Origin of the sequence: Rhodovulum strictum (assembly GCF_009649175.1) — a bacterium.
Taxonomy (GTDB): Bacteria; Pseudomonadota; Alphaproteobacteria; order Rhodobacterales; family Rhodobacteraceae; genus Rhodovulum; species Rhodovulum strictum.
In genome coordinates this window covers 56,679-113,081 of record NZ_WJPO01000005.1, presented here as the reverse complement: position 1 = coordinate 113,081, position 56,403 = coordinate 56,679, and the positions used below count along the sequence as shown (strand labels likewise).

Below are 56,403 nucleotides of genomic sequence, written 5' to 3'. Positions count from 1 at the left end.
GTCGTATGTATACCTTGGAATACATGGGGGCGCATGCGTTCCGCGCCCCGTGATCCGAGGGGGGACATGGATGGGCAAGGCAGGTTTGCGCGCGGTTCTGCTGGCAATGCTTCTGGGGCTTGCGGGGACGCTTGGCGCCCTGGCGCAGGGGCAGGCCCCGCAGCTTTCGCAAAGTACTACGGATCACTCCAAGCTCAAGGAATTGCAGCGGGAATTCACCTCTGGCCCCGAGGTGACGGCGGCCTGCCTGTCCTGCCACACCGAGGCCGCGACCCAGGTCAAGCATTCGATCCACTGGAAATGGGAGTTCGAGAATCCCTCGACCGGCCAGATCCTCGGCAAGAGCCATGTCGTGAACTCGTTCTGCGGCACGGTGGCCTCGAACGAACCGCGCTGTACCTCGTGCCATACCGGCTATGGCTGGACCGACATGAGCGAACCTCCGCCCAGCGAGGCGTCGGCGGTCGATTGTCTGGTCTGCCATGACACTTCGGGGCAATACACCAAGCTCGATTCCGCCGCCGGTCATCCGCCGCTCGAAGCCCGGGGCAAGACCATCACCGGCGCCGATGCCTGGGCGGTGGACCTGAAGGAAGCCGCGCAAAGCGTGGGCGCGCCCGGGCGCGAGAATTGCGGCTCGTGCCATTTCTACGGCGGCGGCGGGGACAACGTGAAACATGGCGATCTCAGTTCCGCCCTGTTCCATCCCGCGCTCGATGTCGATGTCCACATGTCGCCCGAGGGCGGGAACTTCACCTGTTCGACCTGCCACCATTCCGACAAGCACATCTTTGCCGGCTCGCGCTATGACGTTCACGCGATGGATACCGAGGGCACCGGCAAGCCCGGCATGATCCGCACCGATGTCGCGACCTGCGAAAGCTGCCATGGCACCGCGCCGCACAAGACGCTGTCGGTCACGGGAATGAAGCTGAACGACCATGTCGACCGCATCGCCTGCCAGACCTGCCACATCCCCAGCTTCGCCCGCGGCGGCATCGCCACCAAGACCCGCTGGGACTGGTCCGTGGCGGGCCGGATGGGGCCGGACGGCAAGCCGATGCACGAGGAGGAGTATGTTCAGGGCGATGGCAGCGCGCTGCACACCTATCTGACCACCAAGGGCGCCTTTGACTGGGGCGAGAATGTCGTGCCGCATTACGCCTGGTTCAACGGTCAGGTCGATTACACCCTGGCCGACCGCGAGATCGACCCGACAGAGGTGGTCGAGATCAACCGCGTCGAGGGCAGCCCGCAGGATGGCCGTTCGCGGATCTGGCCGTTCAAGCGGATGGAGGGGCGGCAGGCCTATGATGCCGGGCTCAACCGGCTGGTCTATTCCAATGTCTGGGGGCCGACCACCGACAGTGCCTACTGGACCAATTTCGACTGGGCCAAGGCGATCGAGGCGGGGATGGCGGCCGCGGGCGCCGAATATTCCGGGCAATTCGGCTTCGTCGATACGCATATGTACTGGCCGATCACCCATATGGTGGCCCCGGCCCGCGATGCGCTGGATTGCCGCGACTGCCATGCGCCGCAGGGGCGGCTGGCCGGGATCGCGGGGGTCTACATGCCGGGCTCGAACCCGAAAAGTCCCGGCGCGCTGATCGGCATGGCCGTCTTCCTCGCGATGGCCTCGGGCGTGATGCTTCATACGGTGCTGCGGCTGATCACCCGCGGCGGAAAGGGAGGACGCCATGACTGACGCACTCGCCAAACCCCCCGCGCCCTTTGAACGCGGCCTGACGCCATGCCCCGACTGCGCCGAACGCGAGGTGCTGATCTATCCCCGCTTCGAGCGGCTCTGGCACTGGTCGCAGGCGGGGTCCATCGTGATCCTGATGTTCACGGGGCTGGCGATGAACGGCTGGCACAGCCTGATCGGCTTCGAACTGGCCGTGCGGCTGCACATGATCGTTGCGCTGGCGCTGCTGCTTCTATGGGTCTTTGCGACCTTCTGGCTGGTCACCACGGGCAACTGGAAGGTGTTCCTGCCGCGCGTCTTCGGGCTGATCGCGGTGGCGCGCTACTATGCCTATGGCGTGTTCAAGGGCGAACACCACCCCTATCAGAAAAGCCTGGCCCAGCGGCTGAACCCGTTGCAGACGCTGGCCTATTCCGCGCTGAAGACGGTGGTCTTCCCGCTGGTCTGGGGCACGGGGCTGATCTATCTGACCTACAATTTCTGGGAAACGCTGCCCAATGCCTCGTTCTGGCTGGAGGTGGTGGCGAATATCCACCTGGCGGTGGCCTGGATCGTGTCGGGCTTCGTGATCCTGCACATCTATCTGCTGACCATCGGCCATTCCTTCCGCGACGGCGTGCGCCCGATGATCACCGGCACCGAAAAGGTCGCCCTGACCCCCGAACAGGAAGCCTATCTCGAACGGCACGAGACCTGGCGCCTGATCGACTGAACGGCCGTCAGGGAGGGAAAAAGCCGAACACCGCGTTCGCGCAGTTCGGCAGGATAGGCGGGGGTGAATCTCTGCTTCGTCATAGGGCTCATCCTTTGAGTGTTTTACTCTCCGGTAAACCCGGGGCGGTTCACAGCGCCCTGCGATCACGACATCGTCCGCGCTGAAGTGGCAACGGCCAGAGGCGAGTGCCCGGAGCCGACATTGGACATTCGCGCCCAAGCGCATCGAATGACCGCTCTCTGCCCTGCGGAAAGAATGCTGCGCCTTCCACCAAGGTCTGAGAAGGGCTCCTTGCAACCTCCGTCCCTCCCCGGACCGCTCAGATCTCGATTGGCACCAGCACTTCGGGTTCCACCACCTTGACGTCGGGCAGGCCCTGGCGCAGGGCGTCGGCGTTCTGTTCCAGAACCGGGAAGGTGCGGTAATGGCAGGGGATCACCATGCGGAAGTCAAAGAAGGTGCGGGCGGCATAGGCGGCGCGTTTCATGTCCATGGTGAAATGCCCCCCCGCGCAGAGGATGCCGATATCGGGGGCGTGCAGGTCGTTGAACACCTCCATGTCGGCCATGACATCGGTATCGCCCGAAACATAGATCGTATGACCCTCGCCCGAGATCATGAAACCGGATTCGGTGCCGGTATAGACCGGCCCGTGCGGCCCCGAAACCGACGAGGAATGCGTGGCGTTGACCATGGTGACGCGCACCTCGCCCAGCGTCACGGTGCCGCCCTTGTTGAAGCCGATGGTGGCGATGCCCTCCTTTTCCTCCCACCAGCTCATCAGGTCGTAGATGCCGACGCAGGGGATCGACAATTCGCGCGCAATCGCGACGGCATCGGCCATGTGGTCGAAATGGCCATGGGTGACAAGGATATCGGTGGCGCCCGCAATCGCCTCGGCGCGGCGTTCGGCGGGAAACATGGGATTGCCGGCAAGCCAGGGATCGACCAGCAGGATCCGGTCTGCGATCTCGATGCGAAAGCCGGAATGGCCGAGCCAGGTGATTTTCATGTCTGCCTCCCTGTGAATTGGCGGCCCTGCGGCCTAGGTCGGGGGCAAGACTAGCAGAGCGGGAGGCAATTTCCATGGACTGGATGGCCCAGGTGAACGCCTATTGCGAACGCACGGATGCAGGATACTGGTCGGAACCGGTGAACGCGGTGACGAACGCGGCCTTCCTGATCGCGGCGGCGGTGATGTGGCGGCGGACGCGCGGGCTGGTGCTGGGCCGGGCCTTGTGTGTCGTGCTGGCGGTGATCGGGCTGGGCAGCTTCCTGTTCCACACCCATGCGACGCTCTGGGCGGCGATGGCGGATGTCCTGCCGATCCTGGGTTTCATCCTGCTTTACCTTTATGCGGCGCATCGGGATTTCTGGGGTCTGGGCAGATGGCCCGCGCTGGGGCTGACGGCGCTGTTTCTGCCCTATGCGGCGGGGGCGGGCTGGCTGTTCGGGCAGCTTGGCTTTCTGGGCTCATCCGCGGGCTATGCGCCGGTGGCGCTGCTGATCCTGATCCATGCGGGGCTGCTGGCGCGGCGGGCGCCCGAAACGGCACGGGGGCTGGCGATCGGCGGCGGGCTTCTGGTGCTGTCGCTGACCTTCCGCACGCTGGACGAACCGCTTTGCGCGGTGCTGCCCCTGGGGACGCATTTCCTGTGGCACATCCTGAACGCCGCGATGCTGGGCTGGATGATCGAGGTCCATCGCCGCTACCATGCCGCATGCGCAGGCGCGGACGGCGTCAGCCGGGCGGGGTGACCAGATCGCGTGCCGCCCGTGCGATGACGATTTCCTCGTCGGTCGGGATGACGAGGATGCGCACGCGGCTGAGATCGGTGCTGATGACGGTTTCGCTGCCAAGGTTGCGGCTCTCGTCCAGTTCCATGCCGATCCAGCCCATGCCCTCGCAGACCTTTTGCCGGATATGGGCCGAGTGCTCGCCGATGCCGCCGCAGAAGACCAGCGCATCAAGCCCGCCAAGCGCCGCCGCCAGCCCGCCCAGTTCGCGGCGGATGCGGAAGACGAAATAGCCGATGGCCTGCCGCGCGGTGTCGGTCCCCGCGGCTTCCAGTTCGCGCATGTCATGCGACAGCCCCGACAGCCCCAGAAGCCCGGATTGGCGATACAGCAGATCGGCAATCTCGGCCGCGCCCATGCCCTCGTGCTGCATCAGGTAAAGTACCACGCCGGGGTCAAGCTGGCCGCAGCGCGTGCCCATCGGCAGCCCGTCCAGCGCCGAGAATCCCATCGACGAGGCGATGGACCGCCCGCCGATCATCCCGCACATCGACGCCCCGTTGCCCAGATGCGCGACGATCACCCGCCCGGCATGCAGATGCGGCGCAAGCCCGGCCAGCCGCCCGGCGATGTAGTCATAGCTCAGCCCGTGAAAGCCGTAGCGCCGAACACCCTTGTCGTAATAGGCCCGCGGCAGCCCGAACGTATCGTTCACCCAGGGGTGATGGCGGTGAAAGGCGGTGTCGAAACAGGCGACCTGCACCGCCTGCGGAAAGGCCGCCAGCGCCGCGCGCACGCCCGCCAGGTTGTGCGGCTGGTGCAGCGGTGCAAGCGGTTCCAGCCGGGCCAGCGCCGCCAGAACCTCGGGCGTCAGCCGGACCGGCGCGGCGTGATCGGGGCCGCCATGCACCACGCGATGGCCGACCGCGGCGATCCGGGCATCGGGGCGGACCCGCGCGATCAGGTCCAGCGCATGCGCCAGCGCCCCGGCGTGATCGGCCGCGTCCCCGGGCGGCAGCGGCGCGTCCGCCAGCACCGCGCCCTCGGCAGTCCGCGCCCGCATCTGCGTCCCGTTGCCGATCCGGTCGATCTCGCCCAGGATGCGGGCCGCGGGCTCGGCGCCGGGGCCGCCCAGTTCGAACAGCCCGAATTTCAGCGACGACGACCCCGCGTTCAGCGTCAGCACATCCGCCATGGCCTACTCCGCCAGCCGCCCGCGCAGCCGCGCATCATGCAGCGCCGCCACCGCGCAGGAGGCCAGCCGCGCCTTGTCGTCATCGGCGCGCGAGTTCAGGATGATCGGCACAAGCGCCCCCATCACCACCCCCGCCCCCTCGGCATGCGAGATATGGGTCAACTGCTTGGCCAGCATGTTGCCCGCGTCGATATTGGGCACCACCAGCACCTCGGCCCGGCCCGCGACCGGGCCGAGGATGCCCTTGGTGCGGGCGGCCGCGATGTCCACGGCATTGTCCATCGCCAGCGGCCCGTCGACGATCCCGCCCGTGATCTGCCCGCGCTCGGCCATCTTCGACAGCAGCGCGGCATCAAGCGATGAGGGGATGTCGGGGTTCACCGTCTCGACCGCCGACAGCACCCCCACCTTGGGCTCGTCGATCCCGATCGAGCGCGCAAGGTCGATGGCGTTCTGCACGATATCCATCTTGGTGCGCAGATCGGGTGCGATGTTGATCGCGGCATCGGTGACCAGCAGCGGATGCGCCACGCCCGGCACATCCATCACGAAGACATGGGTAAAGCGACGGCCCGCGCGCAGCCCGTTTTCCTTGCGCAGCGCCGCCTTGAGCAGCACATCCGTATGCAGATGCCCCTTCATCAGCGCCGCCGCCCGGCCCTGCGCCACCAGATCGACCGCCAGACGGGCCGCAGCCGCATGATCGGGCGCCGCGACGATCTCGATGCCGTCCAGCGACGCCCCCAGCGCGTCTGCCGCCGCCGCGATCCTGGTCGGATCGCCGACCAGGATTGGCGCGATAATGGTGTGTCGCGCCCCCAGAAGCGCGCCGCCCAGCGAATTGGGCTCTTCGGGCGCGACAACGGCGGTCGGCAGCGGCGGCAGGGGCTCGGCGCGGGCGATGATCGCGTCGAAATGGCGGTGCCGCTCGATCAGCAGGCCGGGGATCTCCAGATCGTCGAAGCGCATCTTGCGCGCGGGCGCCTGCACCTCGGCCTCGCCGCTCAGGATCGTTGCGCCGTCGGATTTCCGCACCACCTCGGTCGCCATCACCAGCCCGTCGGGCGGCCGCTTTTCGGTCACGCGCACCCGCGCCACCAGTTCGTCCCCGGCATGGGCACGGGCCAGAAAGCGCAGCGATTGCGCCCGGTAAAGCGCCCCCGCCCCGGGCAGGATATTGCCGATCACCGCCGAAACCAGCGAGGCGACCCACATCGCCGGGGCCACCGCCTCGACCGTGCCATCCCCATCGCCATCAAGCCCCGCCAGATGCATCGGGTTGTGATTGCCCGATGCCGTCGCGAAGACGTAGAAATCATCCTCGGTACAGATCCGCACCACCTCGGCGCTGTCGCCGATGGCGACCTCGCCAAATACCCGGTTTTCCTGAACATTCATTCGGCGGCAGTCTCCGTGGGCTGGGTCCGGCTGCGGACCGGGGCGGCCTGGGCTTCGGGTGCTGCGGGGGCGGGCGCGAAGGCGCCGAAGGCACGCATCCAGGGATTGCCCCAGACTGCGTGAAAGCCGGTCTCGATGGCGGCCCGGCGCATCGCGGTGCCCAGATCCAGCCATTGCCCGGCCAGTTCGAACCCCATCCGCTCCATCCAGAGAAAGGGGTTGTCGGGCGGCGCGGGCTGGCGCGTTTCGCGCAGGCGCGCGGCGGCGGGTTTGACCGGTCCAAGCAGGGGGTTCTGCGAGGACAGCGCCGCCCGGCCCAGCCGCAGCGGGTGCAGCGCGCGCGAGGCGTCGGCCAGCGGCGGGGCGATGGTGGCGCGCAGGGCAGGGGCGAACGCCTCGTAGCTTTCGGCCTGCATGCGCAGCGCGCGGGCGGCGGCGGCATGGGTCGGGGCGTTAGCATCCGGGCCATCCAGCGCGCAGGGAGCGAGCGACAGCACGGCCCGCCGCGCAGACCCACGCCCCTCGATCGCCTCGACACTCATCCGGTACAGCCCCGGTGCAAGTGCCGCGATTGCATCAAGCGCGGGGCGTTCGCCCACCCGGCCCGCCAGCACCAGCCCCGGCCGCGCCTCGGCATGGTCCAGCAGCACGACGCGCTGGCCCGCGACGCGGATCGCGTCGGCGTCGCCGTGGGTACCGGAAAGCCAACCCAGCACCTCGGCCGGGCGGGCGGCGGGATCGCCCGGGCGCAGGCAGATCAGCACCGGCACCGAAATCGCGCGCAGATCGAGCGGACGGCCCGGCGCCAATGCCAAGGCGTTGCGCGCCAGCAGATCGCCCGGCGGCAGCGCTGCGGCGGCCCAGCGCGCCTCCTCTGCGGTCAGCAGGGCGGGGCCGCCACCCCGGCGCGCCGCCTCGGTGACGCGCGGCCCGGCGCGGTCGGCCTCGGCCAGGATCGTGGCCAGCGGGCGCAGCCAGCCGCCATGCGGATCGTCCAGCATGGCCGCCAGCGCAGGCGTCGCCCCGTCGAACAGCCCACCGCCCAGATCGGACAGCATCCCGGCCAGCGCCCCCCCGGTGCCCGGCCGCCCCGGCGCCAGCGCCACCGCATCCAGCAGCACCAGCCCCGGCGTCCCGGGATGGGCGGCGGCCAGAGCCAGCGGCAGCCCGCCGCCCGGCCCCTGGCCCAGCACCAGCGGCGCGGGTGCGTCGGGGTGACGGCGGGCAATTGCGGCGGCAAAGGCGGCCAGCGCGTCGATCACATCGGCCATGGTCTGACCCGGCACCGGCTGGCGGGCAAAACCGGCTGCATAGACCGGCAGCCCGGCGGCCAGCGCCGCCGCCGCCGCGCCCTGCAACCCGTCAGCCCCGCCCGCACGCGGCGCGATCAGCAGCACGGGCCGCGCAGCCGGTTCGGGCGCCTTGGCGGGCAGCAGACGTACCAGCCGCGCATTGCAGGGCCGCGCCAGCGTCTCGGCATCCATCACCGGCTCTTGCGCATGGGGCAGGGCAGGGGGCGCGCCCTCGTCCTCGGCCGCGCGCAGGGCGTCGGCACGCTCGCGCAGGATGTCGGCAGCCAGCACCCCGCGTTCGGCCGAATCGCGCAGATAGTCGCGCCAATGCCCGGCCCAGTCGGCCGCCGTCGCATGCCGCCCGCTCATCCGCGCCGCGCGCATCACGGTTGCGGTCTGCGCCCATGCCGCCTGCCAGCGCTCGCCCTGATCGCGGGCGATTTCCCCGGCATGGCCCAGCGCGACCGCGTTCACCCGCCAGGCGCTGCGGCCAAGCCCGAACGGATCGAAAGGGGCAAGCCCGCGCCCCGTCATCGCGCGTTCCCCATGCAAGCGCCGCATCCCCGCCGCGTGCCGCAAGGCTTTCCGCAATTTCCGCGCACCGCACCCTCCCTGTCCTGACGCGCGGCGAGCATATCCGCTGGCGTTCGGCATTGCACGCAGAGCGTTAAGCGATCTGCGTAACGGGACTGCGACGCGGTCAGGGCCGCGAGAAATCGAGCGCGCGCAGCGCCTGCATCTCGGGGGCGTCGAGGGCATCAAGCCCCTCGGTCACCTCATGTACCGTCTCGACCAGGCATTGCAGATGCGCGATCTCGTCGGCGGTGAACGGCCCCGTTGACCGTGTATGGCCCGAAATCGTGCGCGAGGCCCGCGCCCCGGTGGATACCGTTACGCCATTGCGCAGCCCGTGCTTGCGCGCCAGCGCCACGACGTCGGCCGGATCGTCAAGTTCAGGATCGTCCCAGAGCAGGACGCCGGTATTCTCGAGCCCCCAGCGCACGACGGGATCGGTCAGCATCAGGCCGTTCTCGGAATAGAAATCGCTCCACGCCCGATGATAGCTTTGATAAAGCAGGAGCGGGCGCGTGAAACGAATGTGGATGGCAAGTGCGAAACCCGTGTCGCAAACCTGATCCATTCTGGACAGCAGCTCGGCCACTTTCCTTACCCGGTCCATGATGTTTCGCGCCCTCGCGTAAAAGTTGAGTGGCTTTCTGTGATGCCACCTGTTAGGAAGGTCCATTACACGTTTCGGCGCGGTAATTGAACACAGGACGCATACCCCCTGATGAGCCTGATCAAGAGATTTTCCGACCGCCTGAACGAGCTTGCCCCCGGGGGCTGCTACGTTGCGTTGCGCGTCGGTTTTTCCTATCCGGCCGAGGAGTTGAACCGCCTGCCCGATGACTGGGTCGAGCATTACACCCTGCACGGGCTTGTGGTGCATGATCCCGTGATGAAATGGGTCTACTCCAATACCGGCGTCACCTCGTGGGATCTGATGGGCATCGACGATCCCCGCGGCGTTCTGCGCGAGGCGCGACGCCACGGGCTGCGCCATGGCGCGGTGACCAGCGTGCTGTGCACCGAGGAAAAGGGGCGGCGCAGTTACGGCAATTTCGTGCGGCATGACCGGCCCTTCAACGTCGTCGAGATGCGCGAGTTGCTGTCCATCGTGACCCAGTTGCACAAGGCCGGGGTGCCGCCGCGCAAGCTGACCCGCGCCGAGACCGAGGCGCTGCGGATGCAGGCCAACGGGATGCGGCTCAAGGAGATCTCGGCTGAGCTGGATATCTCGATGAGCGCGGTCAAGGCGCGGCTGTCCAATGCCAAGCGCAAGCTGGGGGCGCAAACCCCCTCGCAGGCGGCGTCGATCGCGCGGATCCGGGGCGTCCTGTAGCCCTGCGGGTTGCGATTCCTGCGGGAATTCAGTCGGCAACAAACAACCAATGGTTGTATTCGTTTTCCTTTCTGCAACAATGACTTGCCTGAAGGGTGTGTGACGCCTTCGTGATACAACTTTAAGGTTTATAGACCTCTCCGGCTCTGCCCAGACTTGCGGCGGCAAGCACAAGAGAGGCCGCCCATGCACAACCTGAGCTTCACCTTCGCCGATCTGCACCGGCACGGTCCTGCGTTCTATGATTTCCTCGCGCTGCGAAAACGGGTCTTTGTCGATCAACTGGGCTGGGACGTTCCCCATGACGGGATCGTCGAGATGGACCAGTACGACACGCCGCAGGCCCATTACTCGGTCGTGCTGCGCGAGGGTCGCGTGGTCGGCGGAGCGCGGACCATGCCCACCACCTCGACCTGGGGACCGCATACCTACATGCTGCGCGATGCCTTTCAGGGCAAGCTGCCGCATATCCCGCCCCGCATCATGCCCGAGGACATTGCCAGCCCTGGCGTCTGGGAATGTACCCGTCTGGTAATCGACGACAGTCTTCAGACCGGGGCCGAGCGGGCGGAATGTCTGCGGCTGATCGTCGATGGGCTGGTCGGCATCGCCCGGGCGCGGGGGGCGTCGCAGATGATCTGCCTGTCCTCGCTGGCCTTGATGCGGGCGCTGCGGCAGCTTGGCTATGACGTGCGGCAACTGGGCGAAAGCTATCGAAATTCCGAGGATGGCCGCAATTACGCCGTGCTCGCAATGCCCGCATGTCTGGCCGGCGAGGCGCGCGCCCCGGTCAGGGAGAATTGCGCCGCCTGATCCGGGCGCGCGGGCGTTCCGCATTGCCCGGCTGCCATCCGCAGCCGGATGGATTGGCTTATCTTTTCGGTCTATGGGCAGAAGCGGCGGCATCGGATAAACCGGCCCCGCAAAGCCACAGCGCGCCAGGGAGCCGCCGATGACCAGACCGCATGCCGAGGTTCGCCCGAACACCTGGGATTTCCTGCGTGACCCGATGATCGTGCCCACGGGCTTTCGCGAATACGATGCGCGCTGGCGTTATCCGCAGGAAATCAACCTGCCCGGAATGACTGCCCTGGGGCTTGGGCTCGGAACCCAGATGATGCGCCGCGGCATCCGGCCGGAAATTGCGGTGGGCAACGACTATCGCGACTATTCGCTGGCGATCAAGCAGGCGCTGATGCTGGGGCTGGTGCAGGCGGGGATCACGGTGCGCGATATCGGCCCGGCCTTGTCGCCCATGACCTATTTCAGCCAGTTCCACCTTGACGCGCCCGCCGTTGCGATGGTGACGGCCAGCCACAATCCGAATGGTTGGACCGGGGTCAAGATGGGGTTCGAACGGCCGCTGACCCATGGCCCCGAGGAAATGGCCGAGCTGCGCGATATCGTGCTGGGCGGGCTGGGCGAGGCCCGTCCCGGTGGCGGCTGGCAGCGCGAGGATGGCGTGCGCGAGGCGTATATCCACGACCTTGTCGCGGATTTCCGCATGTCGCGTCCGCTGAAAGTGGTCTGCGCCACCGGCAATGGCACCGCCTCGGATTTCGCGCCCGAGATTCTGGACAGGATCGGTGTCGATGTCGTGCCGCTGCATTGCGATCTGGATTACACCTTCCCCAACTACAATCCGAATCCCGAAGCCATGGAGATGCTGCACGACATGGCCCGCGCGGTCCGCGAAAGCGGCGCGGATCTGGCGCTGGGTTTTGACGGCGATGGCGACCGCTGCGGCGTGGTCGATGACGAGGGCGAGGAGATCTTCGCCGACAAGATGGGCGTGATCCTGGCGCGCGACTATGCCAGATTGTATCCCGGTGCAAAATTCGTGGTCGATGTGAAATCGACCGGGCTTTACCACAGCGACCCGGAATTGCGGGCGCTGGGGGCCAGCACCGAATACTGGAAGACCGGCCACAGCCACATGAAGCGGCGCGTTCATGCCACCGGCGCGCTGGCGGGCTTCGAGAAATCGGGCCATTATTTCCTCGCCGGTCCCGTGGGGCGGGGCTACGATTGCGGGATGCGGGTGGCGGTCGAGATCTGCAAGCTGATGGACCGCAATCCCGGCCGCTCGCTCTCGGACCTGCGCCGCGCATTGCCCCGGACCTTTTCCTCGCCCACCATGTCGCCCTTTTGCGCCGATACCGAGAAATATGCCGTGCTCGACCGGCTGGTGGCGAAACTTCAGGATCGGCGCGCGCGCGGCGAACCCCTTGGCGGGCGGGCGATTTCCGATATCGTCACCGTCAACGGCGCGCGCGTCATGCTTGAGAACGGCGGCTGGGGTCTGGTGCGCGCTTCGTCGAACACGCCCAATCTGGTTGTGGTCTGCGAAAGCCCCGAGAGCGAGGAGGAATTGCGCGCGATCTTTGCCGATCTCGACGCGGTGATCCGCACCGAACCGGCCGTTGGAGATTACGACCAGAGGCTTTGACCGGGGCAGGGGGGACGTGCCGATTGGATGCCATCGGGTTTTCGGCAATCTCTCGCCGAGCAAAGCGCCTCTGTCCCGTGCCCGATTCCCGCTGCTTCGCGGGGACTGGCCTTTTGTGCGGAGACTGTCTAAAATGACAGGTGGTTTTCCCGTTCTCATGCAGGCAGAAAAATCGTCAGTGTCGGGAAAACGGCCAAGAAACCCAGCGTAGCAGGAAACCGGAATGACAAAAGACCTGGACAAGCTCTCGCTCGCCGAGCTCAAACAGCTCCGCAAGGATGTCGATGCGGCGATCGCGTCCTACAACGACCGCGAAAAGGCGAAGGCGCGTGCCGCGCTCGAGGAAAAGGCGAAGGAGTTCGGGTTTTCGCTGGACGATATCTTCGGCAAGAAGACCCGGCGCAGCAAGACGGTCGCGAAATACCGCAACCCGAACAACGCCTCGGAAACCTGGAGCGGGCGTGGCCGCCGGCCGAACTGGCTGGAAGATGCGCTGAAGAAGGGCGCCCAGCTTGAAAGCTTCCTGATCCGCTGACACGCGGATTCCGGGCGCTGCCCGAGCGGCGGCGCCCGTCTGGCCAAGGCCGCCCTGCCGATATAGACGTGGCGCGTTTCCGCATCCGGCGAAAGGCCCCGCATGACCCGCGTCTTCATCACCGGCACGGCCGGGTTCATCGGCTATCACCTTGCCGAACTTCTGCTGGCCGAAGGGCACGAGGTTCACGGCCTCGACGGTTTCACCGATTACTACGACCTGAACCTCAAGCGCCGCCGCCATGAACGGCTGTTGCAATCCCCCTTCTATTCCGCGACCGAGGCAATGCTGGAGGACGAGGCGGCGCTGTCATCCGCCATCGACGGCTTTGCCCCCGAGATCGTCGTGCATCTGGCCGCGCAGGCGGGCGTGCGCTACAGCCTTGAAAACCCCCGCGCCTATATAGACTCGAACATCGTAGGCACCTTCAACGTGATGGAGGCCGCGCGCCGCCATGACGTGCGCCACCTGCTGATGGCCTCGACCTCGTCGGTCTATGGCGCGAATACGGAAATGCCCTTTTCCGAAACGCAAAAGGCCGACACACCGCTGACGATCTATGCCGCCACGAAAAAGGCGACCGAGGCGATGGGCCATGCCTATGCCCATCTGCACGATCTGCCCACCACGATGTTCCGCTTCTTCACCGTCTATGGCCCCTGGGGGCGCCCCGACATGGCGCCGATCAAGTTCGCGCTCAGGATCGCGCGGGGCGAACCCATCGACGTCTACAATCACGGCGAGATGTTCCGCGACTTCACCTATGTCACCGATCTGGTGCGCGGCATCCGGCTGTTGATGGATGCCGCACCCGTGCGCCCGGCGGATGGCGTGGTGCCCGAGGGCGACAGCCTCAGCCCCGTGGCGCCGTTCCGCGTGGTGAATATCGGCAATTCGACCAGCGTGAAGCTGACCGATTTCATCGACGCGCTCGAGGCCGAACTGGGCCGTCCCGCGATCCGCAACCTGATGGATATGCAGCCGGGCGACGTGCCTGCCACCTGGGCGGATGCCACGCTTTTGCACCGGCTGACCGGCTATCGCCCCGAAACCGATTTCCGCGAAGGCGTGGCGCGGTTCGTGGCCTGGTTTCGGGACTATTACCGGCTATAGGGCCGAACGGGCTTGCCCCGGGGGGCGGTGGCTGACTAGGCTGCCGGTCGGGTAGGGGTGATCCGCATGCCGCGGCATCGGGGTTACACCATTTAAACGACTATGCTGCTAGGTCGGACACAGATGATTGCCGTCTTGTCCCATATCCGGCCGCGCGACCTGATGCGCTTGTGGCCCCGCCTTGCGGGTCTGGTGCTGTTGGCGCTCTGGCCCCGGCTTGCGCTGGCGGACGCCATGGATCATCCCGGCGCGGTGGTGCTGGCGCGGCAGAACGCGCTGGCGCAGGAGGACCGTGCGCGCTCGGTGGTCGAGCTTCAGGTCTTTCGCACCCGTCAGGAGGCGCGCGCCGCCGATGGCACGCGGCTTGCCCTGACCGCGCTGAACCCCGGTGCGAATGGCTGGTTGCTGCTTGAGCTGTTTCGCCCCGGCAAGGGGCGCGAAACCTATCACATCGAGAACCCCGCCCCGCTTGCCCGCCAGATCGCGCTGACCGGCGGCCCCGACCCCGCGCTTTCGCTGGGCGGTACCGGGCTCTGCCGCCCTTGGACCGGGGAGCCGCCCGAGCTTGACAGCGCCCGCGCCACCGGCCTGCCCTTTGCGCCGATCTGCGGCGAGCGGCTATATCTGCGCAACCCGGTCGCGGGCAGCCGCACCAGCCTGGAGCGTACCGCCGAATTCCTGCGCGACAGGGTGGCCTTTGGCGAAAGCCTGGTTGGCTTCGTCAAGGGCACGCTATACAAGGATCGCTACCTCGAAAGCGGGGCGCTGGTGGCCGATGCCGATCCGGGCCGGGCAGCGGCGGCGCTGGGGCGCGCGCGGCTGGCCGATCATCCAGTGATGTATACCACGATGACCTTCGATCTGGTCGGCGCCAGCCCCACCCGGATGGAGATGGGCGCCTGGTACGCGGTGGAGGGGGCGCCCGGCATCTATGCCTCGGCGCTGCAACCGCGGATGATCGACCCTGCCATCCTGCGCGGCGATCAGCGCGCCAACCCGCTGGACCCGGTCGAGGGCAAGGCCGATGTCTATCTGGTGGGCTTCGATCTGTCGCTGTTCGATCTGGGCTACGAGACCGGCACCGAACATCCCCGCCTCGACTGGTCGCCCCGCCCGCCCGAGGGCGCGCGCAACCGCGCGCTGCCCGGCCCCGATGGTGTGGCCCGTCCCGCCCCCCTTGTGCCCACCGGCATGCTGTCCCCGGCCGAGGCGCGCCGCGTCGCCGCCACCTTCACCGGCGGTTTCAAGCGCGAGCATGGCGCCTTTCGCGCGGGGCCGCTGGCTGCCACGAACCACGGCCACCATTACGGCTTTGTCGTCCATGGCACGGTGCTCAGCCGGTTGCAGCCCGGGCTTGCCACGCTCTACGTCCTGACCGATGGCAGGGTGGGGATGCGCACATGGGATAGCGCGGACGCGCCGCCGCTGCGCGAGATCCGCTTTGCCCGCCAGAACGGCGTGGCGCTGGTCGAGCCTGACCCCGACACCGGCCAGCCCCTGCCCGGCACGATGGTGCGCCAATGGCTACCGGGCAACTGGTCGGGCTCGGACAAGGCCGAACTCAGGACGCTGCGCGCGGGCGCCTGCCTGCGGCCCGGACCGAACGGCCCCTTCCTGGTCTATGCCTGGTTCTCGACGGCCACGCCCTCGGCCATGGCGCGGGTGTTTCAGGCCTATGGCTGCGACTACGCGATGCTTCTGGACATGAACGCGATGGAACACACCTATATGGCGGCCTACACCGCTGCCCCCGGCGGCGGCATCGCGCTGCACCATCTTGTTGCGGGCATGGCCCAGATCGACGCGCGCCGCGCCGATGGCAGCCGCGTGCCGCGCTTTGTCGGATCGGCCGACAATCGCGACTTCTTCTATCTTCTGCGCAAGGAGGATGCGGAATGAGGCAGGTTGCGATCGTCCTTGCCTGCCTTCTCTGGGCAATCCCCGCCGCCGCACAGAGCCTGGCCGAGCGCAACGCGCGCCTGTTCGACGAGATCGCCGCGGCGCGCGGTGTCAGCCCGGCGCAGATTGACCGGATCCGGGCGATCTTTGCGGTCTCGTCGGTGCTGGGTCAGGGCAACCCCGCCATCACCCGCCACCCGATGACCCGCGAGGAATGCAATGCCCGTGCGGGCGGCAATGCGCTGGCGGCCCATGCCGACCGCCGCTTCGAACGGATCTGCGGCGCGAAGTTCATGGCGCCGCTCTACGACCCCGCGACCCAGCGCCCCGAGGATGCGAAAGCCTGCATCGACCAGTTCGAATACCCCAACATCCCCTGCGCCTATCCCGTGGTCTGGGTCAAGGCACGCGAAGCCGCCCTGATCTGCGCCGCCGAAGGCAAGCGGCTGTGCGATGCCCATGAATGGGAAGGTGCCTGCCAGGGCGCGCTTGCCCCACCCGATTACCGCTTCGACCTTGCGCGCGGGCTGTCGGCCTCGGCCGCGGTCAACCGGATGCGCGCGGCGCATAACGCCAGGCACGAACCCGCCGCGCGCTGGAGTTATGGCCCCGCCTTTCAGACCGGAATCTGCGCCCAGAACAGCGAGAAAAGCCCGACCTGTCCCGGCGGCGGCTGGAAGAATTGCGGCTCGAACACCTATCCGGCGGGCAGTTTTGCAGGATGTACCAGCCCGCTCAGGGTCTATGACCTGAACGGCAACGCGGCCGAGCACATGAACCTGCCGCTGGCCCCCGACCAGATGGCCAGCGCGGGCAGCACCACGCTGGGCGTCACCGAGATGAAGGGATCGTGGTTCATCTGGGACAAATACCGCGCCCATCCCGACTGGTGCCGCTGGCGCGCGCCCTACTGGCATGGCGACCGGGTGATGAGCCCCGGCAGCCACGAGAATTACCATCTGGGCTTTCGCTGCTGCAAGACGCTGGATCAGGCACCGGCCCCATGAGGCCGGAAAGCGATCTGCGCACAGAGCCGGACGGCGACCATCAATCCGGCTTGGGCCGGAGGCAACCCGAAGCGATGCAGATCGGGGCCTGACAGAAATGCGCGCCCGGTCACATGCCGCGGGCGCTGACGGGGCTTCGGGGGCTGGAGGCCATCCCGGCCAGGGTGGCACAACCACGCCGCACGAGAACTTGTGGCTGGTCGATCACAAGCGCTGCGGAATCGGCCCGGCCGAACCTGATCCGAAAAGAAAGACGCCGGACCCTGAGGCCCGGCGTCGGAATTTCAATGGCGCGCGGTTCAACCTGCCCGCGCGCCGAAATGTCATCGCCTTATTTCGTGCGCTTGCGGCGCAGTGCGGCGATGCCGCCCAGACCGCCCAGAAGCAGCAGGCTGGAGGCCGGCAGCGGCACGTCGCCGATGGGCGGCAGGCTGCCTTCGTCGAGCAGCGCATAGCGGACCTGGCCGCCGAACACCAGATATTCGCCCAGGCCGTTGCCCCAGAACGAGACCTTGGTGAACTCGCCCGAGTCGTCGAAAGCGGCCACGAAGATCTCGTAGACGCTGCTTGCCGGGTTGGTTTGCGACGGGAACAGCCCTTGGCTCCAGGTGGTCGCCGAGGCCACCTTGATCGGCGCGCCGTCATCGAACGAGATGAACAGTTCGGTCACCGGATCGTAGCAGCAGGTCGCCCAGTCGCCCACCTCGAAGCCGATCGAGTTGATCGCCGAACTGAAGGTCAGCGTGACGCCCGCGTTGTAGTAATCCATCGGATCGGTCCGCCCCGAGGCGTCCCACCAGCCGCCGTCGTTGCGGGCGGGGCTGATATCGACCGTCTGGCCCGACATCGAGCCGTAACTGCTGACCCAGAACGAGCCACCGCCGTTCCGCGTGATCGTGTAGTCACCGCGGTCGATCGACGTGCCGCCCGACAGACCGGCCCAGGTGTCGGAGACAACGGTACCACCGGCGGCCGTGACCGTCGAATCGAACGATGTCCGGCCCGCGGCAATGCCGTCGAACACGGTCACGATGGTCGCGTTGGCCGCGGATGCAAGCGCCAGAACGGCTGCGCCGGCCGCGAGGCTCGCCTTTACAGATTAAGCATGTTTTTAACCTTCCCATGGTTGCCTCGGCGGCACACAACCAGACCCCTGAAAAATACAGTGCCCCGAGTCTCTAAATGTTAACGCGATCGTGACGAAATTTGAACGCAAAAATGCCGCAAAGCCCTGTTCGGGCGATGCAAGCCGGGGAACTTAGAGTTTTCGTAGGGTCAACAATGCCAGAGCGGCAGGATCCGACAGGGTGAACTGTGGCAAGGTCTACGTCACAATGCCATAATGGCGCACAGGCGGGGGCGCCTGACGCCAGAAAGGGTGGCGTTGTGGCCTCAGCGGCCCCAGGTCCGCACCGGGCCGCAATCCATATGCACGAAGTTCGAGCTGGAATAGGTGCCGACGCCGCCCGCCTTGCAGACGCTTGCCGCGCGCGCCATCTGGCCGACCGTCCGGCTCTTGAGCCGCAGATCCGCCGCCTGGCCCTTCATGTGCAGCGAGTTCTTGGCGACCCCGCCCGAGCGGGCGCTCAGCATCGCGTTGGTCTGCGGGCTGCGGTAGCCCGACAGCAGCATGTAGGGTTCGTCCACATCAAGCAGCCTGTGTGCGGCGGCCATGATGTCGAGATTGCGCAGATCCATCGACACCGTCTGATCGTTCCGCCAGTCGCGCATGAAGTGGTTGATTTCCCTCACCGCTTCCTTGATGTACTCGCCCTCGATCCAGTAGATCGTGTCCATGCTCTCGCCGGTGCGGCCGGAATACATCCGGACCCGCCGGATGTCGCCTGCGCCCCTCAGAACTCCGAAAGCGTTGGAATATGTCGGCGCAGCGACGAGTGTGGTTGCTGCAAACGCGGCCAGAAGGCCACGGCGCGAGATGCCGTTCCGGGTCATGTTCATGATATCTCCGCCCGCCCCAATTTCGTTCCAGTGCCGCGATTTCACGGCGTTTTTTTCCTCGGACCATTGGTTCCGACCCGCCATGTCTATGACATATTCGGCATTTCCAGCCAAGACTGGATTCGCCGCAGGGGGCCGGAGCCCCGGCAAACCGGCAAGAACTTGCTCATTTTTGCGGCTTAGGATGGGGTCGGCAGGGCGCTGGATTTCTGCAACAGGGAGTTGAGTTTCGATGGAAGGGTGTGGATTTCCCTGTGGACAGGTTGCCGCGATTGGCCGAAGGTACCCCGCATCCTCGCGTGTGAAAAGTCTGACAGGGAATTGATTTGATGCGTCTTGTTGATCTGCGCCGCGTGCTGATGGCAGGGGCTGCGTCTGTCGTTCTGGGCCTGACGGGGCCGCTGCCCGCGCAGGCAAGCATGGACATGGCCGCCTTCCGCCAGGCCGTGGCCGAGGCGGCGTCGGACGATGCCGCCATCGCCGAATTCTACCGCGCACGCGACTACGCGCCGTTCTGGACATCGGCCGAGGCCGCGGACCGCCGCGCCGCGCTGCTGACCGCGTTTTCGCAGGCGTCGGCCCATGGGCTGCCCGCCGGGCGCTACGATCCGCACGCGCTGATCGCCACATTCAGCGATGCCCGCACGCTGCGCGCCATCGGCCGGGCCGAGGTCGCGGCGACGCGGATGTTCCTGTCCTATGCCCGCGACATCCACTCGGGCGTGATCGAGCCGCGCCGCGTGGTCGCCGACATCAAGCGCCAGATCGACCGGCCCGAACCGGGCGACCTGCTGGCCGGGCTGGCCGCGGCCGATAATCCCGGCGTCTTCCTGCGTGGCCTTGCCCCGCGCAGCCCCGAATATGCCAGGCTCTTGCGCGAGAAGATGCGCCTGGAACAGCGCATCGCCGAGGGCGGATGGGGCCCGCGCGTGCCAGCGGGCACGCTGCGCCCGGGCCAGACCGGCGAGGCCGTCGTTGCGCTGCGCAACCGAATGATTTCCATGGGCTATCTCGCGCGCAGCGCGGCGGCCAGCTATGACGTGGCGCTGCAAAAGGCGGTGCAGGCGTTCCAGCTTGACCACGGGCTGGAACCCGACGGCATTGCCGGTGCGGGCACGGTCGACGAGATCAACGTCGCGCCCGAGGAGCGGCTGAAATCCATCCTCGTCGCGATGGAGCGCGAGCGTTGGCTGGGCAATGACCGTGGCGACCGGCATGTGCTGGTCAACATCACCGATTTCCACGCCCGCATCATCGACGCGGGCGAGGTGGTGTTCCAGACCCGCTCGGTCGTGGGCAAGAACGTGAACGACCAGCGCACGCCCGAGTTTTCGGACGTGATGGATCACATGGTCATCAACCCGTCCTGGCATGTCCCGCGCTCGATCACCGTCAAGGAATACCTGCCCAAGATGCAGGCCAACCCCAATGCGCATGGCTATCTGCAACTGGTGGATTCGCGTGGCCGGGTTGTCAGCCGCGGCGCGGTCGATTTCTCGAACTACACCGCGCGCACCTTCCCCTTCGCGCTCAAGCAGCCGCCCTCGCAGGCCAATGCGCTGGGGCAGGTCAAGTTCATGTTCCCCAACCCCTACAACATCTACCTGCACGACACGCCGTCGAAATCGCTGTTCGCGCGTGAGGTGCGCACCTTCAGCCATGGCTGCATCCGGCTGGGCGATCCGTTCGACTTCGCCTATGCGCTGCTGGCCGCGCAGACCGACGATCCCAAGGGGTTCTTTGCCGCGCGGCTGGCTTCGGGGCGCGAGACGCGGGTCGATCTGGAACAGCCGCTGCCGATCCACATCATCTATCGCACCGCGGTCACCGATCCCAAGGGACGGATGCAGTATCGCCGCGATGTCTATGGCCGGGATGCGGCGATTTTCGATGCGTTGCAGGCCGCCGGGGTGGCGGTCCTGCCGGTTCGGGGGTAAACCCGGGCCCGGGCAAGGGCAGGGGGCCGACATGGCGTTCACACTCGACCAGATCGCGGTCGCGCTTGGCGCGCGGCTCGAAGGCGACGGATCGCTCCGGATCGCGCGCGCCGCCGAACCGGCGGAGGCCGGCGCGGACGCGCTGGCGCTGGCGATGAAGCCTGCCTATGCCGAGGGTCTGGCGCAGGGTGCTGCGCAGGCTGCGATCCTGTGGGACGGTGCCGACTGGCGCGCGCTGGGGCTGCGCGCGGCGCTGTTCGTGCCGCGCCCGCGCTATGCCATGGCGGGGCTGACCCGGCTGATGGATCCCGGCCCCGAGATTGCCCCGGGCATCCACCCTTCGGCCGTGATCGACCCCAGCGCCGAGATCGGCGAAGGCGCCGCGATCGGGCCGCTTGTGGTCATCGGTCCCCGTGCCGTGATCGGCCCGCGCGCCCGGATCGCACCGCATGGCTTCATCGCCGAGGATGCCCGCATCGGCGCCGACGCGCTGATCCAAGCAGGCGTCCGGATCGGCGCCCGGGTGCAGATCGGGGATCGGGTCATCCTGCAACCCGGCGCGGTGATCGGGGCGGACGGGTTCTCCTTTGTCACGCCCGAGAAATCCGCGGTCGAGAACGTGCGCCAGTCGCTGGGCGATGCGGGCGCGGCCGAGGCGCAGGGCTGGACGCGCATCCATTCGCTGGGCGCCGTCACCATCGGCGACGATGTCGAGATCGGGGCCAATGCCTGCATCGACCGCGGCACGATCCGCGATACGGTGGTGGGTTCGGGCAGCAAGCTCGACAACCTTGTTCATGTCGGCCACAACGTCCAGATCGGCCGCGACTGCCTGTTTTGCGGGCAGGTCGGCATCGCGGGATCGGTCCGGATTGGCGACCGGGTCGTTCTGGCCGGGCAGGTGGGTGTCAATGACAACATCTTTATCGGCGATGACGTGATCGCGGGCGGTGCCACCAAGATCTTTACCAATGCGCCCAAGGGCCGCGTCCTGCTGGGATATCCCGCCATGCGCATGGAAACCCATGTCGAAAGCTACAAGGCGCTGCGCCGCCTGCCGCGGCTTTTCGCGCAGGTGGCCGAATTGCAGAAAGCGGTTTCAAAGCGCTCCGCGAGCGACTAGATCCACGCACGACAAAGCAAGGCAAAAGGGGCCCCCATGTCGGACAGCGTGAAGGACAAGGTGATCGCGATCATCGCCGAGCAGGCCGTGCTCGAACCTTCGGACGTCAAACTGGACTCGACGCTCGAGGATCTGGGCATCGACAGTCTGGGCCTGGTGGAATCGATCTTTGCCATCGAGGAAGCGTTCGACATCCAGGTGCCGTTCAACGCCAACGATCCCTCGGAAAGCGAGTTCGACATCTCGTCGGTGGCCGCGATCGTCCGCGCAGTCGAGGGGCTGGTTGCCGACCAGAAAGCATGAGGCGCGTCGTCATCACCGGCCAGGGCACGATCAACGCGCTTGGCCATAACGTCCCCGACACGCTGGCCGCGTTCCGCGAGGGGCGCTGCGGCATCGGCGAGATCGACATCCGCGATCTCGACCGGCTGTCGATCCGCATCGGCGGACAGGTCAGGGGCTATGAGCCCGAAGACCATTTCAACCGCCAGCAGATCGCGCTCTATGACCGGTTCACCCAGTTCACGCTGATGGCCGCGCGCGAGGCGATCACGCAGTCGGGCCTGGATTTCTCGGGCCAGCTCTCGAACGAGGCGGGGGTGGTGCTGGGCACGTCGGGCGGCGGCATGACCACGCTCGACGAGAATTACCGCTCGGTCTACGAGGAGGGCAAGAACCGCGTCCATCCCTTCGTCGTGCCGAAGCTGATGAACAATGCCGCGGCCAGCCATGTCTCGATGACCTACAACCTGCGCGGGCCGTCCTTTACCGTGGCCACGGCCTGCGCATCGTCGAACCACGCGATGGGCCAGGCGTTCTACCTGATCCGGTCGGGCGTCAGCCGGGTGATCGTCACCGGCGGGTCGGAATCGATGCTGTGCTTTGGCGGCATCAAGGCCTGGGAAGGGCTGCGCGTGATGTCCAGGGACGCCTGCCGCCCGTTCAGCGCCAACCGCAACGGCATGGTTCAGGGCGAAGGCGCGGCGGTCTTCGTGTTCGAGGAATACGACCATGCCCGCGCCCGCGGCGCCGAGATCCTGGCCGAAGTGGTCGGATTCGCGATGACCGCGGATGCCTCGGACATCGTCATGCCCTCGCGCCAGGGGGCGGCCCGCGCCATCGCGGGCGCGCTGCGCGATGCAAGGCTCGCGCCCGCGGATGTGGGCTATATCAACGCCCATGGCACCGGCACGGCCGCAAATGACAAGACCGAATGTGCCGCCGTGGCGGATGTGTTCGGCGCGCATGCCGACCGGCTGATGATCTCGTCCACCAAGTCGATGCATGGCCATCTGATCGGCGGCACCGGTGCGGTGGAGCTTCTGGCCTGCATCATGGCGCTGAAGGACGGGGTGATCGCGCCGACCATCGGCTACGAGGAACCCGATCCCGAATGCATGCTCGACGTGGTGCCGAACGAGGCACGCGAGGCGAAGGTGGATGTCGTTCTGTCGAACGCCTTTGCCTTTGGCGGGCTCAACGCGGTTCTGGCGCTGCGCCGGGCCTGAGGTTCGAGGCTTGCGGCCGGGGCGCAGGCCCCGGACCGCGGCAGGTTCAGGTGCGTTACTGGTCGGCCATGGTCTTGGCCACCATGTCATAGGCCGCGGTAAAGCCCGACAGCGACATCGGGATCTCGGCGGTCTGGTCCGGTGCCATCAGCGGCACGATGATGACCTTGGCCGAACGCCCGGCCTTGAAGGCGGCAACCTCTTCCTGCGTCAGCGCAAAGCGGGCGTAACAGCCCTGCGGCACGCAGAAGGTGAAGCGATAGCGCTTGGGCGCGGCGGTGTCGATGGCCAGCCGCAGATCCTCGCTCAGCAGGGTTTCCATCGGCGTGGCGATCTCGACCGCGGCGGCGCGCGGCGCGGCGGCGGGCGGCAGCGGTGCGATCGAGACCTGGCTGACCGGGTTGTTGTTCGAGTCCCGCAGCAATTGCTGCATGTTGCACGATTCCCGCTCGTCATCCAGCTTGACGCAGACGACCCGCCAATCCTGGAAGGTCTCCTTGAGATAGGCCTGAGGGCCGTTGTCGGCCTCCTGCTCGGCCATCGGCAGGCTGTCGACCTCGGCGGTGGTGACGTTGGGCGGGGCCACGGTTCCGGCCTCGGGGGTTGCGGTGCCGCCCGCGTCCTGCGCCAGCACGGGGCCGGCCAGCGCCACAAGCGCTGCAAGTCCGAGGGGTCTGAGTAGTTCACGCATGGTTCGCCTGCCTTTGCTGCGTTGCTTGCCGCGCTCTAGCATGGCGGCGCGTCACTGTCAGCGGGCAATCGCGGGCGGCGGCGGAGCCTTGCGCGGCAAAAGAAAAAAGGGCCGCTCGGCAGCCCTTTCCTCATGTTTTCTTGCTCCCTGTCGGACGGGCCGACCTTTTGATTGGGCGCAGGCTACGGGCTTTGTTTGCGTCCGTCAACAGACAATGAATCACCCTTTCGCCGCGGCACGATCGCGCACGAAAAAAGGCCGCATCACGAGGATGCGGCCCAGTCCATCAGGGAGGAAGACCCGCCCGAACCAGCGGCCCGGTCTGCGGGATGGATTGAGACTCGCACGAAGCTGTTAAATTTGTATTGTCTGACCAGCGGGATCCGGGGAAGGAGCGAAATTCTTGTCGCAACGGCTGTTCATCGGCGGCGCCGGCCCGGACCACATGGCGGCGCAATATCTCCGGCTCGATTACGCCAACCGCCACGGGCTGATCGCGGGCGCCACCGGCACCGGCAAGACCGTGACCTTGCAGGTCATGGCCGAGGGCTTCTCGGCGGCGGGCGTCCCGGTCTTTATGGCGGACGTCAAGGGCGACCTTGCCGGGCTCGCGGCACCGGGGCGGACCGATGCCCGCGCGCATGACGCCTTCCAGACCCGCGCGGCCACCATCGGACTGGCCGATTATGCCTATACGGCCTTCCCGGTCACCTTCTGGGATCTGTTCGGCGAACAGGGCCACCCGATCCGCACCACCATCGCCGAGATGGGGCCGCTGCTGCTGTCGCGCCTGCTGGAACTCAACGAGGTGCAGGAGGGCGTGCTGACCATCGCCTTCCGCGTCGCCGATGACGAGGGGCTGCCGCTGCTCGACCTTGCCGATCTGCGCAGCCTGCTCGCCTGGGTCGGCCAGAACGCCGCCACGCTTTCGCTGAGCTGGGGCAATATCGCGCCCGCCTCGATCGGCGCGATCCAGCGTCGGCTTCTGGTGCTGGAAAGCCAGGGCGGGGCGCTGCTCTTCGGCGAACCTGCGCTCGATCTGTCCGACATGATGCGCCTCGATCCCGATGGCCGCGGCCGGATCAGCATCCTGGCCGCCGACCGCCTGATGGGCGCGCCGCAGCTTTACGCGACCTTTCTGCTCTGGCTGCTGTCGCAACTGTTCGAGGAATTGCCCGAAGTGGGCGATCCCGACAAGCCGCGGCTGGTCTTCTTCTTCGATGAGGCGCATCTGCTGTTCGACGGCGCGCCCAAGGCCCTGACCGACAAGGTCGAACGGGTGGCCCGGCTGATCAGGTCCAAGGGGGTCGGCGTCTATTTCGTCACCCAGAGCCCCGACGACCTGCCGCAGAACGTGCTCGGCCAGCTCGGCAACCGGGTCCAGCATGCGCTGCGCGCCTTCACCGCGCGCGACCGCACCGCGCTGAAACGCGCCGCCGAAACCTATCGCGACAATCCCGAATTCGACACGGCGCAGGCGATCCGCGAGGTCGGTGTGGGCGAGGCGGTCACCTCGCTGCTCGAGGACAAGGGCGTGCCCGGCATGGCGCAGCGCACCCTGATCCGCCCGCCCGCCTCACTACTCGGCCCGATCGAGCCCGCCCAGCGCGCCGCGCTGATCGCCGCCTCGCCGCTCGCGGGCAAATATGACCGCCTGATCGACCGCGATTCCGCGCATGAAATGCTGACCCGCCGCGCCGCCCAGGCCGCGCGCGCGGCCGAGGATGCCGCCCAGGCAGCCGACCGCGACCAGCGCCGCTATTCCCCGCCCGCCCGCGGCACACCTGCCCCCCGCCGCCGCCAGCCCCCCGACACCCTCGGCGCTGCGCTGGGCGATGCGCTCATCAAGGAATTGTCCGGCACCACCGGCAAACGCCTCGTCCGCGGCATCCTCGGCGGGCTGTTCAAGGGCCGCTGATCCATCCTTCTTCTGGCCCCAAATATCCCCGCCGGAGGCGCGCCCGGCTTTGCCGGGCGCCACGCCCAACCCCGGACAAGCCGGGCGCGCCTGCGCCCTGCGCCGGACGGGGGCGGGAGCGCCCCCGCCGCCCCTATAATTGCCGGATCTTCAACCGGGTGATGCGGTTGGCCTGCCGCTGCAACACCTCGAAGCGGAAGCCGTGGAAGGAAAACACCTGACCTTGCGTCGGGATCGACTGCGCCTCGTGGATCACGAGCCCCGCGATCGTGTTCGCTTCCTCGTCGGGCAGCGTCCAGTCCATCGCCCGGTTCAGGTCGCGGATCGTCATCGCCCCGTCCACCAGCACCGTACCGTCCTCGGTCTGGCGCAGGGGATGGCCGGCATCGACATCGAACTCGTCGGTGATCTCGCCGACGATCTCCTCCAGGATGTCCTCAAGGGTGATCAGCCCGCGCAGCGCGCCATATTCGTCCACCACCAGCGCGAAATGGGTGTGGCGGCGCAGGAATTCGCGCATCTGGTCGTCCAGAGTGGTGGTCTCGGGCACGAAATAGGGCTTGCGCGCCACGTCCAGCGCCCGGAATTCCTTCAGCTTTTCAGCACTCGCCTCAGGGCCGCGCAACAGCCGGTCCATCGCGCGCAGCAGGTCCTTGGCATGGATCACGCCGACGATGTTCTCGGGGTCGCCGCGGAACAGCGGCAGCCGCGTATGCGTGCTGTCCAGCGCGCGCGACAGGATTTCCTCGGTCGGCAGGTCGGCGTCTATCATCTCGATCTGTGAGCGGTGCAGCATGATCTCTTCGACGGTACGCTCGCCCAGATCCAGCGCGCCCAGGATGCGGTCGCGGTCCTCCTTCTCGACCAGCCCCTCGGAATGGCCCAGTTGCAGCGCGCCCGCGATCTCCTCGCGCACGGCCAGGATATGGCTGTCGGGGTCCGCCCTGACCCCGAACAGCGCGAGGATCCGGCGCACCAGCGCGCGCACTGCCGACACGACGGGCGAGAAGACCAGGATCACGATCCGGATCAGCGGCGAGACCCGCGCCGCCGCCGTCTCGGCATTGGTGATCGCATAGGTCTTGGGCAGCACCTCGGCAAAGATCAGCACCAGAAGCGTCATCACCAGCGTCGCCAGCGCCACCCCCGATTCGCCGAAGGCCCGCGTGAACAGCGCCGTCGCCAGCGAGGCCGCCAGGATGTTGACCAGGTTGTTGCCCAGCAGGACCGAGCCGATCAGCCGTTCGTTGTCCTCGGTGATCTTCAGCGCCTGTTCGGCGCCCTGATCGCCCCGGTCGGCCCGCGCACGCAGCTTGGCGCGCGATGCCGCTGTCAGCGCGGTTTCCGAACCCGAGAAGAAGGCCGACAGCAACAGCAACAGCACGATCGCGGCGATCGTCAGGATGAAGGCTGCGTCAAGCAGCGGTGCGGGGCTGTCCATGTCTCTCTCGGCCGGGGGCGTTGCCCTTTGTTATGGGGCGTGCCCCGGCGGGGATCAAGTCGCCTTGCCGCCGCGCGCCAGCGGGTGATGCTCCAGCACCAGCGCGCGCAGACGCTCGTCCAGCACATGGGTATAGATCTCGGTGGTCGAGACATCGGCATGACCCAGCAGCGTCTGGATCGAGCGCAGATCCGCCCCGCCCGCCAGCAGATGCGTCGCAAAGGCATGGCGCAGCGTGTGCGGTGTCACCTTGTCGGGCGAAATGCCGCCCGCCACGGCGATTTCCTTGATCAGCGAATAGAAGCGGTGCCGCGTCAGATGCCCCAGACGCCCATGCGAGGGGAACAGGAACCGGCTGGGCGACGCCCCTTCGGCGCGTGCCGCGGCTTCGGCCGCGTCGCGTTCGACCAGCCATTCGGCCAAGGCCGCGCGCGCGGGCCGCGACAGCGGCACCATCCGTTCCTTGCCGCCCTTGCCCCGGATCAGCAGCATCCGCGGATCGCCCCGCGCGCAGGACACCGGCAGCGAGACCAGTTCGCTGACCCGCATCCCCGTCGCGTAAAGCAGTTGCACCAGGCAGGCATTGCGCCCTGCGTCGCGCGGCGAGGCTTCGGCCGCGGCCAGCAGCCGGTCCACCTCGTCATGGCTCAGCGTCCTGGGCAGCCGCCGCGCCTTGCCCGGCCCCTTGATCTGCAAGGCCGGGTTGTCGCTGCGCCAGCCTTCCTCATAGGCAAAGCGGAACAATTGCCGGATCGCCGAAAGCCGCCGCGCGCGCGTGGCCAGCGCCAGCCCCTCGGCCTCGCAGGCGACCAGATAGGCGGTGATGTCGCGCTCGCTCACGCTGTCCAGGGCCAGCCCCCGCCGCTCCAGCCACCCGGCGAAATCGCGCAGATCGCGCGCATAGGCCAGTTGCGTGTTGGTCGCGGCGTCCTTTTCGGCGGCCTGCGCCTCAAGGAAGGTGGCGATCCAGCGCAGCGCCTCTGCACTCATCCCCGGCGCTCCAGCAGTATCAGTTGCAGCGCGCTTTGCCGCGCAACCGATTCCAGCCCCAGCCGCCGCATCAGCACCAGGGCGCGTGTGACCTCGCCCAGATTGCCGCGCGCGCCGTCGGTGATCAGGTCGATGGCGGTCAGGATCGCCTCGCCCAATCGTCCTTCGGCCAGAAGCCGCGCCTCGGCCGTGCCGGGCTCGGCCCCGGCAAAGCCCTCGACCAGCGCCGCGCCCAGCGCCGTGCCGGGCGCAAGCCCCGCAACTTCGCCCGTGGCCAGCCCGATCAGCAGCCGTTCCTCGTCGGAAACCGGCTCGCGGATCCGGGCGATGGCCTCGTATTCGTCGGTCAGCAGCCCGATCCGGAAGGCCAGCGCGCCCGCCTCGCCGGGCAGCCCCAGCCGGGCCAGCCGCGCGCCGTAAATCTGGGCAAAGGGCACCTCCAGCTCGGCGGCCAGCATCGCCTCCCAGACGGGCAGCAGCGCGGCGGCGACGGGGCCGGGCTGGCCCGCGATCATTGCCACGTCAAAAGCCTGAAGCGCCGCGACCCGGCCCCACATCCCGCCCGAGGCGGCGGGCTTGCGTTCGGTCCAGATGCCCAGCAACTGGTTCGGCGGCAGCGCCCCGGTCCGCGCCAGCCGCTCGGTCGCCTCGATCCGCGCGCGCCAGCCCGCGTTTGTGCGCAGGTCCGACCGGGCAAAGGCCAGCGGCAGCGTGACCGTGCCCAGCGGTTCGCCCACCGCCTCGCGCATCCGAAAGATCAGCGGGCTGGGGCGCGAGGGGGCGGGCAGGGGCTCGCCCAGTTCGGCCAGTTCGGGGTCGAGAAAGCGCGCCAGCAGCGCGTCCTCCTCGTCGGTGACGTAACCCAGCGCGCGTGCCGTCTCCAGCGTCAGCGCGGCGGCGTTCCAGTCGCCGCGCCGGGCCAGACAGAAGACCCGCGTCGGAAAGGTCGGCGCGACATCGGGTGTCAGCCGCATCGCCGCACAGGCGCGATCCTCCTGACCGGTCAGAAGCGAGATGTCGAACCAGCGGCGGAACAGTTCCGGATCGGTCGGCCCGGCGCGTTCCACCAGCGCCTGCGCCTGATCGAGCGCGCCCATGTCCAGAAGCTTGTCCAGCCGCGCCAGCAGCAGCACGCCGTCTTCGCCGGCCCGCATCGTCGCGGGCGGGTCAAGCTCGGCCAGAAGCAGCGTCAGCAACAGCGCCTGCACCGCGGGCAGCGTGTCCACCCGTTCGGACCGGATCGCGCGGGCGATGGCCTCGGGCTGCCCTGGCCCCCACAGATCGCGCGGCAGCCCCGTGACCTGCGCAGGCAACAGCCCGACCGCATCGACGCTGATACCCGCCAGCGGTTGCACCTCGATGGTCTCGATCGGCGGGCCGGGGCTGAGTGCGGGCGGCACGCTTCGCACCGCCGGATCGGTCACCGAATCCGACAGCCAGTCGATCGCCGATAGCGGCTGATCGGCCGGGACGGGCCCGGTCGCAGCCGTCAGCACCAGCGACAGCCCGGCCAGCAGATGAAGCGTTCTAGTCCACATCAAGCGTCAGGCTTTCGCTCACCACTCCCTGATCGGGCGTCAGATCGCCCAGATAGGCAAAGCCGACAAGCCCGGCGAATCCCACAACGATCAGGAAAACCAATGCCTTGAGAAGCCGCAACATACTGCCCTGCCTTCCGTTTCTGTCCGCGCGTTTCCCGCTTTGGCTCGATTATAACTGGCATTCCCGGGGAGTTCACGCCATTGAAGGGCCGCAGGGAACAACTTGGCGGGAGGTTGCCCAGGTGGGGGCACGGTTGAAGAAGACCATTGCCCTGGTCGGGCTGATGGGCGCGGGCAAGACCGCGGTCGGCACCGCGCTGGCGCGAAAGCTGGACGTGCCGTTCCGCGATTCGGATGCCGAGATCGTCAAGGCCGCGAACATGACCATCGCCGAGATCTTTGCCCGCGACGGCGAGGCGTTCTTTCGCGCCAAGGAGGCGCAGGTGATCGCGCGCCTGCTGGACGGGCCGCCGGGCGTGCTGTCGACCGGCGGGGGCGCGTTCCTGGCCGAGGCCAACCGCGCCGCGATCTCGGCGCGCGGTGTGTCGGTCTGGCTCGATGCCGATCTGGAGCTGTTGTGGAACCGCGTGCGGCACAAGGCGACGCGGCCGCTGTTGCAGACCCCCGACCCCTTCGGCACGCTGGCGCAGCTTTATCACGACCGCCGGCCGTTCTATGCGATGGCCGATCTGGCGGTGACGGCGCTGCCGCGCTATTCGATCGAGGAAATGGCCGACAAGGTGATCGAGGCGCTTGCCGCCCGTCCCGACGTTCTGGAGGCGGCATGAGCCCGACAGCCGAAACCGTGCATGTGGCCCTGCCGGGCCGCGACTACGACATCCGCATCGGCCCCGGCCTGATCGCCCGCGCGGGCGCCGAGATCGGCCCGCTGCTGGCGCGGCCCCGCGTCGCGATCCTGACCGACGAGACGGTGGCCGCCCTGCATCTGGAGCCGTTCCGCGCGGGGCTGGCGGCCGCGGGGATCGAGGCGGCGGCGCTGGCCCTGCCGCCCGGCGAGGCGACCAAGGGCTGGGCGCAATTCTCGCGCGCGGTGGAATGGCTGATCGAACAGAAGGTCGAGCGCCGCGACATGGTGGTGGCGCTTGGCGGCGGCGTGATCGGCGATCTGGCGGGCTTTGCCGCGGCCGTCCTGCGCCGCGGCGTGCGCTTCGTGCAGGTGCCGACCACGCTGCTGGCCCAGGTCGACAGTTCGGTGGGCGGCAAGACCGGCATCAACTCGCCCCTCGGCAAGAACCTGATCGGCGCCTTCCACCAGCCGAGCCTCGTGCTGGCCGATACCGGCGTGCTGGACACGCTGGACCGGCGCGATTTCCTGGCCGGTTACGGCGAGGTGGTGAAATACGGCCTGTTGGGCGATGCGGCCTTCTTCGACTGGCTGGAGCGCAATGGCCCGGCGCTGGCCGCGGGCGATCTGGCCGCGCGCATCCATGCCGTGCGCCGGTCCTGCGAGATGAAGGCGGGCATCGTCGAGCGGGACGAGACCGAACAGGGCGAACGCGCGCTCTTGAACCTTGGTCACACCTTCTGCCACGCGCTCGAGGCGGCGACGGGCTATTCCAGCCGTCTGCTGCATGGCGAGGGCGTGGCGATCGGTTGCGCGCTGGCCTTCGAGCTGTCGGCCCGGATGCGGCTGTGCAGTCAGGAAGACCCAAGCCGCGTCCGCGCCCATCTGGCGGCGATGGGGATGAAGCGCGATCTGGCCGACATCCCCGGCGATCTGCCCGATGCGGATGCGCTGATCGGCCTGATGGCGCAGGACAAGAAGGTGCAGGACGGCCAATTGCGGCTGGTGCTGGCGCGCGGGATCGGCGCGGCCTTCGTCACCTCGCAGGTGGATGCGGGGCTGTTGCGCGCGATGCTGGACGAGGCGCTGGCCGCGCGCCGCGGCTGACCGGGCAGGGGGGCGCTGCCCCCCGTCCTTGCGGACTCCCCCCGGGATATTTCAGGCCAGAAGAAGGGGCGGGCGGCGCTTCAGGACAGGGCCGGCGGCGGCAGGCGGTCGCGCCGGGCGGGCAGCTCGGCCATCACGCGGCGGCGGTCCTCGGGGCTCATCCTTGTCCAGGCGGCGATCTCGTCGATCGAGCGCAGGCAGCCGGTGCAGAGCCGGGAGGCGCGGTCGACAACGCAGACCTGGATGCAGGGGGTTTCGATGGCGCCCTGGACGCGGGCGGGGCGGTCTTCGCTCATGGGGCGTCCTTCATGTGGCGCAGGCGGTCAAGTAACCCTTGAAGGATATAGCCCGCGGCGACATGGTCAATCACCTCGGCGCGGCGTCTGCGCGAGGTATCGGCTTCGAGCAGGGCGCGTTCGGCCGCGACGGTCGAGAGCCGTTCGTCCCAGAAGCCGATGGGCAGGTCGGTCAGGCGCGAGAGGTTGCGCGCGAAGGCGCGGGTCGACTGGCAGCGCGGCCCCTCGCTGCCATCCATGTTGCGCGGCAGGCCCAGGAGCAGGCCCGCGGCGCTGCGTCCGGTCGCGATGTCCAGCAGGCGCGCGGCATCGAGGGTGAACTTGCTGCGCCGGATCGTTTCCAGCGGTGTCGCGACGCTGCGCAGCCCGTCCGAGACCGCCACGCCGATCGTCTTGTCGCCCAGATCGAGGCCGATCAGCGCGCCGCGGTCGGACAGGGCGGCGGCGAAGCTTTCGGTGCTGTCGAAGACGCTCACTCGGCCACACCTGCCGCGATGGCCGCGGCGCGGACGGTCTCCAGCGCCTGCGGGTGCGGCGCAAAGACCTGCTGCGCCTCGGCCCAGATGCCGCCCGCCTGTTCGGTATCGCCCAGCATGCCGAGCGCACGGATCAGTTGCGCCCATTCCTCGGGGCTGCCGCCCTGCCGGGCCAGCCGGTCGGACAGGTTCGCGACCATGCCGACGATCATCTGGCGGCGCTGTTCGGGGGTCATGTCGGCGGCGGCCTCGATATCCTCGGCACTCGGCCCGCGCGTGCCGGCCTGGGGCAGCGGCGGCGGGGTGTAGTCGTCATCGCCCGCGAACCAGGCCAGATCGCGGATCTGGGCATGGACCGGGCCGAGCCAGGGATCGTCCGGCTGTGAGACCGTCAGAAGTTCGCGCCACACCCGGAAGGCGATGTCGGGCCGGCCGGTCTGGATATGCATGAGCCCCCAGTAATAGAGCGCGAGGCCATTGCGCGGGTCGCGGTTCAGCGCCTCTTCCAGCACGGCTTTGGCCTCGGGCGAGACATAGCCGCCTGCGGCCAGCACCATCATGTCGGCGCGCGTGGCGTAATCCTCGGCGGTGGCGCGGCCCTGTTTCAGGTCGATTACCCGGGCCTGCGCAGCATGCGCGGCGGCAAAATTGCCCAGTGCTGCCTCGTTGCGGGCCAGCAGGATCTGGCCGCGCAGATCGTCGCCGCGTTCGGCCACCGCCTCGCGCAGCCGCTCGACCAGTTCCATATGCTGGGGTTCGGGGGCGGGGACGGGGATCGGCGGCGCGGTCTCCTCGGCCTCGGTCTGGCGCATGCGGGTGGCGCGGAACTCGGCCGCTTCGGCGATGCGCGCGGCCATCGGCTGGTCGGGATAGCCGGGTGCGCCGACCGCGCGATAAAGACCCCATGTGCCACCCAGAAGCAGCAGCACGAGCACGCCCCCGACCGCAAGATTGGCCGCGCGCGGCGCTTGCGTGCCGGTCGTCTGGGCCTTGAGCTGGCGGTCGGCCTCCAGCACCCGGCGCGCGACCTCGGTACGGATGCGCTCGGCCTCGTCTGCGGTGATGACGCCGCGGGCAAGGTCGCGCTCGACCTCGCGCAGTTGGTCGCGATAGACCTGAAGATCATAGGCCGCGGCCGGGGCATCGCCCGACCGCCCGCGCGCCAGCGTGATGGCCAGAAGCACCGCGATTGCCGCGGCCAGCCCCAGGGCGACAAGCGTGAAGGCCATGAAGGTCCACCCCTTTCCAGTCCTTCCGCCGATCTATTACGGAAGGACCGGAATCGAAAGGGCAAAGCGGCGCGCCCGAACCGCCGCGCGCGGGCAGGTCGGGGGGGCGGCCGCGCCGGTCGGGCAGGCGGCGCGAAAGCCCGGCAAACAAGGCGAGTGCCCGCTTTCCTGCGCCGCGGTCATGGCCTGCGTGCAGCGGGGATGGGCCGTCCGGGCGGCGGTTTCTCACCATGATGTGATCCCGGCGGGGGTGTCGCGCCCGGGGGCGATCCATCACGCAGGCGCCCCTTTGCCGTTCGGGTGGCGTTTCGCAGTGCTGACGGGCGGTTCGCGGGTGATCCTGCGGCTGGGCCGCTCTGTCGCAGGGGGCTGTCCTGCGCATTTGGTCGCCTTGACGTGTGCGCGGCCGCTTCGCATAACAGGCGCCAAACCCCATTCGGAGTCCCGCCCATGTCCGACAACAATTACGACGTTCTCGTTCCCGAATCGGCCGCCAAATGGTTCGGCATTGTCGCCGGCCTGCTGCTGCCGGTTTTCTTTGGCGCGGTCGGCGCCCAGCTTTACGGCACCAGCGGCGGCAGCAGCTCGGTTCAGGTCTATCCGCTGCCCGAGGAATAAGGCGCAGCGATCCGCGCCCCCTGGTCCGGTGTCGATCCGGTCCGGGGGCGCGCATCCTTCTTTCGGTATGATTTCACACGCGGCCGCGGATTTTCCTGATCGGGCCGCTTCTTTCATTTCACCTGCGGCGGGGTGCTGCCGTGCCGTGGACCGCATCGGGCAATTTCGCCCCCGGGGCTTGACCTCCCCGCCCCAGCCGCTCCATCTAGGTCAAAGTGACGCATCACAGACCAACAGGGGGATCCATGGCCTTCGAACTTCCCGACCTTCCCTATGCCCATGACGCGCTCGCCGATCTGGGCATGTCGCGGGAGACGATGGAGTATCACCACGACCTGCACCACAAGGCCTATGTGGACAACGGCAACAAGCTGATCGCGGGCACCGAATGGGAGGGCAAATCCCTCGAGGATATCGTCCGGGGCACCTATCAGAAGGGCGCCGTCGCGCAGAACGGCATCTTCAACAACGCCTCGCAGCATTGGAACCATTGCCAGTTCTGGGAGATGATGGGGCCGGGCAAATCCGCCATGCCCTCGGAGCTTGAGGCGCGGATCAATGACGCCTTCGGCTCGGTCGGCAAGTTCAAGGAGGAATTCGCGGCCGCGGGTGCCGGGCAGTTCGGGTCGGGCTGGTGCTGGCTGGTGGTCGACACCGATGGCACGCTCAAGGTGACCAAGACCGAGAATGGCGTGAACCCGCTTTGCTTCAACCAGACCGCGCTTCTGGGCTGCGATGTGTGGGAACATTCCTACTATATCGACTTCCGCAACAAGCGTCCGGCCTATCTGACGAACTTCCTTGACCATCTGGTGAACTGGGAAAACGTGGCCGCGCGGCTCTCGACCGGCTGAGCCCTGTTGTCCGCCAGGCTTGCGGCCGTCCCCCGGGGCGGCCGTTTGCATTCCGGCTTGCGGTTCCGCCTGCCGCGCGGCTGCGCTATGATCGCGGCAAAACAAGAGCGGGCAGCCATGCGACATCCCCTTTCCGTCCTGCGCCTTGTGGCGCTTGTGCTGGGCCTTGCCGCGCCGGCTCTGGTGCTGGCGCAGGAACGGACGGCGCTGGCCCGGCCCGACGCGGCGAATTCGCGGGTGGCCGATGCCGGGGCAGGGGTTGCGCTTGTGCTCGACCTGTCGCAGCCGGTGCCCTACCGGGTCTACATGCTCGACAACCCGCCCCGGCTGGTCGCCGATTTCCGCGAGGTGGATTGGCGCGGCACCGACCCTGCGAAACTCGTCGCCACGGGCCGGGTCGTCGCGGCGCGGGCTGGGGCGCTGCAACCGGGCTGGTCGCGGCTGGTGCTGGAGCTTGGCGGACCCTTTGTCATCGAGACGGCCCAGATGGCGCGCGACCGGGCCAGCGGCCGGGCGCTGCTGTCGGTCCGCCTGACCCCCACCGATCCCGCCAGTTTCGCCGCCGCCGCGCGCCCGCCCGCCGCGGCGCTCTGGGGCCTGCCGCCGCCCGAGGAACTGGCCCCGCCGCAGCGCCGCCAGGACGGCACGCGGCCCCTGCGCGTCGTGCTCGACCCCGGCCATGGCGGCATCGACCCCGGCGCCGAGCGGGGCGGCCTGCGCGAATCGGACCTGATGCTGAGCTTTGCCCGTGAACTGGCCGAGGCGTTGATCCGGGCAGGGCACGAACCGGTGCTGACCCGCGATGGCGACCATTTTGTGCCGCTGGAAACCCGCATCGACATCGCGCGCGCGGCCCGGGGCGATCTGTTCATCTCGCTGCATGCCGATGCGCTGGCCGATGGTCAGGCCAGCGGTGGAACGGTCTACACCCTGTCGGACACCGCGTCCGACAAGGCTTCGGCCCTGCTGGCCGAGCGGCATGACCGCGACGCGCTGCTGGCGGGGGTGGATCTGACCGACAAGGATGACGAGATCGCAACCCTGCTGATGGACATCGCCCGGACCGAGACCGCGCCGCGGGCCGACCGGCTGGCGGATGCCATCGTGGCAGGGTTGCAGGCGCATGTCGGCGGTCTGCACAAGCGGCCGCGGCTGTCGGCGGGTTTCTCGGTGCTGAAATCGCCCGACATCCCCTCGGTGCTGGTCGAACTGGGCTTCCTGTCCTCGGAACGCGACCGGCGCAACCTCGTCTCGCCCGAATGGCGCGCGCGGGCGATTGCCGGGATCGTTGCCGCGATCGGGGAATGGGCGGCCGAGGATGCGGCGCAGGCGGCGCTGTTACGCCGCTAGGACCGCATCCTCCCGAGGACGTGACCGGCAGGCGCGCGCGAAACCGCCCGGTGCGGACCCGTTCGTTTTGACCCCGGACGGCGGGCGGCGTATAGAGGTCCATGCGATCAGGAAAGGCAAGGGCGGTTTGATCCGTTTCATTCTCTCGTCGCTCGGGGTAATCTTTTCCCTGGTCACCCTCGGGCTTGTCGGCGCCGCGCTGCTTCTGGGCGGCGTGTTCTGGACCTATGCGCGCGATCTGCCCAACCACGAGGATCTGGCGACCTACCAGCCCAAGACCATCAGCCGGATCTATTCCGGCGAGGGTCGGCTGATCGACGAATTTGCCGATGAACGCCGCCTGTTCGCCCCCGCCGAGGAAATCCCCGATCTGGTCAAGCACGCCTTCATCTCGGCCGAGGACAAGAATTTCTACAGCCACAAGGGGTTCGATGCCCGCTCCATCGTTGCGGCGGGGATCGAGGCGCTGGAAACCCGGGGCGAGACGCTGCGCGGTGCCTCGACCATCACCCAGCAGGTGATGAAGAACTTCCTTCTGGGCGGCGAGCGGACGGGCGAGCGCAAGGTCAAGGAACTGATCCTGGCCGTGCGGATCGAGAAGACGATGTCCAAGGACCGGATCCTGGAACTCTATCTCAACGAGATCTTCCTCGGTCAGAACTCCTATGGCGTGGCGGCCGCGGCCCAGACCTATTTCAACAAGACGCTGGCCCAGCTTGCCCCCGAAGAGGCCGCCTATCTGGCCGCACTTCCCAAGGCGCCCTCGACCTATCATCCGGTGCGCGCCATGGACCGCGCCATCGAGCGGCGCGATTACGTCCTGCGTCAGATGCACGAGAACGGCTATCTGGATGCCGACGCCTTTCAGACCGCGTTGGCGCAGCCGCTGCGCACCGTGCAGAATGGCGATTACCCGCCCTTCGCCGCCAGCCTGCCGCAGCGCGACTATTTCACCGACGAAATCCGGCGCCAGCTTTCGGGCCATTTCGGCGAGGCCGAGTTCTTCGGCGGCGGCCTGGCGATCCGCGCCACCGTCGATCCCGAATTGCAGATCGAGGCTGCCCGCGCGCTTCGCAGCGCGCTGGAGGAATTCGACCGCAGCCAGGGGCGCTGGCGCGGCACCGGCAAGAAGATCGACCCCGCCGCGCTGGCCGATGAGACCGCCTGGCGCAGCGCGCTGGCCGAGACCGAGATCGCCCGCGATATCGACCTGGTCAGCCCCTGGCTGCCCGCGGTGGTGCTGGCCGTCGAGGAACAGCGGCTGGTGATCGGCATCGAGGGGGTCGAGGGCACGGCAGAACTGCCGCGCGCCGATACGTCCTGGTTCCGCGGCGATCTGCGCCAGAATTTCGATCCGGGCGATGTCGTCCATGTCCGCCGGATGCTGTCGGATTCCGATGGCAGCTTCATCCGCTGGACGCTGCGCCAGGTGCCCGAGGTGCAGGGCGGATTCGTCGCGATGGATGTCAACACGGGCCGCGTGCTGGCGATGCAGGGCGGCTTTTCCTATCAGGACTCGGTCTTCAACCGCGCCACGCAGGCCACGCGCCAGCCCGGTTCGGCCTTCAAGCCCTTCGTCTATGCCGCGGCGCTGGACAGCGGGTTCACGCCCGCGACCATCGTGATCGATGCGCCGATCGAGGTGGACACGGGCGCAGGGATCTGGCGGCCCAAGAACGCCTCGAACCGGTTCTACGGGCCGACGCCCCTGCGTACCGGGATCGAACGCTCGCGCAACCTGATGACCGTGCGTCTGGCCAAGGAGGTTGGCATGGACACGGTCGCGACCTATGCCGAACGCTTCGGCGTCTATGACCGGCTGGAACCCTTCCTTGCGAACGCGCTGGGCAGCCAGGAGACGACGCTGTACCGGATGGTGGCGGCCTATGCGATGTTTGCCAATGGCGGCGAACGGGTCGAACCCACGCTGGTCGACCGGGTGCAGGACCGCTTTGGCAGCACGATCTACCGGCACGACACCCGCATCTGCACCGATTGCGACGATCCGAACCTTGCGCCGGGCCGGGCGCCGGGCATCGTGACCAACCGCGAACGGGTGATGAACGCGGTCACCGCCTATCAGCTGACCTCGATGATGCAGGGCGTTGTCGAGCGCGGCACGGCGGCGGGGCGGATCAATCTGGGCGTTCCGACCGCGGGCAAGACCGGCACCACCAATGACGCGCGCGATGTGTGGTTCGTGGGCTTCACCTCGAACATCGTGGCGGGGTGCTACATGGGCTATGACCGGCCGCGCAGCCTGGGCGGGCGGGCGGCGGGCGGCACGCTTTGCGCGCCGGTCTTCAACGATTTCATGCGCAAGGCGACCGCGAAATATGGCGGCGGGCCGTTCAAGGTGCCGCCGGGGGGCCGCTTCATCAAGATCGACCGCTATTCGGGCGGGCGGCTGCCCGATGATGCGACCGGCGAGCATGTCGTGGCCGAGTATTTCCGCACCGGCGAGGAACCGATCTTCGGCATCGGCGCCATGGTCGATGGCGGCTTTGCGATGGGCTCTGACCTGCCGCTTTTCGGCCGCGGCGAGGGGGACGTCGACCCCGCAGACCCGCCGCGCGAGGTTACCACCTCGACCGGCCGCAAGGCCGTGGTCGCGCCCAAGGCGAATTTCGGCACGATCTCCTCGGGCGGGCTTTACTGAACGCTGTCGGCTTGCCCGGGATTGCGCACCGGGCTATCACCCCCATCTGATACCGTCCGACCAGAGCTTGAAAGGGCACAGACGCCATGCGTGCAGAGGCGCAGAACACCGTCGCGGAGATCCGCAAATCGCTCAAGCTGCTGGCCCAGCGGCTGGACTGGGAGACGGCGACGCACCGGCTGGAAGAATTCGACGCGATGACCGAGGATCCGAACCTCTGGAACGATCCCGAACGCGCGCAGAAGCTGATGCGCGACCGTCAGGCGCTGTCCGACGCGATCGAGACCTATCGCACCATCTCGCGCGAGCTTGAGGACAATATCGAACTGATCGAACTGGGCGAGGCCGAGGGCGACAAGGAAGTGGTCACCGAGGCCGAGGCGGCGCTGAAGGCGCTGCGCGAAAGGGCCGCCCAGAAAGAGCTTGAGGCGCTGCTGGATGGCGAGGCGGATGCCAACGACACCTTCCTTGAGATCAACGCGGGTGCGGGCGGTACCGAAAGCTGCGACTGGGCCAGCATGCTGGCGCGGATGTATGTGCGCTGGGCCGAGGCGCATGGCTACGAGGTCGAGCTGCAATCCGAGAACGGCGGCGAGGAGGCGGGGATCAAGTCCGCGACCTACAAGATCTCGGGCCGCAATGCCTATGGCTGGTTGAAATCGGAATCGGGCGTCCACCGGCTGGTGCGCATCTCGCCCTATGACAGCGCGGCGCGGCGGCACACCTCGTTCTCGTCGGTCTGGGTCTATCCGGTCGTGGACGACAATATCGAGATCGAGGTGAACCCCTCGGATATCCGGGTCGATACCTACCGCTCCTCGGGCGCGGGCGGGCAGCACGTCAACACCACCGACTCGGCGGTGCGGATCACCCATATTCCCACCGGCATCGTGGTCACGTCGTCGGAAAAATCCCAGCACCAGAACCGCGACATCGCCATGAAGGCGCTGAAATCGCGGCTGTACCAGCTTGAGCTGGACCGCCGGAACGCCGACATCCAGGCCCAGCACGACGCCAAGGGCGATGCCGGCTGGGGCAACCAGATCCGGTCCTACGTCTTGCAGCCCTACCAGATGGTCAAGGATCTGCGCACCGGGGTCGAGACCTCGGACACCGCAGGCGTTCTGGACGGCGATCTGGACCAGTTCATGGCCGCGACGCTGGCGCTGAAGGTCGCGGGCAAGACCCGCGCCGAGGCCCAGGCCGAGGGCTGATCCACCGGGCTCTCAGCGCAGATCCTCGGGTGCGCGTCCGGGGCGCGAGCGATAGGCGGGCAGGGTCCAGCCAAAGGCCAGCGCCCCGCCGCGCACGCCCAGTGCCAGAACGAACGCCCCGCCCGCCGCAACCGGTAGCCCCATGCCCAGCCCGCGCAGCGCGACATAGGCAACCGCGCCCGTCATGGCGGCGGCCACATAGATTTCCTGCCGCATCAGTACCGACGGCTCGCGCGCCAGCACATCGCGCAGGATGCCCCCGAAGGTGCCGGTCAGCATCCCCATCGCGATGGCGATCGTCGCGGATTCCGTGACCAGAAGCCCCTTGTAGGCGCCGAAGACGCCATAGGCCGCCAGCGCCACCGCATCGAGCCAGAGCAGCAGCCGATAGCGTGATTCCAGCAGATGCGCGGTGAAATAGACCAGAACGGCCGTCGCGGCGCAGACCACAAGATAGAGATGCTGCGCCACCCAGAAGACCGGAACCCCCAGCACCAGATCGCGCAGCGTGCCGCCGCCGATGCCGGTGACCGCGCCCAGAAACAGGAAGCCGATGATGTCGAGCTGCTTGCGCGAGGCTGCCAGCGCGCCGGTCGCGGCAAACAGCGCGACACCGGCATAGTCCAGAATGTCGATGGGGCTCATGGGCGGGTCTTCCTGTGTGGGGATGGCATGGTGCAGGTCTTGCGCGCAGCGGACGCCACGGGGCCGCATTTCGCCATGCGGCCCGCGGCTTGACCGATGCGCGCAAAAGGGCCCCGGCCGTTTCCGGCGCGGGGCCCCTTCTCCTCCTCCCTGAGGATCGTGCGGCTCAGCCCTTGGGCTGGCCGGTCTCGTTTGGGGGGCGCGGGGCGGGCGCGGTGTCGCCCATGCCATGCGTGGCCTTGCCCCCGGCGCTGCGCTGTCCGGTGTTCAACGGGTCGTCCTGACGCTGGACCGAGCCCTCGAAATGCGCACCGCTTTCGATCGCGATGGTCTTGTGGATGATGTCGCCCTCGACCCGCGCGGTCGAGGTCAGCCGCACCTTGAGCCCGCGCACCCGGCCGATCACCCGGCCGTTGATGACGACGTCATCGGCCACCACCTCGCCCCGGACCGTGGCGGATTCGCCAACGGTCAGCAGATGCGCATGGATGTCGCCGTCGATCGTGCCCTCGACCTGAATATCGCCCGTTGTCTTGAGATTGCCCGTCACGACAAGGTCCGAGGACAGCATAGAGGCGGGCGGCTTGGCCTTGGGCGCAGTCGGAACGGGGCTGTCGGCACCGGGGCGTTGAAAGCCTGTTTCGGGCGGCCTGGCCTTGTCCGGTTCGCCGGCCTTGGGACCGGGCTCGTTGATCCTGCTCTTAGAAAACATCTCTGGCTGCCTTGATGTAGGTCATGGGGTTGACGGGTGTTCCGTCGACTCGCACCTCGTAGTGCAGATGCGTCCCGGTCGACTGTCCGGTACTTCCCATATCACCGATCAACTCGCCGCGCGAGACCCTTTGACCCTCGCGTACCCGTATCTTCGACATGTGGGCATAGCGGGTTTCCAGCCCGAATTCGTGCCGGATCGTCACCAGTTGGCCATAGCCCGACTGCCAGCCCGCCTTGGTCACCACGCCATCGGCGGTGGCATGGATCGGCGTCCCGTGCGACGAGGCGAAATCGACCCCCTCATGCGTGGTGCGCGACCCGGTGATCGGGTGGCGCCGGTCGCCGAACGGGCTGGTAAAGCGGTAGGCGGATTTCAGCGGCTGGGCAAAGGGCAGCTTCTCGGCCGCGATGCGGTAAAGGTTCAGCTCGTCCATCCGGTCGAGCAGGGCCTGGGCGCGCAACTCGTCGGCCGAGGGTGCGTAGTCGCCCTTGGTCGAGGCCGAGATCTGCACCAGCGGACCGCCCACGCCGGAATAGCCCTGACGCACCCGGTCGATCAGGCGGTCGGGGGACAGGCCGGCGGATTTGAACATCTTTTCCAGCGGCACGACCGACACGGTCAGCGCCTCTTCCAGCGAGGTGAAGATCTTGTCGTTGCGCTCGGCCTGCAATTCCTGCTCGTAGGCCAGCGCCTCGGCCAGTTCCAGCGCGGCCGAGGCATTGGCCGAGGCGGTATCGCGTTCAGAGGCGGTGTCTTCCAGCGCGCCGGTCAGGAAGGCCAGGATCTCGGGCATCTCGGCCGCGCGCGGGGCTTCGGCCATTTCGCCGCCCGGCTGACCGGCCAGCGTCGCGGCCAGTTCGCGGGTCCGGGCGCGGGCGGCATCGCGTTCGGCGGCGGTCTTGCGCAGGCCCTTCTGCAAGACGTCCATGCCGGTTTCCAGCTCGCGGTTGCGCTCTTCCGAGGTCAGCAGTTCGGACTGCATCCGCGACACCTCGCCCATCGCCATCTCGAAGCGTGCGCGTGCGGCGGCGGCTTCTTCGGCGGCAAGGTCGCGCTCGGCAGCCAGCGCATTGATCCGCTCGTCATAGAGCGCCTGTTCGCGCTTGGCCTGATCGCGCAGGTTGCCCGCGCCGACCTGGTCCATCAGCACGATGGACGTGGACAGCATCGCCCAGGCCATCACCGTCGCGCCGCCCGCCAGCCCCAGGGCCTGCGCCTTTGGCGAGAGCCGCAGAAAGCGCGTGCTGTGGTCGGTACGCAGGAAAAGTCGTTGTTCGGGAAGATAGCGCCCAAGCGCCATGTCGATGCGGTGGAGGAAACGCCTCGTCAATGCCTTCGCCTCATCTGCCATCTGGATCGGTCAGGACACCATCCGGGTCTCTGACGCTGTTCGTGACTAGCCACCGCGCGGCCATGTCGCAAATTTTTTTTGCGTTTTATCAACGGCTCCGTGCTGTTGGGCAATAATCCGCCGATTCTGCCCTTTCCGGTCCGCGGAACACCGCCGGTTGTGAATTGCCTGTCGCGGGGGCAGATCAGGCGGTTCCGGGCGCCAAGGCGGCGCCCGGCCGGTCGTCGTCCGGGCCGGGTCGCTCAGAGCGCGCGGACCGCCGCCAGAACCTCGTCTGCATGGCCGTCCACCTTGACCTTGTGCCAGGCCCGCGCGACCGTGCCCGAGGCGTCGATCAGGAAGGTGGACCGCTCGATGCCGAAATATTTCTTGCCATACATCGACTTCTCGACCCACACGCCATAACGCTCGCAGACATCCGTACCGTCGTCGGACAGAAGCGGCACGCTCAGGTCATGCTTGCAGCGGAACTTGCCGTGCTTCTCGACGCTGTCCTTCGAGATGCCGAACACCCGGGCGCCCGCCGCCTCGAACTCGGCCATCAGGCCCGAGAAGGCGATGGCTTCCTTCGTGCAGCCCGACGTGTCATCCTTGGGATAGAAATAGAGAACCACGGGGGCAGGGCGCAGCGCCGAAAGCGTGATGTCGGGGCCTCCGTCTTGGGGCAGGGTGAAATCGGGCGCGGTCTGGCCGGTGTCGATCATGGGGCTGTCGGTCCTTCGGGGTTGCGGCCTGTCGGTCGGACGGGCCTTCGGGTTGGCAGGCAGGCGCCTTGGAAACAGCGCGACGCGGCAGAGAATAGGCGGCGCGCGCGGGCAGGCAAGCAGGAGATCCCCCACCGCGCGGGCCGCGGGGGCGGGCTGTCGGGATGAGCGACGCAGGGCAACGGACCAGCACCGCAGACCGCATGATCGAGCCGCATCAGCGGTTCGGCCTGTGGCTTCTGTTAAGCCTTGGCATGCTGATGGGGCTGGCCGGGCTTGCCGGTCTGGCGCTGACCGGGCGCATGGTCGAATTGCCGGGCTGGGCGACCGCGCGGATCGAGGCACGGCTGAACAGCGCCTTTGCGCCCGCCGAGATGCGGATCGGCGGGGTGGGCGTGATGTTCTCGCGCAATGCGGTGCCTTCGGTCCGGTTTCGCGACGTGGTGGTGCTGGACGGGGCGGGGCGCGATGTGGCCGCGCTGCCCCTGATCGGGGCGACTGTGTCGGCGGCGGGGCTGGCGGCCGGGCGGCTCGATGTGACCCATGTCGCGCTGAGCGGGGCGGAACTGACGCTGCGCCGCGCGCCCGACGGGCGGCTGGACCTGGCGCTGGGGCGCGCAGGTGCGCCGGTCAGCGCGGCGGCCAGCATCGGCGAATTGCTGGACGAGATCGACCGCGGGCTGTCGGCGCCCGGGCTTGCCGCGATCCGGGCGATCAGCGTCGAGGGGTTGGGCGTGACCTTCGAGGATGGCCGGGCGGGCCGGATCTGGCGGGTCGAGAACGGTCTTATGACGCTTGACCAGGATGCCGACGAGGTGGCGATCCGCGCCTTCCTGTCGCTGCGGGGGCAGGAGGCGTTTCCGGCCGAACTTGCCTTTGATTTCGTCTCGTTCAAGGGCAGCCCCGCAGCCAGTTTTGCGGCGACGTTTTCGGATGTGCCCTCGGCCGATATCGCGACGCAATCGCCCGCGCTGGCCGCGCTTGCGGTGATCGACGCGCCGATTTCCGGGGCGATCCGCACCGAGGTCTTTGCCGATGGCAGCCTTGGCCCGCTGGCCGCGGCGCTGGAGATCGGCGCGGGGGCGCTGCGGCCCGCCGGGGGGGCGCCGCCCATCGGCTTTGCCTCGGGCCGGTCGCTCTTTACCTATGACCCCGAGGCGCGGCGGCTGAATTTCGACCGCATCGCCGTCGATACCGCGATCCTGCGGCTGAGCGCCGAGGGCCATGCCTATCTGCGCGACATGGAGGGCGGTTGGCCCGAGACGCTGGTTGCCCAGCTTGCCTTTCGCGAGGTGGCGCTGGACCCCGATGGCGTGTTCGAGGCCCCCGCGATCTTTACCGGCGGGGCGCTGGACCTTCAGCTTCGGCTGTTCCCGTTCACCGCGACGCTGGGGCAGGTCGTGCTGCTGGACGAGGGGCGCAGCTATCGCGGCCGGGGCCGGGTGCGCGCATTGCCCGAGGGCTGGGATATCGCCGTCGATGCCGCCATCCCCGAGATCGACCGCCAGCGCCTGCTGGCGCTCTGGCCGCTGACGCTGGCGCCCAACACGCGGGACTGGATCGCGAAGAACGTGCTCGCGGGCACCGTTCACGATGGCCGCGCCGCGCTGCGCCGCCCGCCTGCGGGGCCTTTGCGGCTGTCGCTGACCCATGCCATCCGCGATGCCGAGGTGCGCGTTCTCGACGGGATGCCGCCGATCCGGCAGGGCATGGGCTATGTCGCGATCGACGACGAACGCTTTACGCTGGCGGTCGAGCAGGGCAGCGTCGCCACGCCCGAGGGTCCGGTGGATGTGGCGGGCTCGATCCTTCAGGTGCCCGACGTGTTCGCGGATCTGCCGCAGGCCGGGATCGTGCTGCGCACCCGCTCGACCATTCCGGCCGCCCTGTCGCTGATCGACCAGCCGCCGCTTGGCATCGCCACCGCTGCCGGGATCGCGCCCGAACTTGCCACGGGCGAGGCCCTGATCGAAATCCGGCTCGATCTGCCGCTGATCGCGGATCTGGCGGTCGAGGATGTCGGCTGGCAGGTGACGGGCGATCTGCGCGGGGTCGGCTCGGACGATCTGGTGCCCGGGCGGCGGTTCGAGGCAGGCAGCCTGCGGCTGGAGGCAAGCCCCGAGACGGTCGCGATCTCGGGCATGGCGGCGCTGGACGGCGTGCCGCTGCGCGCGGCCTGGACGCTGCCGGGCGGACCGGGGAATGGCGGGGCATCGCGGGTCGAGGGCACGCTGGAACTGTCGCCCGCGACCAATGCGGCCTTCGGGATCGGTCTGCCCGAGGGCAGTCTGGCCGGGGCCGCGCGGGCCGGTTTCACGCTTGATCTCGACCCCGGTGCGGCGCCGCGGTTCACGCTGGGCTCTGACCTTGTGGGGCTGCGGCTTGCGTTGCCGGAACTGGGCTGGTCCAAGCCTGCGGGCAGCGCGGGGCGGCTGGAACTGGCCGGGCGGCTGGGCGATGCGCCCGCCATCGAACGGCTGGTCCTCGAGGCGCCTGGGCTGTCGGCCACCGGGTCCGTCGCGCTGACCGGCGATGGCGGGCTGGACGCGGCGCGGCTGTCGCGGGTGCGGCTGGGCGGCTGGTTCGATGCGCCCGTCGTGCTCAGCGGCCGGGGTGCGGGCCGCCCGCCTGCCGTCGCGATCACCGGCGGCAGGGTCGATCTGCGCGCGCTGCCCTCGGGCGGCGGTCCCTCTGCGACGCGGGGCGGTGGCGCGGTCGAGGTGGCGCTGGACCGGCTGATCGTCAGCGACGGCATCGCGCTGACCGGGCTGCGCGGGCGGGTGTCGGGGCAGGGCGGGCTGAACGGCCAGGTGACCGGCACGCTTGAGGGGGGCGGGCCGGTCGTTGCGACGCTGGTGCCCGCACAGGGCGGCACCGCGATCCGCGTGCGCTCGGGCGATGCGGGCGCGGCGCTGCGGGGCGCGGGCATCTACCGGCGCGCGCATGGCGGAACGCTGGATCTGGTGTTGCAACCGGACGGGCAGGAGGGGCATTACCTCGGCCAGCTTCGGATCGACGATCTGCGCGTGCGCGGTACGCCGGTTCTGGCGGAACTGTTGTCGGCGATTTCGGTCGTGGGGCTGGTCGATCTGCTGAATCGCGAGGGGTTGATGTTCTCGAATGTCGAGGCGCGGTTCCGGCTGATGCCGGGTGCGGTCGAGTTGCGGCGGGCCAGCGCGGTCGGCCCCTCGCTGGGGATTTCGATGGCCGGGGTCTATGGCACGCGCGAGGGACGGATCGACATGCAGGGCGTGATCTCGCCGATCTACATGCTGAACGCGGTCGGTTCGGTGCTGACCCGGCGCGGCGAGGGGCTGTTCGGCTTCAACTATCGCCTGTCGGGGGCAGCGGAAAATCCCACGGTGCGCGTCAACCCGCTGTCGATCCTGACACCAGGCATGTTCCGCGAGATCTTCCGCAGCCCGCCGCCGCGCGCCCGGCAGGAGGCCGCGCAATGAAGCTGTCGGATTTCAATTTCGACCTGCCCGAGGCCCTGATTGCGACCCGGCCCGCGCGGCCGCGATCCGCGGCGCGCCTGCTGGTGGCCGAGGGTGATAGAACCCGCGACCTGCATGTGCGCGACCTGCCCGACCTGTTGCAGCCCGGCGACCGGCTGGTGCTGAACGATACCCGCGTGATCCCCGCCCGGCTGAGCGGGCTGCGTCGGCGCGACAGCGCGCAAGGCCCGGTCGAGGCGCGCATCGAGGTGACCCTTATGGAGCCCGCGCCGGGCGGTCGCTGGCGGGCGATGGCGCGGCCCCTGAAGAAGCTGAAGCCGGGCGACCGGGTGATCTTTTCGGACCGGCTGAGCGCGCAGGTGACCGCCCGCGGCGACGAGGATGCGGTGCTGGAGTTCGACCAGACCGGCGCGGCCTTCGATACCGCGCTGGCCGAGGCGGGCGCCATGCCGCTGCCGCCCTATATTGCCGCAAAACGCCCCGCCGATGCGCAGGATGCCGAGGATTACCAGACCGTCTGGGCCGCCCGGCCCGGCGCGGTCGCGGCCCCCACCGCATCGCTGCATTTCGACGAACCGCTGCTGGCGGCGCTGGCCGCACGGGACGTCGGTTTCAGCCATGTGACGCTGCATGTGGGCGCGGGCACCTTCCTGCCGGTCAAGACCGATGATGTGTCGGCGCACCGGATGCATGCCGAATGGGGCGAGGTGACGGCCCGCGCCGCGGCCGAGATCAACGCCACGCGCGCCGCGGGCGGGCGGATCATCCCGGTCGGCACCACCGCGCTGCGGCTGATCGAAAGCGCGGCGGACGAGGCGGGCGTGCTGCATCCCTGGACGGGCGAGACCGACATCTTCATCCGTCCGGGCTATCGCTTTCGCATCGCGGATGCGCTGATGACGAATTTCCACCTGCCGCGCTCGACGCTGATGATGCTGGTCTCGGCGCTGATGGGGACGGAACGGATCCGGCGAATATACACCCATGCGGTGAATTCGGGTTACCGCTTCTTCTCATATGGCGATGCCTCGCTCTTGATCCCGGGGCCGCAAGCGGTCAGGCAGGGGTCGCAGACGGGCATCTGAGTCGCGTCGATCCCGCCTATTCACGGGCCAGTCACGCGAAAGGACGGCGCGCATGTTTCAGGTCTTGGCCAGCTCCTGGGCGCTGCTTCTGGGCATGCTGTTCCTGATGGTCGGCAACGGCATCCAGGGCACGCTTCTGGGCATCCGCGGCGGCATCGAGGGGTTTTCCACCTTCGAGATGTCCATCGTCATGTCGGCCTATTTCGTGGGCTTCCTGGGCGGCTCGCGGCTGGCGCCGGGGCTGATCCGGCGGGTCGGCCATGTGCGCGTCTTTGCGGCGCTGGCCTCGCTGATCTCGGCCATCCTGATCCTTTACCCCACGCTTGCCGATCCCATCGCCTGGACCATCGGCCGGGTGCTGATCGGGTTCTGCTTCTCGGCTGTCTATGTCACCGCGGAAAGCTGGCTGAACAATGCCGCCACGAACGAGACCCGCGGCAAGGCGCTGTCGCTTTACATGATTACCCAGATGGCCGGGATCGTCAGCGCGCAGGGGCTGATCCTGATCGCCGATCCGGCGGGGTTCGTGCTGTTCATCATCCCCTCGGTGCTGGTCTCGATCTCGTTCGCGCCGATCCTGCTGTCGGTCAGCCCCACCCCCGCCTTCGAGACGACCAAGCCGATGTCGCTGCGTCGGCTGATCCGGACCTCGCCAACGGGGGCCGCGGGCATGTTCCTGATGGGCGGCGTGTTCTCGGCGCTGTTCGGCATGGCCTCGGTCTATGGCACCTCGGCCGGGCTCAGCGTGGCCCAGATCTCGGGCTTCATCGCGACGATCTATATTGGCGGACTGTTCCTGCAATATCCGATCGGCTGGCTGTCGGACCGGATGGACCGGCGCACGCTGATCCTGGCCGCGGCGGCCATCGGCGGGGTTGCGGCGGGCGTGGCGCTGGTGCTGGGGGGCAGCTTCGCGGCACTTCTGGTCACGGCCTTCGTGATCGGGGGCATGTCGAACCCGCTTTATGCACTGCTGATCGCCTATACCAACGACTATCTGGACCGTGACGACATGGCCGCGGCCTCGGGGGGGTTGCTGTTCATCAACGGGGTGGGCGCGATCCTGGGGCCGTTGGTCACGGGCTGGATGATGGGGCTGATCGGGCCGCAGGGCTTCTTTCTGTTCATCGCGATCCTGATGCTGTCGCTGGCCGCCTTTACCGCCTACCGGATGACCCAGCGCGCGCCCGTTCCCGTGGACGAGACCGGATCCTATGCGCCGGTTCTGCCCACCGCCTCGCCGGTCGCCGTCGAGGTCGCCGGCGAGGTTGCGGCCGAGGCGCGCGAGGACGAGGCCGGGGAGGGCCGGTCCGACCCGGCGCGCTAGGCCCGTTCGTCTTGCGCGACAGGGCTTAATCTGAAACGATCCCCCCAGCGCAGGGGCAGGCAGGAGCAGTGGAATGGCAAGCCGCGACGAGATCATCGAGTTCTGGCTGAACGAGGTCGGCCCCGAAGGCTGGTACAAGGCCGATACCGACATCGACGCCGCGATCACCGCGCGGTTCAAGTCCGACTGGGAGGCCGCCCATTCCGGCGCGCTGCATGACTGGCCCACCAACCCCACCGGCGCGCTGGCCTTCCTGATCCTGACCGACCAGTTCCCGCGCAACATGTTCCGCGGCGACTGGCGGTCCTTTGCGACCGATGTGCTGGCGCGGGCGGCGGCGAAACAGGCGATCGACCAGAATTTCGATACGCGCGTCAGCGAACCCGAACGGCAGTTCTTCTACATGCCGCTGATGCATTCGGAATGTCTGATGGATCAGGACCGCTGCGTGCGGCTGATGCTGACCCGGATGCCCGAGACCGGGGCCGAGAACCTGCTGCACGCCAAGGCCCATCGCGAACTGATCCGACGCTTCGGCCGCTTCCCCTTCCGCAACGATGCGCTGCATCGCGGCTCCTCGCCCGAGGAGATCGCCTTTCTCGAGGAGGGCGGCTATGCCGCCTGCGTCGAGCAGTTTCGCGCCGAGGCCTGAGCGCCGGGCACGGGTGGTCTGACAGGGGGGCGGCATGAGCGCGCGCAACTTCGACATGATCGTGATCGGCGCGGGGCCGGGGGGCTATGTCGCCGCGATCCGGGGCGCGCAGCTTGGCATGAAGGTCTGCGTCGTGGAACGCGAGCATCTGGGCGGCATCTGCCTGAACTGGGGCTGCATCCCGACCAAGGCGATGCTGCGCTCGGCCGAGGTCTTTCACCTGATGCACCGGGCCAGCGAATTCGGGCTGACGGCCGATGGCATCGGCTATGACCTTGACGCGGTGGTGAAACGCTCGCGCGGGGTGGCGAAGCAGTTGGCGGGGGGCGTCGGGCATCTGCTGAAGAAGAACAAGGTCACGGTCGTCATGGGGGCGGCGACTCTGGCCGGTCCGGGCCGGGTGTCCGTTGCAACCGACACCGGCAGCGAGGAACTGACCGCACCCGCCATCGTGCTGGCCACCGGCGCGCGGGCGCGCGACCTGCCGGGGCTGGAGGCCGATGGCAAACGGGTCTGGAGCTATCGCCACGCGCTGGTGCCCCCGCATATGCCGAAAAAGTTGCTGGTCATCGGCTCGGGCGCCATCGGCATCGAATTTGCAAGCTTCTTCAACACGCTGGGCGCCGAAACGACGGTGGTCGAGGTGATGGAGCGCATCCTGCCGGTCGAGGATGCCGAGATCTCGGGTTTTGCGAAGAAGCAGTTCGAGAAACAGGGGATGCGCATCCTTGAAGGCGCCAGCGTCACGCGGCTGGACCGGGGTACCGACAAGGTGACCGCCCATGTCGAGCAGGGCGGCAGGACCGAGGCTTTCGAGGTCGATACCGTGATCTCGGCGGTCGGCATCGTCGGCAATGTCGAGGGGCTGGGGCTGGAGGCGCTGGGGGTCAGGATCGACCGCACCCATGTCGTCACCGACGAATTCTGCCGCACCGGCATCAAGGGGCTTTATGCCATCGGCGATGTCGCCGGGCCGCCCTGGCTGGCGCACAAGGCCAGCCACGAGGGCGTGATGGTGGCCGAACTGATCGCGGGCGGCCATCCGCACCCGATCCGGCCGGGCTCCATCGCGGGCTGCACCTATTGTCATCCGCAGGTCGCAAGCGTCGGGCTGACCGAGGCGCGGGCGAAGGAAAAGGGCTACGAGGTCCGCGTGGGCCGCTTCCCCTTTCTCGGCAATGGCAAGGCGATTGCGCTGGGCGAGCCCGAGGGGATGGTCAAGACCCTGTTCGATGCGAAGACCGGCGAGCTTCTGGGCGCGCATATGGTGGGCGCCGAGGTGACGGAACTGATCCAGGGCTATGTCGTGGCGCGCGGTCTGGAAAGCACCGAGGCCGACCTGATGCAGACGATCTTTCCGCATCCGACGCTGTCGGAAATGATGCACGAATCCGTGCTGGACGCCTGGGGCCGCGCGATCCATTTCTGACCGCGAGCGCTCAGGTCCAGCCCAGGTGGTGGATGTTGATCTCGAATTTCGGGTGCATCCCGGCCCCCGCCAGCCCGGGCCGGTGATGGCGACAAAGCGCGCGCCAATAGGGGATGATCGCCGTTCCGTCCTCGACCATCCGCCGTTGCAGTTCGCCCATGACCGCCCGGCGCGCGGTGCTGTCGGCAATCGCGGTCGCCTTGTCCAGCAGCGCATCGAACGCAGCGTCGCGAAAGCCCGTCTCGTTCCAGGCCGCATCCGAGCGATAGCCGAGGTTCAACAACTGGATGCCGGTCTCGCGATGGTTCCAGTCGGTTGCGGAAAAGGGATAGCCGGTCCATCCCGCCCAGAAACCCGCCGTGGGCAGCAGCGTCCGTTTCACCCGGAAGCCCGCATCGCGCAACTGCGCGGCCACCGCGTCGGCGGTGTTCCGGCGGTAATCGTCGTCAAGCGAGACCAGATCATGCTCGAAGCCCGTCATGCCCGCCGCCTCCATCAGGCGGCGGGCTTCGGGGATGTTGCGCTCATGCGGCGGGAAATCGGCATGGTCGGGATGCACGCCCTGCGCCACATGGTAATTGTTGGTCGAGACCTGCCCCCGCCCCGCAAGCCCCAGTTCCAGCGCGATCGCATTGTCCACCGCCAGCGCCAGCGCCCGGCGCACCCGAGGATCGGCATAGGGCCGGATGCCGTTCACCTCCGCCTCGCGGTTCGGCCGGATCACCACCGTCGACGAGGTGGCAACCGTGCTTTCCACCCAGCCCAGCGCGGTGAAGGCGTCGACGAAGCCCGACACGGTTTCATGGGTCATGTCGAAGGCATCGGCGCGCGCCCCGGCCAGCCATGCGGCGGGATCGGGGCCATGGTCCAGGAATTCCGCCCGGTCCAGATAGGCCGCGCCCCAATAGCCGTGATCGGGATTGCGGCTCAGCACGATGCGTTCGCCCGGCCTGACCTCGTCGATGCGAAAGGCGCCGGTGCCGATGCCATGCTCCAGCACCGGCGTTCCGATCAGGTCGCGATGCTGGATGGCGGCCGGGTAATCGGCCATGCCCAGCATCAGCGTGCCATCGGGCTTGCCGAGCCGCAGCCGCAGGCTGTGGCGGTCCAGCACCTCGACCGCACCCGGCGCGGCGCGGCCGCCCTGCATCAGCGCGGCCATGCGCGCCGCCATGGAATTGCCCGGCACCGAGGCGTCGCACCAGCCCAGGATATTGGCCTCGACATCCTCGGCGGTGAAGGGCGCGCCATTGTTCCACATGACCCCCGGCCGAAGGTTCAGCAGGTATTCTGTCGCCTCCCCATTGACGCGCCATCCCGCCAGCAGCATCGGGCGCAGCGCGCCATCCGGCTGCACCTCGACCAGGTATTCGGCGATGCCGCGGGTCGCATTGGCCAGGTCCGAGCGGTCATAGCGGCGCGGATCGGTCGGCGCGTGGCAATCCATCTGGATGCGCAGCGTACCGCCCGCCCGGGGCCGTGCCCCGGCCCGCGCGGGGGCGGGCAGGCCGATCAGCCCATGCGCCACGGGGATCGCGACGCCCAGCGCGGTGGCACGGGCCAGGAAGGTGCGCCGGTCCATCAGCCCGGCGCGGTATTCGCGCGCGTAGAGCAGGGCGGCGGCATGGGGCTTGGGTCCGGGGCGGGTCATCGGCCTTCTCGCGTCTTGCGCACCCGTCATCCGGGCGGGTCGCGCAGGACGAGCATAGCCGGGAAGCTGCCAGCGCCCTAAGCGCGCAGCGAAGCGGTCGCGCGTTCGTGAAGCCGCAGGCCTAGTCGCCCTTGCGGAACTCCTTGGGGCTGCGGCCGGTGCGGGCGTGAAAGGCGCGGGTGAAATAGGCGGGCGAGGCATAGCCCAGCGCGCTGGCGATGTCCTTTACGGGCGCCCGTGTATCGGCCAGAAGGCGCCGCGCCTCGCTGATCTTGCGCTCGGTCAGCAATTCCAGCGCCGAGCGCCCGCAGGTCTGGTTGCACACCCGCGTCAGATGGGTCGGCGTCACGCCCAGATCGGCGGCATAGCCCGATACCGATTTCGACGTGCGGAATTCGCGTTCCACCAGCGCGGCATAGCCTGCTGCCAGCCTGCGGGCCGAAACGGGAATGCTCGTCACATCCTCGGCCAGTTCGATCTGGCGTTCCAGCCAGACCGAGATCAGCCCCGCATAATGCCGGATCGCCCGGCGCGCGCCGGTGCGCTTGCGCGACAATTCACGATCCAGCCCGTCCAGCAGCGTCGCGATCTCGACCTGAACCTGTCCGTCGCGGATGCGCAGATGATGCGGCGTGTCGGGCAGATCCAGATCGGCCATGCCCGGAAACATCACCGCCGAGCCAAAGACCTGTCCCGTCATCTCGAAACCGTGCATCGTGTGCGCGGGCACGAAGATCGCGTTATGCGCGCCATAGCCACGGGTGACGCCCGCCACCGTGATCCGGCCCTGACCCTTGGTGATCCACAGAAGCTGCGGCGCGGAATAGCTGCGCATCGCCTCGGCCCGCCAGCGGCCGCCCTGCGTGAGCCGCGAAAACGGCACGATCCGGATATCGGGAAACAGCGTCATGGCAGCTTTTCGGCAGGGGGGCGCAGGGGATGCGGGTTCGAATCGGACAACCTTTTACCGATTCGCGGCGTTGGGTAAAGCAAAACAGGTTTGATTCGTCCGCCCCCGGCGCGCGGCTGTCAGCCCGGCGCGATCCGCTGCCATGCCGCGAACCTTGCGCGGAACCAGGTGCGCTGGCGCTTGGCATATTGCCGCGAGGCGGTGCAGGCAGCCGAAACGGCCTGGTCCAGCGTGATCTCGCCCCGCAGATGCGCGATCAGTTCCGGCGCACCGATGGCGCGCGCCGACAGCAGCACCGGATCCCAGCGCGGCAGATTGGCCCGCGCCTCGTCCAGCGCGCCCGCGGCGATCATCCGGGCAAAGCGGGTCTCGATGCGGGCGTTCAGCCAGTCGCGCCCGGCCTCGATCAGCAGGGGCTGGGCGCGGGCCAGCGGCAAGAGCGGCGGCGGCGTGGCGTCCTGCCAGTCCGCCAGCCCGCGACCGGTGGCGCGCATCACCTCCCAGGCGCGCTGGACGCGGACGGGGTTCTGCCGGTCGATCCGCGCGGCCGTTGCGGCGTCCAGCTCGGCCAGAAGCCCCGCGACCTCTCCGGCGGCGATCCGCGCATCGGCCTCGGCCCTTATCGCGGGCGGCGTGGCCGGGATCTCGGCCAGCCCCTCGGTCAGCGCGGTGAAGTAAAGCCCGGTGCCGCCCACGATGATCGGTCGCGCATCGCCCGCCAGGATCGGCGCCAGCTCGCGCAGCCAGTGGCCCACGGAATAGTCCCCCGCCCAGCCGACATGGCCGTAAAGCACATGGGGCGCGCGGTTTTCCTCGTCTGGCGAGGGGCGTGCGGTCAGCACGCGCCAGCCCGCGAACACCTGAAGCGCGTCGGCATTCACGATCACGCCGCCCTGCGCCTCGGCAATCGCAAGCGCCAGCGCCGACTTGCCGCTGGCGGTGGGGCCGGCGATCAGCACCGGGCGGGCAGGGTCGAGTTCGGGCAGTTCCATGCGGGCAGCGGCCTCGTTCGGCGTTGAACCTGTCGGCCTTTTCCGACATTTTGCGCCCGACACAAGATAACGGGCAGAGGCAGACCCTATGAACGACACCGGCGCCACGCAAGCGAAGCCCAAATACAAACGGGTGATGCTGAAAATCTCGGGCGAGGCGCTGATGGGCGACCAGGGCTTCGGGCTGCATCCGCCCACCGTGGAACGCATCGCGCGCGAGGTGAAATCGGTGCGCGATCTGGGCGTCGAGATCTGCATGGTGATCGGCGGCGGCAACATCTTTCGCGGGCTTCAGGGCAGCGCGCAGGGGATGGAGCGGACGACCGCCGATTACATGGGGATGCTGGCAACCGTGATGAACGCGCTGGCGATGCAGTCCGCGCTTGAGGGGATGGGCGTCTTCTGCCGGGTCATCAGCGCGATCCGGATGGACGAGGTGGCCGAGCCCTATATCCGCCGCCGCGCGGTGCGCCACCTTGAAAAGGGGCGGGTCTGCATCTTTGCAGCGGGCACCGGCAACCCCTATTTCACCACCGACACCGCCGCGACGCTGCGCGCCAACGAAATGGCCTGCGAGGCGATCTTCAAGGGCACCAAGGTCGATGGCGTCTATGACAAGGATCCGATGAAGGCGTCGGATGCCGTGCGCTATGAGGACATCACATATGATGACGTTCTCGTGAAGAATCTCAAGGTGATGGACGCCTCGGCGATCGCGTTGGCGCGCGACAACGACTTGCCCATCATCGTCTTCTCGCTGGACGAACCCGGCGGCTTCCGCGGCATCCTAGCCGGGGAAGGCACCTATACAATCGTG

Annotated in this window: 50 protein-coding genes (1 of these 50 cut by a window edge); 28 read left to right on the top strand and 22 right to left on the bottom strand. The window is 68.0% G+C overall.

Annotation, left to right across the window (positions count from 1 at the left end; all coding sequences use genetic code 11):
- Positions 1 to 70: 70 nt before the first annotated feature.
- Both GH815_RS05325 and GH815_RS05320 read left to right on the top strand, forming a co-directional pair.
- Positions 71 to 1,708, top strand: coding sequence for a tetrathionate reductase family octaheme c-type cytochrome (locus tag GH815_RS05325; RefSeq protein WP_153747721.1), 1,638 nt, complete (start codon positions 71 to 73; stop codon positions 1,706 to 1,708).
- Entirely contained in the window at positions 1,701 to 2,420 is a 720-nt protein-coding gene (locus GH815_RS05320; protein WP_153747720.1) for a cytochrome b/b6 domain-containing protein, read from the top strand. Before GH815_RS05325 ends, GH815_RS05320 begins: the two co-directional genes overlap by 8 nt.
- A gap of 322 nt (positions 2,421 to 2,742) precedes the next feature.
- On the opposite strand, the gene GH815_RS05315 is transcribed toward GH815_RS05320, so the two are convergent.
- On the bottom strand, positions 2,743 to 3,435 hold the full coding sequence (locus tag GH815_RS05315) for a metal-dependent hydrolase (protein ID WP_153747719.1): 693 nt from the start codon (positions 3,433 to 3,435) through the stop codon (positions 2,743 to 2,745).
- Positions 3,436 to 3,509: 74 nt separating this feature from the next.
- Between GH815_RS05315 and GH815_RS05310 the strand changes: the two genes are divergently transcribed.
- Positions 3,510 to 4,181 (top strand): ceramidase domain-containing protein, encoded by a 672-nt coding sequence (locus GH815_RS05310; protein WP_153747718.1) that lies wholly within the window; start codon positions 3,510 to 3,512, stop codon positions 4,179 to 4,181.
- Here GH815_RS05310 and GH815_RS05305 read toward each other — a convergent pair.
- The 4 genes from GH815_RS05305 to GH815_RS18815 all read right to left on the bottom strand — a co-directional run bounded on the left by GH815_RS05305 (position 4,165) and on the right by GH815_RS18815 (position 9,207).
- Positions 4,165 to 5,355 (bottom strand): acetate/propionate family kinase, encoded by a 1,191-nt coding sequence (locus tag GH815_RS05305; protein ID WP_153747717.1) that lies wholly within the window; start codon positions 5,353 to 5,355, stop codon positions 4,165 to 4,167. The two genes, GH815_RS05310 and GH815_RS05305, sit on opposite strands and share 17 nt — an antisense overlap.
- A gap of 3 nt (positions 5,356 to 5,358) precedes the next feature.
- Positions 5,359 to 6,753 (bottom strand): bifunctional enoyl-CoA hydratase/phosphate acetyltransferase, encoded by a 1,395-nt coding sequence (locus GH815_RS05300; RefSeq protein WP_153747716.1) that lies wholly within the window; start codon positions 6,751 to 6,753, stop codon positions 5,359 to 5,361.
- Positions 6,750 to 8,579, bottom strand: coding sequence for a DUF3141 domain-containing protein (locus tag GH815_RS05295; RefSeq protein ID WP_170290297.1), 1,830 nt, complete (start codon positions 8,577 to 8,579; stop codon positions 6,750 to 6,752). The genes GH815_RS05300 and GH815_RS05295 overlap by 4 nt, the downstream gene beginning before the upstream one ends.
- 166 nt (positions 8,580 to 8,745) lie before the next feature.
- Positions 8,746 to 9,207 (bottom strand): autoinducer binding domain-containing protein, encoded by a 462-nt coding sequence (locus GH815_RS18815; protein WP_170290296.1) that lies wholly within the window; start codon positions 9,205 to 9,207, stop codon positions 8,746 to 8,748.
- A gap of 129 nt (positions 9,208 to 9,336) precedes the next feature.
- Here GH815_RS18815 and GH815_RS05285 point away from each other — a divergent pair, with 129 nt between their 5' ends.
- The 7 genes from GH815_RS05285 (at position 9,337) to GH815_RS05255 (ending at position 16,951) form a co-directional block, all read left to right on the top strand.
- Positions 9,337 to 9,948, top strand: coding sequence for a helix-turn-helix transcriptional regulator (locus GH815_RS05285; RefSeq protein ID WP_153747713.1), 612 nt, complete (start codon positions 9,337 to 9,339; stop codon positions 9,946 to 9,948).
- A 186-nt stretch (positions 9,949 to 10,134) separates the two neighbouring features.
- Positions 10,135 to 10,761, top strand: a complete 627-nt coding sequence (locus tag GH815_RS05280; RefSeq protein WP_153747712.1) for an acyl-homoserine-lactone synthase — start codon at positions 10,135 to 10,137, stop codon at positions 10,759 to 10,761.
- 139 nt (positions 10,762 to 10,900) lie between these two features.
- Positions 10,901 to 12,397 carry a phosphomannomutase/phosphoglucomutase gene (locus GH815_RS05275; RefSeq protein ID WP_153747711.1) on the top strand — a complete coding sequence of 499 codons (1,497 nt, stop codon included), beginning with the start codon at positions 10,901 to 10,903 and terminating at the stop codon, positions 12,395 to 12,397.
- 223 nt (positions 12,398 to 12,620) lie between these two features.
- The gene (locus GH815_RS05270) at positions 12,621 to 12,932 is read left to right on the top strand and encodes an H-NS histone family protein (protein WP_153747710.1); all 312 of its coding nucleotides are present in this window, start codon (positions 12,621 to 12,623) and stop codon (positions 12,930 to 12,932) included.
- A gap of 102 nt (positions 12,933 to 13,034) precedes the next feature.
- Entirely contained in the window at positions 13,035 to 14,045 is a 1,011-nt protein-coding gene (locus tag GH815_RS05265) for an NAD-dependent epimerase/dehydratase family protein (RefSeq protein WP_153747709.1), read from the top strand.
- Between the two features lie 162 nt (positions 14,046 to 14,207).
- Positions 14,208 to 15,944, top strand: a complete 1,737-nt coding sequence (locus tag GH815_RS05260) for a hypothetical protein (RefSeq protein ID WP_153747708.1) — start codon at positions 14,208 to 14,210, stop codon at positions 15,942 to 15,944.
- Positions 15,941 to 16,951, top strand: coding sequence for a hypothetical protein (locus GH815_RS05255; RefSeq protein WP_153747707.1), 1,011 nt, complete (start codon positions 15,941 to 15,943; stop codon positions 16,949 to 16,951). Before GH815_RS05260 ends, GH815_RS05255 begins: the two co-directional genes overlap by 4 nt.
- Positions 16,952 to 17,282: 331 nt before the next feature.
- Here GH815_RS05255 and GH815_RS19480 read toward each other — a convergent pair whose 3' ends face one another.
- Positions 17,283 to 17,981: a VPLPA-CTERM sorting domain-containing protein gene (locus GH815_RS19480; RefSeq protein WP_211365042.1), complete on the bottom strand. Its 699-nt coding sequence runs from the start codon at positions 17,979 to 17,981 to the stop codon at positions 17,283 to 17,285.
- 362 nt (positions 17,982 to 18,343) lie between these two features.
- Positions 18,344 to 18,910, bottom strand: a complete 567-nt coding sequence (locus GH815_RS05245; protein WP_153747705.1) for a YcbK family protein — start codon at positions 18,908 to 18,910, stop codon at positions 18,344 to 18,346.
- A gap of 329 nt (positions 18,911 to 19,239) precedes the next feature.
- On the opposite strand from GH815_RS05245, the gene GH815_RS05240 reads away from it, so the two are divergent.
- The 4 genes from GH815_RS05240 to GH815_RS05225 are packed head-to-tail and all read left to right on the top strand — an operon-like array spanning position 19,240 to position 23,478.
- A complete protein-coding gene (locus GH815_RS05240) occupies positions 19,240 to 20,847 on the top strand; it encodes a L,D-transpeptidase family protein (RefSeq protein WP_153747704.1) in 1,608 nt (535 codons plus the stop codon).
- Positions 20,848 to 20,878: 31 nt separating this feature from the next.
- Complete coding sequence (locus tag GH815_RS05235; RefSeq protein WP_153747703.1) at positions 20,879 to 21,970, top strand: UDP-3-O-(3-hydroxymyristoyl)glucosamine N-acyltransferase; 1,092 nt, start codon at positions 20,879 to 20,881, stop codon at positions 21,968 to 21,970.
- A 36-nt stretch (positions 21,971 to 22,006) separates the two neighbouring features.
- A complete protein-coding gene (locus GH815_RS05230; RefSeq protein WP_153747702.1) occupies positions 22,007 to 22,273 on the top strand; it encodes an acyl carrier protein in 267 nt (88 codons plus the stop codon).
- Entirely contained in the window at positions 22,270 to 23,478 is a 1,209-nt protein-coding gene (locus GH815_RS05225) for a beta-ketoacyl-[acyl-carrier-protein] synthase family protein (RefSeq protein WP_153747701.1), read from the top strand. Before GH815_RS05230 ends, GH815_RS05225 begins: the two co-directional genes overlap by 4 nt.
- 55 nt (positions 23,479 to 23,533) lie before the next feature.
- Here GH815_RS05225 and GH815_RS05220 read toward each other — a convergent pair whose 3' ends face one another.
- On the bottom strand, positions 23,534 to 24,169 hold the full coding sequence (locus tag GH815_RS05220; protein WP_170290295.1) for an invasion associated locus B family protein: 636 nt from the start codon (positions 24,167 to 24,169) through the stop codon (positions 23,534 to 23,536).
- A 403-nt stretch (positions 24,170 to 24,572) separates the two neighbouring features.
- Here GH815_RS05220 and GH815_RS05215 point away from each other — a divergent pair, with 403 nt between their 5' ends.
- Positions 24,573 to 26,087: a helicase HerA-like domain-containing protein gene (locus GH815_RS05215; protein ID WP_153747699.1), complete on the top strand. Its 1,515-nt coding sequence runs from the start codon at positions 24,573 to 24,575 to the stop codon at positions 26,085 to 26,087.
- 133 nt (positions 26,088 to 26,220) lie between these two features.
- Here GH815_RS05215 and GH815_RS05210 read toward each other — a convergent pair whose 3' ends face one another.
- From GH815_RS05210 to GH815_RS19375, 4 genes are read right to left on the bottom strand one after another with little or no spacing between them, the layout of a single operon-like run.
- A complete protein-coding gene (locus GH815_RS05210) occupies positions 26,221 to 27,528 on the bottom strand; it encodes an HlyC/CorC family transporter (protein WP_153747698.1) in 1,308 nt (435 codons plus the stop codon).
- A gap of 54 nt (positions 27,529 to 27,582) precedes the next feature.
- Entirely contained in the window at positions 27,583 to 28,518 is a 936-nt protein-coding gene (locus GH815_RS05205) for a site-specific tyrosine recombinase XerD (protein WP_153747697.1), read from the bottom strand.
- Positions 28,515 to 30,056: a hypothetical protein gene (locus tag GH815_RS05200; protein ID WP_153747696.1), complete on the bottom strand. Its 1,542-nt coding sequence runs from the start codon at positions 30,054 to 30,056 to the stop codon at positions 28,515 to 28,517. Before GH815_RS05200 ends, GH815_RS05205 begins: the two co-directional genes overlap by 4 nt.
- On the bottom strand, positions 30,046 to 30,180 hold the full coding sequence (locus GH815_RS19375; protein ID WP_281354772.1) for a hypothetical protein: 135 nt from the start codon (positions 30,178 to 30,180) through the stop codon (positions 30,046 to 30,048). Before GH815_RS19375 ends, GH815_RS05200 begins: the two co-directional genes overlap by 11 nt.
- Before the next feature lie 79 nt (positions 30,181 to 30,259).
- On the opposite strand from GH815_RS19375, the gene GH815_RS05195 reads away from it, so the two are divergent.
- The gene (locus tag GH815_RS05195; RefSeq protein ID WP_343030671.1) at positions 30,260 to 30,847 is read left to right on the top strand and encodes a shikimate kinase; all 588 of its coding nucleotides are present in this window, start codon (positions 30,260 to 30,262) and stop codon (positions 30,845 to 30,847) included.
- Positions 30,844 to 31,971 (top strand): 3-dehydroquinate synthase, encoded by a 1,128-nt coding sequence (gene aroB, locus GH815_RS05190; RefSeq protein WP_153747695.1) that lies wholly within the window; start codon positions 30,844 to 30,846, stop codon positions 31,969 to 31,971. The genes GH815_RS05195 and aroB overlap by 4 nt, the downstream gene beginning before the upstream one ends.
- Before the next feature lie 80 nt (positions 31,972 to 32,051).
- On the opposite strand, the gene GH815_RS05185 is transcribed toward aroB, so the two are convergent.
- From GH815_RS05185 to ccmI, 3 genes are read right to left on the bottom strand one after another with little or no spacing between them, the layout of a single operon-like run.
- Entirely contained in the window at positions 32,052 to 32,267 is a 216-nt protein-coding gene (locus GH815_RS05185) for a DUF1289 domain-containing protein (RefSeq protein WP_153747694.1), read from the bottom strand.
- Positions 32,264 to 32,743, bottom strand: a complete 480-nt coding sequence (gene ruvX, locus GH815_RS05180; protein WP_343030667.1) for a Holliday junction resolvase RuvX — start codon at positions 32,741 to 32,743, stop codon at positions 32,264 to 32,266. Before ruvX ends, GH815_RS05185 begins: the two co-directional genes overlap by 4 nt.
- Positions 32,740 to 33,972: a c-type cytochrome biogenesis protein CcmI gene (gene ccmI, locus GH815_RS18990; RefSeq protein WP_153747692.1), complete on the bottom strand. Its 1,233-nt coding sequence runs from the start codon at positions 33,970 to 33,972 to the stop codon at positions 32,740 to 32,742. The genes ruvX and ccmI overlap by 4 nt, the downstream gene beginning before the upstream one ends.
- 450 nt (positions 33,973 to 34,422) lie before the next feature.
- Between ccmI and GH815_RS05170 the strand changes: the two genes are divergently transcribed.
- The 5 genes from GH815_RS05170 (at position 34,423) to prfB (ending at position 40,667) form a co-directional block, all read left to right on the top strand.
- Positions 34,423 to 34,590, top strand: coding sequence for a hypothetical protein (locus tag GH815_RS05170; protein ID WP_153747691.1), 168 nt, complete (start codon positions 34,423 to 34,425; stop codon positions 34,588 to 34,590).
- Between the two features lie 245 nt (positions 34,591 to 34,835).
- Complete coding sequence (locus GH815_RS05165) at positions 34,836 to 35,444, top strand: superoxide dismutase (protein WP_153747690.1); 609 nt, start codon at positions 34,836 to 34,838, stop codon at positions 35,442 to 35,444.
- Between the two features lie 117 nt (positions 35,445 to 35,561).
- Positions 35,562 to 36,794 carry an N-acetylmuramoyl-L-alanine amidase gene (locus GH815_RS05160; RefSeq protein WP_153747689.1) on the top strand — a complete coding sequence of 411 codons (1,233 nt, stop codon included), beginning with the start codon at positions 35,562 to 35,564 and terminating at the stop codon, positions 36,792 to 36,794.
- A gap of 127 nt (positions 36,795 to 36,921) precedes the next feature.
- Positions 36,922 to 39,453, top strand: a complete 2,532-nt coding sequence (locus GH815_RS05155) for a penicillin-binding protein 1A (protein WP_153747688.1) — start codon at positions 36,922 to 36,924, stop codon at positions 39,451 to 39,453.
- Between the two features lie 86 nt (positions 39,454 to 39,539).
- The gene (prfB, locus tag GH815_RS05150) at positions 39,540 to 40,667 is read left to right on the top strand and encodes a peptide chain release factor 2 (protein WP_153747687.1); all 1,128 of its coding nucleotides are present in this window, start codon (positions 39,540 to 39,542) and stop codon (positions 40,665 to 40,667) included.
- A 12-nt stretch (positions 40,668 to 40,679) separates the two neighbouring features.
- Here prfB and GH815_RS05145 read toward each other — a convergent pair whose 3' ends face one another.
- The 4 genes from GH815_RS05145 to GH815_RS05130 all read right to left on the bottom strand — a co-directional run bounded on the left by GH815_RS05145 (position 40,680) and on the right by GH815_RS05130 (position 44,082).
- Positions 40,680 to 41,312: a trimeric intracellular cation channel family protein gene (locus GH815_RS05145; RefSeq protein ID WP_153747686.1), complete on the bottom strand. Its 633-nt coding sequence runs from the start codon at positions 41,310 to 41,312 to the stop codon at positions 40,680 to 40,682.
- A 166-nt stretch (positions 41,313 to 41,478) separates the two neighbouring features.
- A complete protein-coding gene (locus GH815_RS05140; RefSeq protein ID WP_153747685.1) occupies positions 41,479 to 42,024 on the bottom strand; it encodes a bactofilin family protein in 546 nt (181 codons plus the stop codon).
- Positions 42,014 to 43,357 (bottom strand): DUF5930 domain-containing protein, encoded by a 1,344-nt coding sequence (locus GH815_RS05135; RefSeq protein ID WP_407072164.1) that lies wholly within the window; start codon positions 43,355 to 43,357, stop codon positions 42,014 to 42,016. Before GH815_RS05135 ends, GH815_RS05140 begins: the two co-directional genes overlap by 11 nt.
- A gap of 263 nt (positions 43,358 to 43,620) precedes the next feature.
- Positions 43,621 to 44,082, bottom strand: a complete 462-nt coding sequence (locus GH815_RS05130; RefSeq protein ID WP_153747683.1) for a peroxiredoxin — start codon at positions 44,080 to 44,082, stop codon at positions 43,621 to 43,623.
- Positions 44,083 to 44,285: 203 nt separating this feature from the next.
- On the opposite strand from GH815_RS05130, the gene GH815_RS05125 reads away from it, so the two are divergent.
- From GH815_RS05125 to lpdA, 5 genes are all read left to right on the top strand, one after another.
- Entirely contained in the window at positions 44,286 to 47,540 is a 3,255-nt protein-coding gene (locus GH815_RS05125; protein WP_170290294.1) for a YhdP family protein, read from the top strand.
- Entirely contained in the window at positions 47,537 to 48,625 is a 1,089-nt protein-coding gene (gene queA, locus GH815_RS05120; protein ID WP_153747681.1) for a tRNA preQ1(34) S-adenosylmethionine ribosyltransferase-isomerase QueA, read from the top strand. The genes GH815_RS05125 and queA overlap by 4 nt, the downstream gene beginning before the upstream one ends.
- Positions 48,626 to 48,677: 52 nt before the next feature.
- Positions 48,678 to 49,952: an MFS transporter gene (locus GH815_RS05115; protein WP_153747680.1), complete on the top strand. Its 1,275-nt coding sequence runs from the start codon at positions 48,678 to 48,680 to the stop codon at positions 49,950 to 49,952.
- A gap of 73 nt (positions 49,953 to 50,025) precedes the next feature.
- On the top strand, positions 50,026 to 50,604 hold the full coding sequence (locus GH815_RS05110; RefSeq protein WP_153747679.1) for a DUF924 family protein: 579 nt from the start codon (positions 50,026 to 50,028) through the stop codon (positions 50,602 to 50,604).
- Positions 50,605 to 50,638: 34 nt separating this feature from the next.
- Positions 50,639 to 52,033, top strand: coding sequence for a dihydrolipoyl dehydrogenase (lpdA, locus tag GH815_RS05105; RefSeq protein ID WP_153747678.1), 1,395 nt, complete (start codon positions 50,639 to 50,641; stop codon positions 52,031 to 52,033).
- 10 nt (positions 52,034 to 52,043) lie between these two features.
- Here lpdA and GH815_RS05100 read toward each other — a convergent pair whose 3' ends face one another.
- The 3 genes from GH815_RS05100 to miaA all read right to left on the bottom strand — a co-directional run bounded on the left by GH815_RS05100 (position 52,044) and on the right by miaA (position 55,586).
- The gene (locus GH815_RS05100) at positions 52,044 to 53,684 is read right to left on the bottom strand and encodes an ABC transporter substrate-binding protein (protein ID WP_153747677.1); all 1,641 of its coding nucleotides are present in this window, start codon (positions 53,682 to 53,684) and stop codon (positions 52,044 to 52,046) included.
- 121 nt (positions 53,685 to 53,805) lie between these two features.
- The gene (locus GH815_RS05095) at positions 53,806 to 54,594 is read right to left on the bottom strand and encodes an AraC family transcriptional regulator (RefSeq protein WP_153747676.1); all 789 of its coding nucleotides are present in this window, start codon (positions 54,592 to 54,594) and stop codon (positions 53,806 to 53,808) included.
- Positions 54,595 to 54,713: 119 nt separating this feature from the next.
- A complete protein-coding gene (miaA, locus tag GH815_RS05090; RefSeq protein WP_153747675.1) occupies positions 54,714 to 55,586 on the bottom strand; it encodes a tRNA (adenosine(37)-N6)-dimethylallyltransferase MiaA in 873 nt (290 codons plus the stop codon).
- An 88-nt stretch (positions 55,587 to 55,674) separates the two neighbouring features.
- Here miaA and pyrH point away from each other — a divergent pair, with 88 nt between their 5' ends.
- Positions 55,675 to 56,403 carry the 5' portion of a UMP kinase gene (pyrH, locus tag GH815_RS05085; protein ID WP_153747674.1) on the top strand. 9 nt of this gene lie beyond the right edge of the window, so the window shows 729 of its 738 coding nt (coding positions 1-729); the start codon lies at positions 55,675 to 55,677; its stop codon lies off the right edge, out of view.

What these genes read in the sequence shown, in the direction of transcription:
- GH815_RS05170 (WP_153747691.1), top strand. Translation starts at nt 34,423, where the DNA reads ATGTCCGACAACAATTACGACGTTCTCGTTCCCGAATCGGCCGCCAAA.
- miaA (WP_153747675.1), bottom strand. Translation starts at nt 55,586, where the DNA reads ATGGAACTGCCCGAACTCGACCCTGCCCGCCCGGTGCTGATCGCCGGC.
- GH815_RS05280 (WP_153747712.1), top strand. Translation starts at nt 10,135, where the DNA reads ATGCACAACCTGAGCTTCACCTTCGCCGATCTGCACCGGCACGGTCCT.
- GH815_RS05315 (WP_153747719.1), bottom strand. Translation starts at nt 3,435, where the DNA reads ATGAAAATCACCTGGCTCGGCCATTCCGGCTTTCGCATCGAGATCGCA.
- GH815_RS05100 (WP_153747677.1), bottom strand. Translation starts at nt 53,684, where the DNA reads ATGACCCGCCCCGGACCCAAGCCCCATGCCGCCGCCCTGCTCTACGCG.
- GH815_RS05260 (WP_153747708.1), top strand. Translation starts at nt 14,208, where the DNA reads ATGCGCTTGTGGCCCCGCCTTGCGGGTCTGGTGCTGTTGGCGCTCTGG.
- GH815_RS05210 (WP_153747698.1), bottom strand. Translation starts at nt 27,528, where the DNA reads ATGGACAGCCCCGCACCGCTGCTTGACGCAGCCTTCATCCTGACGATC.
- GH815_RS05110 (WP_153747679.1), top strand. Translation starts at nt 50,026, where the DNA reads ATGGCAAGCCGCGACGAGATCATCGAGTTCTGGCTGAACGAGGTCGGC.
- GH815_RS05310 (WP_153747718.1), top strand. Translation starts at nt 3,510, where the DNA reads ATGGACTGGATGGCCCAGGTGAACGCCTATTGCGAACGCACGGATGCA.
- GH815_RS05255 (WP_153747707.1), top strand. Translation starts at nt 15,941, where the DNA reads ATGAGGCAGGTTGCGATCGTCCTTGCCTGCCTTCTCTGGGCAATCCCC.
- GH815_RS05095 (WP_153747676.1), bottom strand. Translation starts at nt 54,594, where the DNA reads ATGACGCTGTTTCCCGATATCCGGATCGTGCCGTTTTCGCGGCTCACG.
- GH815_RS05160 (WP_153747689.1), top strand. Translation starts at nt 35,562, where the DNA reads ATGCGACATCCCCTTTCCGTCCTGCGCCTTGTGGCGCTTGTGCTGGGC.
- GH815_RS05245 (WP_153747705.1), bottom strand. Translation starts at nt 18,910, where the DNA reads ATGAACATGACCCGGAACGGCATCTCGCGCCGTGGCCTTCTGGCCGCG.
- GH815_RS05125 (WP_170290294.1), top strand. Translation starts at nt 44,286, where the DNA reads ATGATCGAGCCGCATCAGCGGTTCGGCCTGTGGCTTCTGTTAAGCCTT.
- GH815_RS05270 (WP_153747710.1), top strand. Translation starts at nt 12,621, where the DNA reads ATGACAAAAGACCTGGACAAGCTCTCGCTCGCCGAGCTCAAACAGCTC.
- GH815_RS05140 (WP_153747685.1), bottom strand. Translation starts at nt 42,024, where the DNA reads ATGTTTTCTAAGAGCAGGATCAACGAGCCCGGTCCCAAGGCCGGCGAA.
- GH815_RS05205 (WP_153747697.1), bottom strand. Translation starts at nt 28,518, where the DNA reads ATGAGTGCAGAGGCGCTGCGCTGGATCGCCACCTTCCTTGAGGCGCAG.
- GH815_RS05235 (WP_153747703.1), top strand. Translation starts at nt 20,879, where the DNA reads ATGGCGTTCACACTCGACCAGATCGCGGTCGCGCTTGGCGCGCGGCTC.
- ccmI (WP_153747692.1), bottom strand. Translation starts at nt 33,972, where the DNA reads ATGGCCTTCACGCTTGTCGCCCTGGGGCTGGCCGCGGCAATCGCGGTG.
- GH815_RS05320 (WP_153747720.1), top strand. Translation starts at nt 1,701, where the DNA reads ATGACTGACGCACTCGCCAAACCCCCCGCGCCCTTTGAACGCGGCCTG.
- GH815_RS05185 (WP_153747694.1), bottom strand. Translation starts at nt 32,267, where the DNA reads ATGAGCGAAGACCGCCCCGCCCGCGTCCAGGGCGCCATCGAAACCCCC.
- GH815_RS05240 (WP_153747704.1), top strand. Translation starts at nt 19,240, where the DNA reads ATGCGTCTTGTTGATCTGCGCCGCGTGCTGATGGCAGGGGCTGCGTCT.
- GH815_RS05325 (WP_153747721.1), top strand. Translation starts at nt 71, where the DNA reads ATGGGCAAGGCAGGTTTGCGCGCGGTTCTGCTGGCAATGCTTCTGGGG.
- GH815_RS05220 (WP_170290295.1), bottom strand. Translation starts at nt 24,169, where the DNA reads ATGCGTGAACTACTCAGACCCCTCGGACTTGCAGCGCTTGTGGCGCTG.
- GH815_RS19375 (WP_281354772.1), bottom strand. Translation starts at nt 30,180, where the DNA reads ATGTTGCGGCTTCTCAAGGCATTGGTTTTCCTGATCGTTGTGGGATTC.
- queA (WP_153747681.1), top strand. Translation starts at nt 47,537, where the DNA reads ATGAAGCTGTCGGATTTCAATTTCGACCTGCCCGAGGCCCTGATTGCG.
- lpdA (WP_153747678.1), top strand. Translation starts at nt 50,639, where the DNA reads ATGAGCGCGCGCAACTTCGACATGATCGTGATCGGCGCGGGGCCGGGG.
- GH815_RS05225 (WP_153747701.1), top strand. Translation starts at nt 22,270, where the DNA reads ATGAGGCGCGTCGTCATCACCGGCCAGGGCACGATCAACGCGCTTGGC.
- GH815_RS05145 (WP_153747686.1), bottom strand. Translation starts at nt 41,312, where the DNA reads ATGAGCCCCATCGACATTCTGGACTATGCCGGTGTCGCGCTGTTTGCC.
- GH815_RS05285 (WP_153747713.1), top strand. Translation starts at nt 9,337, where the DNA reads ATGAGCCTGATCAAGAGATTTTCCGACCGCCTGAACGAGCTTGCCCCC.
- GH815_RS05295 (WP_170290297.1), bottom strand. Translation starts at nt 8,579, where the DNA reads ATGACGGGGCGCGGGCTTGCCCCTTTCGATCCGTTCGGGCTTGGCCGC.
- aroB (WP_153747695.1), top strand. Translation starts at nt 30,844, where the DNA reads ATGAGCCCGACAGCCGAAACCGTGCATGTGGCCCTGCCGGGCCGCGAC.
- prfB (WP_153747687.1), top strand. Translation starts at nt 39,540, where the DNA reads ATGCGTGCAGAGGCGCAGAACACCGTCGCGGAGATCCGCAAATCGCTC.
- GH815_RS05275 (WP_153747711.1), top strand. Translation starts at nt 10,901, where the DNA reads ATGACCAGACCGCATGCCGAGGTTCGCCCGAACACCTGGGATTTCCTG.
- GH815_RS05165 (WP_153747690.1), top strand. Translation starts at nt 34,836, where the DNA reads ATGGCCTTCGAACTTCCCGACCTTCCCTATGCCCATGACGCGCTCGCC.
- GH815_RS05230 (WP_153747702.1), top strand. Translation starts at nt 22,007, where the DNA reads ATGTCGGACAGCGTGAAGGACAAGGTGATCGCGATCATCGCCGAGCAG.
- GH815_RS05305 (WP_153747717.1), bottom strand. Translation starts at nt 5,355, where the DNA reads ATGGCGGATGTGCTGACGCTGAACGCGGGGTCGTCGTCGCTGAAATTC.
- GH815_RS05130 (WP_153747683.1), bottom strand. Translation starts at nt 44,082, where the DNA reads ATGATCGACACCGGCCAGACCGCGCCCGATTTCACCCTGCCCCAAGAC.
- GH815_RS05265 (WP_153747709.1), top strand. Translation starts at nt 13,035, where the DNA reads ATGACCCGCGTCTTCATCACCGGCACGGCCGGGTTCATCGGCTATCAC.
- GH815_RS05115 (WP_153747680.1), top strand. Translation starts at nt 48,678, where the DNA reads ATGTTTCAGGTCTTGGCCAGCTCCTGGGCGCTGCTTCTGGGCATGCTG.
- GH815_RS05300 (WP_153747716.1), bottom strand. Translation starts at nt 6,753, where the DNA reads ATGAATGTTCAGGAAAACCGGGTATTTGGCGAGGTCGCCATCGGCGAC.
- GH815_RS05200 (WP_153747696.1), bottom strand. Translation starts at nt 30,056, where the DNA reads ATGTGGACTAGAACGCTTCATCTGCTGGCCGGGCTGTCGCTGGTGCTG.